We start from the raw sequence: 57,671 nt of genomic DNA on the forward strand, positions 1-57,671 counted from the left end.
CGGGTCGATGGCCTCAGGACGACGTTCGCAGCCTCGAACAGAGCCGTACGCGTCTGTCCATCGCCCACCTTTGTAATTCGCCCCACCCGGTCAACCTCTCCGGATTGGTCCCGGCGCGGAGTGAGTCCGAGGTAGGCACCCATTGATCGGGAATGTCGGAACCGATGGGGGTCGTCGACGGTCGAGCGGAACGTCAACGCGGAGATTGGACCTATTCCTGGCATCGTCATCATGCGGCGGCAGGCGGCGTCACCGCGGACACTCTTCAGTACAAGGCGATGCAGTCGGGCATACTCCCGCATCAGCGCCTCGCGTGCGGCGAGAAGCGGCTCCATGATCGAAGCCAACATGGCGTCTTCCTGCGACCAAATCGCGGACACGTGCGGCGAACGATATCTGCGACACCACTCCTACCTTCAGCCCGAAGGGACGCAGCAACCCTCGAATGACATGTTCAGCAGCGGCAACAGAACGAACGACGTGCTTGCGAGCGGCGGTGAGGGTGCGCGCCTGCTGACTGTCGATGCTCTTGACGTGGACCGGCTTGAACCATCCAGTCCTGGCCACTTGAGCAATGCCGCGGGCGTCGTTCCGATCCGTTTTCACAGGCATCGCAGAGAGCGCTGCCTTGACCTGGCGCGCTTCCATGCTCACAGCGGGAAAGCCCAGCTTCAGCAAATTGGCGGTCAGCCACTCCGACGTCGGCCCCGCCTCGAGGCCCACCCGCTCGATCGCGCCTGACCACGGCCCGAGAAAACCAGCGATCGAGGGATCGCCTGACGCAGGTTGCGAAGCGTGTACTCTCGGCAGCTGATGGCCAGATGTTTAGGTGAGAGTACGTTTCGGGCTGGCCTAACGTACAGCTTTCCACGTATGTCAGAACGACGAGTCGTGCTGTCGGATTGGAGAGCGGATGACAACCATCCTAGAGCGCAACAATGTGAAAGTGACCGGACGGGGCGAGCGCACCATGGTGTTTGCCCATGGCTATGGCTGCGACCAGAACATGTGGCGTTTAGTGGCCCCGTCCTTCGAGGAACGATACCGGGTGGTGCTCTTTGACCACGTTGGCCACGGCAAATCCGACCCTAGCGCCTTTGATCGAACTCGCTACAGCACGCTCGCTGGCTACGCAGAGGATGTTCTGGAAATCTACCGGACGCTTGACCTTACCGACACTGTGTTCGTCGGCCACTCGGTTAGCGCCATGATCGGCCTCATTGCAGCAGTCCGTGAGCCGGAGCGGTTCGAAAGCCTTGTCATGGTCGGTCCCTCGCCCCGCTATATCAACGATAATGGGTACACCGGCGGCTTCGACCGCGAGGACATCGAGGGTCTGCTCGATACCCTCGACAGCAACCACCTCGGCTGGTCCGCCACCATGGCGCCGATGATCATGGGACGGCCAGACCGCCCGGAACTCGGCGAGGAGCTCACTAACAGCTTCTGCCGGACCAACCCGGAGGTGGCCAAGCATTTCGCGCGTGTTACTTTCCTGTCCGACAATCGCCAGGACCTGCCGAGGCTCCGCGCCCGCTGCCTCATACTTCAGTGCGCCGCCGACGTAATCGCCCCGGAGGCCGTAGGCCGCTACGTCCACGAGAACATTCCCGGCAGTGAACTGGTGCTCTTGCAGGCGACGGGCCACTGTCCAAATCTCAGTGCCCCAGAGGAGACCATCGCGGTAATCAGGAACTTCCTTCACAAGCCCTCACTGACAAGGGCGGAGGCAACGTGAACTTCGATCCGGCAGCGCTTATCGAGACGGCCGAGGAGCTCTACGAGGAAGCTCCGTGCGGCTATCTCACAGCAACACCGGACGGACGGATTGTACGCGTCAATCAGACCTTCACAGATTGGACTGGTTATGCTCCCGATAGTCTTCTCGGTAAACGAGTCCAGGATCTGCTGACACAAGGCGGGCGGATTTTCTACGAAACCCAGATCGCGCCCCTCCTCGATATGCAGGGCTTCGTCAACGAGATTGCGCTTGAGGTGCGCTGCGCTGATGAGCAGCACCTGCCCGTGCTATTCAACGCAGTGCGTAAACTTGGCGTAGAGGGAAGGCCGGTCTCGACCCGCATCACCTTGTTCAATGCTACTGACCGGCGGACCTATGAGCGGGAACTACTCCTCGCCCAGCGCGAGGCGGAACGGGTTGCGGGAGAGCTGAAAGCCCTTAATGAGACGCTCGAGCGGCGCATAGCCGATGAAGTCGCCGAGCGTTTGAAAGCCGAGGAAATGCTTCGCCAGGCACAAAAGATGGAGGCCGTGGGACGGCTCACGGGCGGCATCGCGCACGACTTCAACAATCTTCTCACAATCATTATCATGAACTTGGACACGCTCCAGCAACGAATGCCAGAGGAACAGCCCCGCCTGCGTCGGGCGGTGGAGAACGCGCTGCACGGCGCTAACAGAGCCGCGGCGTTGGTCCAGAAACTGCTTGCATTCTCGCGTCGCCAGCCACTGGACCCAAAGCCAATCGATGCTAACCAGCTCGTAAATGGTATGGCCGAGCTCCTTAAGCGAACCCTTGGTGAGCCTGTCGCGCTGGAGACCGTATTAGCCCGCGGCTTATGGCGCACCAAAGCCGATCCAAACCAGTTGGAAAGCGCTATCCTCAACCTTGCCGTCAATGCACGTGACGCTATGTCTTCGGGCGGCAAGTTGACAGTCGAGACTGCGAATACACGGCTAGAGGAAACCTACGTGGACAAGCTGCCAGAGCCGGTGCCAGCCGGGCAATACGTCTTGATCGCAGTCTCGGATACCGGGACCGGTATGGACCAGACTACCGTAAACCGAGTATTCGAGCCGTTCTTCACCACCAAGGAGGCCGGTAAGGGTACCGGCCTCGGGCTTAGCCAAGTTTACGGCTTCGTTCGGCAATCAAACGGTCACGTAAAGATCTACAGCGAAGTTGATCATGGCACGACGGTGAAGATATATTTACCACGGCTAATAGACGATGCTGCACCGAGCTATGAGGCTGCTCCCCAGGAGAGTGCCACCCCGCGTGGAGAGGGAGAGCTGATAGTGGTCGTAGAGGACGAGCATCAACTGAGGGCGCAGTCGGTCGAGGCTCTTGCCGAGCTTGGCTATCGGGTAGTCGAGGCCGCAGACGGGCCGAGCGGTCTCGCTCTCATCGAGCAACACCCCGATGTCGCGCTGCTCTTTACGGATGTGGTGCTCGGCGGGTCGATGAGCGGTCGCGCGCTAGCAGAGGCCGCCACAAAACGTAGGCCGGGGCTGCGGGTCCTTTACACTACAGGCTACACGGCAAATGCCATCGTCCATCATGGGCGACTGGACCCAGGTGTCAACTTGATCGGAAAGCCATTCTCGGCATCTGATCTCGGCCGGCGGGTAAGACAAACGCTGACTGACTAGCAGATACTCATCTGTCTCGAACAGCGCTCCGGTATCAGTGCTCCAGGGCAGCATCTGGAGCTGCCGTTTGCAGGTATGCCGTCAGCTTGCAGCAGCCGAATACATAACTTGGAAGGGCGCAGATAGTCTGTATTGACCTTCCGGTGCAATTTTTGCTGACGATCTATCGATCGGCCGCGCGTTCCGCTATTGAGCGGGAAAGGCGGCGGGGGGGGGCGGCAACTGTCCAGTTTGCTGAAAATAGAAGAGCCGCCGCGCACAGTGGGGCACAGCGGCTCTTCGGGGCGCCTAGTGCAGGGGACAGATGACGGGCGCCGCTATGATCCTGCGTCGCGACGCTTAACGAAAGCCTACCCGGCGCCGATCGACAGGCAACTGCCGCAGTTCCAGGAGACATCATGAACATCGCAGAGCTACGGGCGTTCGCGCCCGGGGGCCGCGCCGACGTGCTCGACGGCATTCTCTCCGGCGGCACTTCGTTAAGGCGGTGGGGATCACTACGCCGAAGCGGAGCGTGCAATCCATGACGCACCTCTTCGTCGAGAGCGGCGGCCGGCGAACGACCGAGTGAAGTAGTCCCCGTTTTGACCGGACACCAGCCTTATGCGGAGGACCTAGGCACAGTCCTAGGTATACGCCTATGTTCGAGACCTTCTCGAAGGTGGAAGTGATCACCGGTGTTGCCCGTTGTCGGCACTTCACGACCGAGCAGAAGCTCGCCGTGGTGTCCGAGACGATGCAGCCCGGCATGTCGATCAGCTATGTTGCCCGTCGTCACGGGCTGTCGCCCAGCCTCGTGTTTTGATGGAGGCGGTTGATGAGCGAAGGCGGGAAGGAAGCCGTTCGTGTCGACGACGATGTCATCGGCGCCAACGAGGTCCGCCGGCTCGAGGGTAAGCCTCCGGCGAGCACCGCCTTGTGCGCTTCTGCGCGACGAGGAAGGTTCGACCTTAAGTGCAGATTTAAGGTGACCGGGTCGATGAAGGTCGAAGTGCTCGGGGCTGAACGCCGTCGGCGGTGGCGGGACGAGGAGAAGGCGCGGATCGTGGCGGAGACGCTCGGCGGGTCCGAGACGGTCAGCGACGTGGCCCGGCGGAACGACGTCTGTCCCAGCCTGGTGTTCACGTGGCGCCGTCAGGTTCGCGAAGGGCGGCTCGGCGGCGCCGGCGACGGTCCGCCTCTGCTTCCGGTGACGATCGAGGGCGACGACGCGGCAAAGGCAGGCGCCACGGATTGCGGACCGGAGCGCTCCCGCCGTGCGACGGGGTTGATCGAGATCGACCTCGGCCGTGGTCGACGAGTTCGCGTCGATCGCGACGTCGATGCCGATGCGCTGCGTCGTGTCCTTGATGTCCTGAGCGGCCGATGATCCCGGTTCCGAGCGGCGTCCGGGTTTGGCTTGCGACGGGCCGCACCGACATGCGCAAGGGCTTCGACGGCCTGGCGCTGATCGCCCAGGAGACGCTGAAGCGCGACCCGCATTCGGGTCATCTGATCGTGTTCCGAGGGCGCCGGGGCGACCTGATCAAGATCCTCTGGCATGACGGCCAGGGCATGTGCCTGTTCTCCAAGCGGCTGGACCGCGGCCGGTTCCTGTGGCCGTCGACCGCCGACGGGATGGTGACGATCACGGCCGGCCAGCTCGGTTATCTGCTGGAAGGGATCGACTGGCGGATGCCGCAGAAGACGTGGCGCCCGACCGCGGCCGGATAAGATAAGCCGTTGCTTCAGCTCTGCTTTGTGGCAGAATCGCAAGCGTGACCGACGCACCCGACCTTCCCCTGGATCTTGCCGCCGCGCACGCGATGATCCTCGCGGAGCGGGAGGCGCGGCTGGCCGTCGAGCGGGTCCGGGCCGGTGAGCGACTACTCATCGAGAAGCTCCGGCTGGAGATCGCCCGGCTGCGCCGGCAGGCGTTCTGAGCTGGTCCCCGAAATCCGGACAGTCCGCTAAGCTTGGTTTCGGCTGAGAGAGGACAGACCCGATGACGGGAAAAAGGAAGCGGTATTCCGCGGAGTTCAAGGCGAAGGTCGCCCTTGAGGCGATCCGGGGCGAGATGACCGTGGCGCAATTGGCCGCCAAGCACGGCGTCCATCAGACGATGATCAACGCCTGGAAAAAGCAGGCTGTCGAGGGGATGGCTGGGGTATTCTCCGGGAAGGCAGAGGCTGCCGAGACCGCCCGGGATGCGGATATCGACCAGCTCCACGCCAAGATCGGCCAGCTCGTGGTCGAACGCGATTTTTTGCGACGAGCCTCCGGTCGATGAGCGCTGGGCGGAGGCGGGAGATGATCGAGCCGGACCATCCGACGCTGCCGATCAGCCGGCAGTGCGCCCTCGTCGGCATCGGCCGGTCGACCTACTACGGCGGGCCACGGGTCGAGAAGCCGGAGAATCTGGCGCTGATGAGGGCGATCGACGAGCAGTTCATGGAGACGCCGTGGTACGGGTCCCGACAGATGGCCCGGCATCTTCGCCGTGTCGGTCATGTCGTCGGCCGCAAGCGTGTTCGACGGCTGATGGCTCGGATGGGGCTCGCGGCAGTCTATCAGCGGCTGAGGACGACGATACGGCACCCGCAACACCGCATCTGGCCGTATCTGCTGCGCGACATGACCATCGCCGAGCTGGATCAGGTCTGGTGTGCCGACATCACCTACATCCCGATGAGGCGGGGCTTTCTCTACCTCGTCGCCATCATGGACTGGTACAGCCGGCGGGTTCTGGCCTGGCGACTGTCCAACACGATGGACACCGACTTCTGCATCGAGGCTTTGGAAGAGGCGATGGCCGGGTTCGGGCGCCCGACGATCATCAACACCGATCAGGGTAGCCAGTTCACCAGCCCACGCTTCACGGAGATCCTCATCGAGGCCGGCGTTCGGGTGTCGATGGACGGCCGGGGCCGCTGGATGGACAATGTCTTCATCGAGCGCCTTTGGCGGTCCCTGAAATACGAGTGCATCTATCTCCACGCCTACGAGACGGGATCGGAAGCCCGCGCCGGGCTCGGACGGTGGGTGACCTACTACAACGGCTCACGGCCACACTCGGCCCTGGGCGGACGGACGCCGAAGGAGGTCCCCAGGGCTTCGACGGCATCAAGCTGGCGGCTTAACAAGGTGAAGGACCAAGCATAGCAACGCAGCCAATCTGTCCGTGGAATGGGGACCAGCTCATTCGGGACCTCGTCCGAACGCGGCCGCAGGCTCGAGCAGCTGGAACTGATGCTCGAAGACGCCGAGGGGAGTTTGGCCGCTGCCGAGATCGCGGCCGAGGTGGCGCTCGCCGCGCGGAAAAATCGTCTAGAAACCGGACATAACGGAGCGTATTTCCTGCAGCCTCGAGACGATTTGCACGCAGAAGCCGGCTCATTCCTTGTGCGTTAGTCTTCCATCGACCTTTTTCGGAGGGTCGATATGTATGACCGGAGAGCTGAACGGGAAACCAACTAGCGGCACCTTCACCTTTATCACGACCGATACTTTGACTAGTCAAGTTGTCACGCGTGTAGAGGCGCGCTCCAGGGGGCAGCTCTGTCACTTCTTCAGGACTAGCAGAACGGCGAGCCCCTGATGTTTCTTGTAAGTATGTGTAGCCTGAGGCCCCAATTCCGCCTGCCTCCTTAAGGCGAAACAGTGAGCGTAGCTTTAGATGTTGTTTATTTTTAGCGTATAGTATAATGTAATCAAATGATCCACCAAGAAACTCCCTCGTTGAACCTGAGCTTTTTGTAAAGGCAATGAGTGCTACAGCGTTCTGATCACCGAAAACCTCGTCCAAAATCGCTCGGACCCGGTGCACGTTCTCATCCCCAATCTGGACTAAGATGCTTCCGCTCTCCGTCAGCAGCTCCCGCGCCACCGCCAGCCGATCCCGCAGATACGTCAGATACGAGTGGATCCCGTCCTTCCACGTGTCGCGGAAGGCCTTCACCTGCTCCGGCTCGCGGGAGATGTCCGTCGCCTTGCCGTCCTTGACGTCGCGGCTGAGGGTGGAGACCTGCCAGTTCGAGTTGAACTTGATCCCGTAGGGCGGGTCGAAGTAGATGCACTGCACCTTGCCGCGCAGCGCCTCGCGCTCGGCGAGCGAGGCCATCACCTGCAGACTGTCGCCGAGGATCATCCGGTTCTGCCAGTGCTTGGAGTGCTGGTAGAACTCGGTCACCGCCTCGGGATCGGCGAGGCCGTTGAAGTCGGCGAACAGGTCCGGAGCGTCGGTTTTCGCCTGCTTCTTCGCCTTCGCGCGCCGCTTCAGATCGTCGATGATCGCTTTCGGGTGCACCTTCTCCTGGATGTAGAGCGGAGGGGCGTTGACCACGAGGTCCGACCAGTCCTGCCGGTCCTTGCCCTTCCAGGTCAGCTGCGCCTCGGCAAGGTCGATCGCCTCGCCCCGCATCAGCGCCTTGATCTGCGCCTGGGTGAGCCGGACCTTGGCGTTGTTCCAGACGATCTGCGGATCAAGGTCCGGATCCCGCAGCCGCGTCTCGCCCGCAGCCAGCGGCCGGTCGCGCGGCACCCGCATGGTCCGGTCCAGGTCCCCGTCCATCTCCGCCTGCTGCTCGAACAACGAGGCGAGTTCGGCCGTCGGGTTGTTGAGGCGCTTCTCGCCGTGGGTGAGCGTCTCGACGGACTTCTCGGAAGGCTTGGGGCTGCGGGCCATCAGTGTCTCGGCTTGAAGAGGGCTTCCAATGCGGCGTCGGCCTCCGCCGCCGCCTTGATGAGAAAGGCGCCGGCCTCGTCCCAATTGGCTTCGTCGCGAAGGTCGGTGGGAAACTTCCGACGGAAGAAATACTCGGTATCGCCCTCGGCGAGCAGGGGCGCGCCCAGCATCTCCTCCAGCTCGGCTGCATGCTCCATCAGACGCTTGCGGGCACGGGCTGGACGTTTGTGGTCGCGATCGCGGATGTAGACGCTGACATAGTCGGCCCCGATCGTCATGGCGACGGTGAAGCCGAGGCCGTCGTGGTCGTGAAATCGCAATTCATCGCCGGTCGCTTTGCCCCACTCGTACTCGCGTCGGTTCTCCGGACGAAGCATAACCCGCTTCCAGAATGCGAGGCGGAGTTTCGGCGTCAGCTCCGCCCAGACCTCCCTCTTGTCCGTCATTCCGCCGCCTCCATGGTGAGTTCGGACTCCAGCGTCTCGTCGTCGGTCTCGTCCTCCGCGGAGCCGCTCGCCTCCATATCTCGATACACAGCCTGGCCGGTGGCCGACTCGATGAGCGAAAGAAGCCGCATCTGCCGGTCGTCCATGAAGCGCTCGAAACGGTCGGCCCGCAGCAAGGCGGGATCGATCAGGTGGGACGCGAGGCTCGCGTCGAGTTCCGGCGCCGGCACCCCGGGGCCGTCGCTGCCGCCGGCTTCCAGCCGCGCCAGATAGGCCGAGGGCGCCGCTCCACCGATGATGCGATTGGTGCGGTAGGCAAGGGGCGTCTTGTTGATGATGCTGTCGAACACCTCCGGCTTCAGGCCGCGCTTCTGGCACCAGTCCTTCGGAAAGATGTGGTGGATGTCGACCGCCTCGCCGAAGAAGACCGTGTGATCGAATTTCTGGCCGGATCGCCAGTCGATCGCACCCTCCTTCATCAGCAGTGCGTTTACGCCCTTGTAGGCAGCGGACAGGCGCATGCGCATGGTCTTCAGGCGATCGGCCCGGAAGGTTGCCTCGCGGATGGTGGAGGGGAGGTCGCCCTCGCCCCGCACCCAGGCTGGCACCTCGATGAAGTCGCGGGCGAAGCGGCTTTCCACAGTGGAGCCGTAGAGTTCCCCGAAGACGCCGTTCCAATACCAGCGCACCAGCTTGGCATGGTTGGCGGCCGGTTCGGCCGCGTCGCCGAGATCGGCGAGAATGGCGGCAAGGGGCACGAGCTGCGACTGGTAGGGTAGATCGAAGACCCTGTAGATATGAAGTTTGTGCAGGAATCTCGCCGCCTGGACGAAGCCTTTCTCCACGACGGTCTCGTAGGCCTTGTAGGCCTGCAGCGGCAGGTTGAGGATGGCCTGACGCGTCGGCGCGAGCGAGGGCAGTTCCTTGCCCTGCTTGCCAGCCGCCTCTGCCTGTCGGCGCCGGTCACGGTTGTGGAAGAGCGACACCGCTTGGAGGAAGTCGGTGTTGGAGACCTCCGCGATGATACCCTTGTCCTGCCCGCCGTATCTCAGCGTCTCGACGAACCGGTGCTGACGGCCTTTTTCGCCACCTTTGCCGTACCAGTCCTTGCGAAGCTCGTGGTTCTCGGCCGCGTACATGGCCGTGACCAGTTCGAAGGCATCCAACGGCTTGCCGCCCGTGTTGACCTTCTCGAACACGGTGCAGACAGCCTCCTTGCTGGTCGAGGATGCAAGGGCGATTACAGGCACCTGATACTGCGCGAAATTCTGGATCACCTGTTCGAAGAACTCGGTGATGATCGGGAGCAAGGACTCACGTCCACTCGTGATTGCATATCTCAGAAAGCGATTGTTCCATTCGTTCCAGGCAAATACCCTGGAGACGGGGTACATCAGCGCCTCGAACTCCTGCTCATCCGTGGACAGATCAAGGAGCGTCGTTCGGTTGAAGTCCGACCGCAGGATCTTGTCTGCCGGCATGGACAGGATTGCTTCTTCTCGGTCGACGGAGGGATCGAGGCATTTGCGGATATCGAGATAGAACCAACGGTCAACCGGCTTGTGCTTCGGCGTCATGGTGCGCACGACCTGTCCGCGCAGCGCCACCTGATACATGGACGTTGTGCGCTGCTGCCCGTCGAGAAGGAGTGATTCCGCCCGATCCGGACCGATCCCGTCCGGCGCGCCTTCGATCGGGCGCGGCTTGAAGTTGACCGTGCCGCCGGTCTTCAACGTCATCAGCGCCCCCACCGGGAAGGCGCGGGAAATGGAAGCGATCAGGCTCTTGATGCGGTCCTCGTCCCAGACCCAGCTCCGCTGGAAGTCCGGGAGTTGGATCTTGCCGTCATGACAATCCTTGAGGAGCTGATGCAAGTAGACCGGGTTGGTCTGGAACGTCGCCTCGGCCATGATCAGGCTGCCTCGTTGGTAGCGGGTATGGCTGAACCGGCGGATAAACTCCGGATCAGTTCGGCATAAGCGTCCTGCATTGCGAACGGCTCACGCAATTCGGCAAACGACCAGCGTCCATAAGCGCCGATCCGGTTCACGCCGGGGACCCAGAGCGTCTCCATCGTGCCGGCCTTGAGCTCGGCATCGAGGCCCCGGAAACCCTTAATCTCGACGATCAGATACAGCGGATCGTCCGGGCCGTGGCCATCCTCGACCTTCACAATGAAGTCCGGCAGATAGCGCCGCGTCTCCGAGCCGAAGCGATAGGGCACCTCGAGACCGAGGCCCTGGTTCTTCACATAGGCGAGCGTGGCCGGGTGTTCCTCGACGACACGGGCGAACTCGAGTTCCCAGTCGCTGTCGCCGACGACGTAGTTGACGTGGGACTTGTTCTCGCTGGTCTTCCATAGCTTGGTCTTTGTTGTGATAAAACCGACGTGATCGGTGACGCCCGCGGGGTTGTAGGGATCGAGGAGCACGCGAACGACCGGCTCTCCTGCACCGCCGACAGAGTGAACGATCGCATGATAGATCTTCTCGGCGGCGCGATCGGCGATCTCGGCGTAGGTCAGCATGCCCGCCTTTGTGCCACCCTCAAGGACAAGGCAGTCCTTGATCCAGCGCCGAACGATCGGCTGGACCTTGTAGGTCAGATGGTAGGGCACCGGTTCCCCGACTTGCGCGAGATACTTCTCGATCAGTCGCTTGGTGAGATGGAGCGAAATGGAGGCGGGCCGCATCTCGTCGAGGACGTCCGGCGTGAGGTCCACCCCCTCGCCCACGAGCCCTTCGAGCCGTGTCGTGCAAGGCCCGGTCTCCGCCGGTGTCAGACGGTAGACCGAGTTGTCGGTGAAAGTCGCTGTAAGGCGGTCGTCCGGCAACTCGGTGCGGTATCCCGCAATCCGGGGAAAGCGGATCGATAGCATCGCGCGGTCCCGCATAGCCTGAATGCGGGTCACGGGCTTCGGTGGCGTCTTCGTCACCTTCTGCGGCTCGGTGGCGAAGTCGAAGGGGATGCCGAGGATGTCGGCATACTCTGCTTCGAACAGGCGGTTGCCCTCGGCGTCGACCTCGTCTCCGAGCGCATAGGACTGGCGGCGGAGGCCGCGCCCGATCACCTGCTCGCAGAGAAGCTGCGTGCCGAAGGCGCGCACGCCGAGAACATGCGTCACGGTGTTCGTGTCCCAGCCCTCGGTCAGCATGGACACCGAGACGACGCAGCGGATCTGCTCGCCGAGCCGGCCTTCGCGGCCGACGGTGTTCATCACCTCGCGCAGGAGATCGGCATCGGACAGATTGCCGGCCTCGGCCCCTTCACGCTCAGCCTTCTCGCGCCGGAAACGCTCGATCTCGACCTCGGCGGCAGCGCGGAAGTTGGTGTCCAGTGCTTCGCCGGAGTCCAACTGCTGGCTGTCGATCAGGAGCGTGTTCATGCGCGGCATTGGATTGCCGTTCTGATCGTAGTTCCGAAACAGGTCGAGGTGGCCGTTGTGGACGAAGCGCTTTTCACCGTCCTCACCGACCCGCTCCCACCCAGCGATCCACTCGTAAACGAGCTTAGACGTCGCCGTATTATTGCAGACGACAATGAAGACAGGAGGCACGCGGATGCCCGCCCGCTGCCAGGCCTCGTTCTCCTCGACATAGAGGGTGTAGAGGGACTGCAGGGCGTTCTGCAGGATCGGGTTGATGTTGAGTGGATCGAGGTCACCCGCCTTGCCGGCGCCCTTCTTCGGCATGGATCTGCCGATGTGGTCCCAAAGGTTCCGGAACACCGGCATGTCGTTCGCGACCGAGTTGTCCGAGACCGGCACGCGCGGCAGTTTCACGATCCCGCACTCGATGGCGTCGATCAGCGAGAAGTCAGAGACGACCCACGGAAAGAGCGTGCCTTCCGCGTACCCAGATCCGCGCAGGAAGAACGGCGTGGCCGAGAGATCGTAGACGGTCCGGACGCCGACCTTGCGCTTCAGTGCCTCTAGTCCGGAGATCCAGAGCCTCGCCGCCTCGTTGTTCGATTTCGCCTCGGCGAGGTCGTCGCCTTTCAGCGGTTCCTTTTCCTCGATCTCACCCGTTCGCTCACGATAGCAGTGGTGGGCCTCGTCGTTGAGGACGACGACGTTCTTGAGCGTCAGGAGCTCGCCGCAGGCTCGGCGAAGCATATCGCCCTCGCTCTCCATTACCTCGATCGGCGTTCCCGTCCTGCCCTGGAGCAGTCGCTCGCCCGTTTGGTTGGTGTCCAGCACCCGGCGGTGCTGGAAGACGTGATAATTGGTGATGACGATCTTGGCCTTCTGCAGGTCGATCATCATGTCCGGCGGGACCAGTTCGCGGGACGCGTAGTAGCTGTCCTCTCCAGACGGCAGGAGGACTCGCAGCCGATCCTTGATGGTGATCCCTGGCGCCACGATGACGAAGCCGCGCGAGAAGAGCTTCGAGCCCGGCGAACGGGCGGCATTGACCGCCTGCCAGGCGATGAGCATCGCCATCACCGTGGTCTTGCCGGCCCCTGTGGCAAGTTTGAGTGCAATCCGGAAGATCTCCGGATTGGCCTCGGCGTTCGCCCGTTCCAACTCCTGGATGATGCCGGCATGGCGCCGCTGGGTCCGGGCGACCTCAGTCAGCCAGATTGCGGTTTCGGCCGCTTCGATCTGGCAGAAGAACGGCCTCGGCCCCTGGAAGGCGTGGTGGCGCCAGTGCTGAAGCAGCTTCTGCGTCGCCGGTGTGACTCCCCAGTCGTTGGGATTGGGAAGCGACCGCCAGGATGCGACGTGCCCCCTGATCTCGTTGACCAGAGCGTTCTCGCTGTAGGTTCCCGGCTCGCCCTGCTGCGTGTGCAGCGCAAGTTCGGCCTGCTCAGGCCGACGACGGCGGGCTTTGGGAACGGGAGTGAGGTACTTGGATCGGCGCCGCCCGTGTGTCGGCGGTTGGTCGAGGGGCTGCCCTTGTTCATCAAGGCAATGATGGCGGGTCGGCACGTGATACGGCGAGTTCAAGATTGGCGTCACATAGAACGGTTTTGCCATCTTCGCCCCCGATTCGCGCTTCTGGGATCATGCCCGGATCACGAGAGGATGCAATCTCTGGGATAGTGGCGGGCAGGCGACGTCAACCAGCGCGGCCCCTTGCAGTCCATGGCAACCGAACGCACGGGGGGTGAGTAGCAGGCTTAGGAACGAGTTCCGAATCCGCTTAAGCTCGTCGCGTGGCACTAACAACCTTGAGCATGAATGATACCCTGGACGGCTGCGTCGACCATGAGGAGGGAAGCACTGACGACGAGACGCACGCGTTATTCACCCGCTCTATAGACGAGCGCGGCGCGATGCTATGGGGCCGCATATCCCACAAAACGTTGGAGAGTTACTTGCCGGCGGTCGCTCGCGGCGGCGTGGCGGCGACGCCGGCGATGAACGAGTGGGCGGTAAAGCTGAACGCCAAACCGAAGTACGTGGCGTCGTACAACGCGAACAAACTTCCTGTGGGCCAGTAGCCACCGTATCGCCGACGACCATCGAACGGGCGTACAAAAGCTTTCGGACGCGACTCCAGACGGCGTGCTTCTCGATAGCGCTAAACTCGCAACCGAGCTGGAGCGACTGGATCTGATCGACGAATATCAGTACTCGTCCACCTTAAGATCGCCGGCGACGGCCCGACCCTGTACCACGGCAGGCTGCCTAGTACGCGACGCTCGAACTGATCTCGGCGAAGCCGCTCAGCAACGGCGCGGTCGCTATACACTATCGGCGCCAGCTCTGACTGGGAGCAGCCTCAACGCGCCTGACTCGGGGGCGCTGCGCGGTCTCAGTGGTACCCTCGTCTGGCTGCCCGTACAGGCAGGCTGAGTACGACTGAAAGTGTCAGGGAGGTCCGGTTCTGACCCAGAGCCAATGGACCACAACCATAAGCACGGTCAAGTTGGGCGCGAATGCGGTGACGAGCCCGACACCAGCATCAGGACGGTCAGTCCAATGAGAACCGCGCGCAATTTAGCAGAGGCGCAGAGGTAACACTGTTTTCTAGGCATGCCGAGGAAAGGTGGCCGGGAATCGCCGGTTGACTTGGCAGGCATCGGTACTCGCCTACACTCGTTCAGTAATCTCTGCGTAGCCGCCGGGTCGATAGTACCGCGCCCCGTAAGAGTGGTCGGCACCAAGGGCCTATAGGATCCCTATCCGGTAAAGCCAACTATCAACCAGGGTGTCGATTGCGATCATGCTGGCCCCCGCGGTGAGCCAGCGTTCCCGGGTCCGATCTGTCCGAAAAAGTAGGTCGGACAGCACCACCCCGCACGTATTGCTATCTTCGGTACTCTAACCTACACCAGAAGGCTAAATTGAAAAAACAACTCGAACAGATGGAAGTTTTGTCAGGCGTGCCATCGGGCTCTTCATCATCGTATTCGCACACGCTTGCGCTTGTAGCTGTCACCTTCCAAACTCCTGGGCGAGCACTTAGAGGCGGGCTATGAGCACAATCAAGATTGCGTCACGGAATACAGCGGCGATTGAGGTCGGAACGCTGCGCGCCAAGCGTAGCGCCGACGGCACGCGAATTCTTAGATATTACGTAGATATCGGAAACACCCTTATCAAGGCACACAAAGAGGTAAGCGCGACCGACCTTGAGTCGTTGCAACGCAAGGTCAACGCCCTAGTAGCTCAGTGGGATGAAAGAACTGAGCAGCAGAAGAAAAAAAATTACCAAATTTCAGGGCGGGAGTTGGCGGATCGAGAGACTATAGAGGCGAATGAGAAGCTTAGGGGGCTGCAGGACCTACTATTTAGTTCTTTGATTGCGAACAACAAAGTAGAATGGGAATCTCTGAAAGACCGCGCGCTCTTCAGAACCAATAAGATCTTTATCGACGCCCCCCCGCAGCGCCGAGATATCGAGAAGCCTGAGTTTGCTCCGCCGAAAATTGGCTTCTTCGATCGCTTGTTTGGCGGGGCGAAAGTAAAAATGCGCGATGCCGACGCGGCATATGCGGCCGCGGTCGATGCTTGGAATCAGAGTCAAATACAGGAAGACACTAGGTTTGATGCTGAAATTGCAAAGTACGATCTAGCTAAGTCCGTATTCGAGGAAGAAGTTGGACGTGAGAAGGCGGACTTTTTCGCGAGGCAAGTCGAAACTAACAATAAAATCGACTTGATTGCGAGCGGGGTGGCTTCGGGAGATCCGGATTCGATCATTGAGCATGCTAATATTGTGCTAGACGCATCGGACTACGGGGGAATGTTCGAAAAAGACTTTTATATCGATTACAATATTGCCTCTAAGGCTGTCCTGGTAGACTACGAATTGCCCTCATATGACAGTCTGCCAAACGTCAAGCAGGTTCGCTTCAACCAGACTACTGGGGAATTGAAAAAGACGTACCTCAGTGACAAAGATGCAAAATCTCTCTATGACAGTGTATGTTATCAAATATGCCTGCGAACAATCTATGAATTGATAGACGCAGATGTGCATGAGAATGTTCAGCAGGTGTTCTTCAATGGATATGCGTCCTTCCTTGATCGTGCTACCGGCCGGACGGAACGCGCCTGCATCATGTCGATAATGGTGCAGCGCGATCAAATTGCATCCATCGACTTGTCTCGCGTTGATCCCAAAGCTTGCTTCAAAAGCTTAAAGGGCATTTCTGCGTCGTCGCTTGCGGCCATGGTGCCGATAGCGCCTGTAATCAAGATTGACCGCGAGGATAAAAGGTTCATTGACCCCAAAGGGGCGATACAAGATCTTGATGATGCGACCAATCTCGCAGCAATGGACTGGGAGCAGTTCGAGCATTTGGTTCGAGAAGTATTTGAGATGGAGTTTAGATCGCGCGGCGGGGAAGTCAAAGTAACACAGTCCAGTAGTGACGGTGGCGTAGATGCCGTTGCCTTCGATCCGGACCCCATCACGGGAGGCAAAATAGTCATCCAGGCGAAGCGGTATACAAAAACGGTGGGTGTCTCTGCAGTGAGGGATCTTTATGGTACTATGCAGCATGAAGGAGCGTCTCGGGGTATACTCATAACAACTGCGGACTATGGACCGGATGCACACAGATTTAGTTCGGGAAAACCAATCACGCTTATGAGTGGGTCCAACCTTTTGTATCTACTCGAGAAGCATGGCGTGCGCGCCAAGATCGATCTACGGGAGGCTCGCAAGGAGCTTGCACTCCGCGGATAATTGGTGGGCTTGACCAGTATTAGGCCATCCAGCCGCTCCCAAACACCCCTCGGGGATGGTCCTCGGGGGTGACCTGCCACTGAACCTTCATCCAGCGTCGAATAGAGTCTCGGCGGACTCTTGCGCAGGTGGAGCAATGGTCGATCGGCGGAGCTGGTCTGGGTTGCGCAGCCGACTAGCCGTTGCAGTGAGATTGGCCGCTTAGACGGCCGGGTCCGGTAGCCGAGAGCCGAGTGAGGTCGGCTCCGGTTGTAGTCGTCCGCCTTGGCGGCGACCTTCGCTCGGGCGTGGTCGAGGCCGAAGAACCGGCTCTCGTTCAGGAGCTCGTCGCGCATTCGGCCGTTGAAGCTCTCGCAATGGGGGTTCTGCATCGGCTTGCCAGGTCGCTAGGATCGCCTGGGTGATCCTCACCCGGCCAGGAGCCCTCTACGAGCGTCGCATTACGGCGTGAGAAGAAAGGCTTCGGCCGACAGACTGTAAGGCTCGAGGAGGTGAGGACGGCACCGCGAGCCCTGGGCAAAAAAGCGTGCTTCTGCACGAAGTAGTTAGTTGGGAACAGCGCGCGGGGATCTCATCATGGCCTGGCTGCAACAGCAGCCCACTCGCGAGAGGCCGGATACATTCGCACAGACTGTTCTCGTCGGATCGTCCGCGAACCTTGCACGGACGGGGCGGACCATACATCATTAAGTTTAGAACGAGACGATGCAGTCGAACGTACTCCCGCATCAGCGCCTCGCGTGCCGCAAGCAGCGGATATATGATCGGCGCCAACATGGCGTCTCCAGCGACCAGCTCGCGAACGTTTTCGGCGAACGACGTCCGCGACACGACTCCCGCCTTGAGCCCAAACGGACGCAGTATTCCTCGGATCACATGTTCAACAGCTGCAACACAACAAACGACATCGTTGCGAGCGGCCGCCAGGGCGCGCGCCTGTTGACTGTCGATGCTCTTGACGTGTACCGGCTTAGACCAACCGGTCCTGGCGACCTGAGCAATTCCGCAGGCATCATTCCGGTCGGACGTCACAGGCATCGCCTAAAGCGCCGCTTTGATCTGACGCGCTTCCATACTTACCGCAGGGAAGCCCAGCTTTAGCAGGTTAGCGGTCAGCCACTCCGAGGTCGGCCCCGCCTTGAGGTCCTCCCGCTCGATCGCGCCCGACCAGGGCCCGAGAAAACGAGTGGTCGAAGGCGGGTCTGCTGACGCAGTCCCTTCGCGGAGAACCTTACCGCCGCTATCGATCACGCAAATCGCAACGGAGTCTCAGCTAGACATCGACGCCGACGTAGACCATAGCGCTCCACTGGTCGGATTCGGCCTGACATCGTGCAGTTACGCACGCCATCGAGCAGACAAGGTCACGCGGTCAAGACCGAATACCCCATCTCCTCAGTGAACCGTGCACGCTTCATCTGTCCCTAATCAGGCCGAGCTCTAACGCGACGTGGAGGAAAGACGTAGTGGCAGGTCACAGCAAGTACACCACGATAGGGTGGCGTCCGCTATTGTTCAACCTTCAATTTCGTTAGCTGAGGTTGTGACGGCAGTGCGATTGACATGAACTTGTGCGGCATCGGCATCCCGAGGCGCTCGGCTAGGCAGGCGGCGCGTGTATATAGCTCCTCGTCCGGCAGTTTCCGCACCCAGGCCAGATCATCGGCCGCATTGGCCGCCTCGAGCCGAGCAACTCGACGAAGGAGCGCCCTAGTCACCGGGCTCCGGCCTCCAGCGCGGCCACACGAGCCTCCAATTCGGCCGTTTCCCGAAGGCGCCGGTAGCCCTCAAGGACGGCCATCGCGCTCGCTGCTTCCGCCGGGGTGACCTCGCCATCGGCGACGGCGCGGATGACGGCATCGGCAACCTGGACCACGTCGGCAAGCGCGTTCGAGGCGGGAATCTCGAACCGGACTGGCCGATCCTTGCGCGGCGGCGCGAGCCGGTCGATGCAGAGCTTCAGGGCGACGGTGTCGCCCGCGAGCGCAAGGTCGATAGCTTTACGCGTGAGCTGCTCGGCCTCGCCCTCCAGAAGCAGCTCGACCGCGAGCGACGTCCGGTTCCGGCTCCCCTTCGGCCGCCCGGGGTTCCCGGGGGCGAATGGCCGGCCCCGCGTTGCCGCGGCGTTGTTTCCCGTGATCGGTTCCGACATGATACTTTCTCCAGTACAGGATCAGGGCTGGATGCTGGGCCGCCGGCGGTGGCCCGCAAGGATTCGTGAGAAGTTCGGGTTTCAGCGTCCTCAGCGTCCTCAGCGTCCTCCTGGCCCGAAGAGGCTGCTTCCGATCGCGGTCTGCAACAATTTTTCGTTCAAGATCAGCTTCTTGCCTGGATCCGCTTGCTTTCCTGCTTCGCGGTCTCCGGGCGACGCGAGGACGGTGAGGACGCTAGGGACGCTGACGCTTTAACTCCCGCCTTTCTCGGCGTCCTCGCTGGACTTGTTCCGCCGGGAGATGATGACGACCCGCCGCCGCTCCGGGCCGGGGAGGCGATGGAAGTCCACCTCAATCTGCGTCACCCGGAGCGCGGGCGTGATCCGACGAAGGTGACCCGCGAGTCTTCTGGCGTCCGGCGGCAGATCGGACCACGCCGGTGCGCTCGCGCGAAGCATCTGCAGCAGTTCCGTTGCGGTGCCGCGCCAGGACTCCTCGCGCGCCAGGAGTGCGCAGAGTCCCAGATACACCGGGTCGTCGTTGAGGATGTCCGCCTTGGCGTTATCCGCGTTGCGCGCGAAGGCCTCCGCGAACGTCCCCGGCTCCCATGTGCCGATCTCGCAGGCAGAGGCCCAGATCGCGAAGTCGGCCATGCGCGGGAGATCCGGCGGCCGGACCGACCCGCTGTTCTTCAGCCCCGCGGCGAGCATGTCGAGCAGAGCGCCGAGGAGGCGCGGCCGGGCTTGCTCGAGCGACCGCCGGACGTCCTGCTCTGGGCGGCGCTTGGAGGCGGGGATCGGCTGCAGCTCCAGGATTATGCTTCGGTCGGCCAGGTCCGGCCGGGTCACGACGTTCTCAATCGCGTTCAGGAGGAGCGGCCGGCATACCGTGATCGCGACCTCGCCGAGGTTGGTGAACAGTTCCCGGGTCCGGAACGTCCCTCCCGTGGCGATCGTGCAGAGCGTGTCGGATATTTCCGGCGTGATCACCGACACGTTGTCGTAGGCGATCACGTGCCCGTTCCGCGCATGGATGAAGGTGTCCTGCGGCGAGCGCGGCAGGCTCCCGCGCGATGCCGCCCGGGGATCGACGAGCCGCTGAACGAACTCCGTGAACGTCGACTTGGAGGCCCCTTGCTCGCCGGTGATGACAAGGACCGGAAAGGGCCCGCGCCCACCGAGTGCGGCGAGAACCCACGCGGTGACAAGGACGAGGTCGTCGTGCCGCGGCAGGTTCAGCACCCTCTGCAATTCGGCGATCGAGCCGCCGCCGTCGGGGATGGGCAGGGCGCCATAGCCGGCTGCACGCTCAAACGGAACGGGGGATCGTTCCTCGATGCGCCACCCGTCGGGCCGCACGATCACGCAGCGGCGGTCGGGATCGCCGAGGTCGATGACGATCCGATTGTCCAGCCGAGCGGTGCGCACGTAGACGGGCTGCTCCGCACCGTCGAACAGCGCCTGCGCCTCAAGGGTGGTAATGGCGTCGGTGATGCTGTTCTTGTTCGGAGCTTCACCCGTCAGCTGGTAGAGGTGCTGGACGAGCCAGCTCCGGAACTCGCCGCCGCCGAGGGCGAGATACTCCGAGCGGCCTTCGACCGGGACGCGGGCGTAGGCCGCCCGCTCCGGGGTGCGGAACAGCTCGGCGGTCTGGCCGATTTTGACGAGTATGTCCTTCACACTCGGCCGCTTGTCCGGCGTCGCGAGAAGGACCGCTCGCAGAAGGGCGGCCGGGGCTCCGGCCTGCTCGAGGTCGGAGATGTGCACCTCCCGGGTGGGCGGGTCCAGACCGGCGAGGGCCTTGATCACATCTCGGCCGGGGAGCGCGCCGGAGGTCTGGCGCAGGGCCGCGTGGTAGTAGCGGAGTGGATCGGGCTGGTGCTTGACGCGGGAGGGCGGGTTGATCCGGGAGATCTGGCTCATTTGCTCGCCTTCCACGCCAGCCAGCGGACGACCACTCGGTACGCCACATCCGCCAGCTTGTTGGCCAGCTGTTCGCGCCAGAACCGAGGCCACCGGTTGAGCTCGGGCACGCGCAGGACGAGGGACTTAACCCCGAGCGCCACGGCGCAACCGACATCTTCGATCTTTCGGGCCTCCTGCTCCGCTTCGTAGCGGTCGCGTGCCACAGCCCGGTTCCGATCGATGTCGGAAGAATAGGGGGCTCCAGCCTCGAACTGAGACTTGAAGTGGCGGTGGCGGAACCCCGCCGTGCCGGTCTTGTCGAAGGGGCACTTGGCCATCACACGCCCCCCTTCCGAACGGTGATGACGGGGCGCGCAGTGATGAAGCGGTCCAGCTCGGTCGAGCTCACGACCGTGCGGGTGCCGATCTTCAGCGCGGTGAGTTCTCCCGTGGAGATCAGCTGGTAGGCCTTGGACCGGGAAATGCCGACAAGGGAGCAGAACTCGACAACCGAGTAGGCGAGCTTCTTGGATCCCGTATTGGGGGGCTTGCTAGATGGCATCTGTTTTCTCCCGTTCATCAGTGTGCAAGACAGCGCACCGGCGTTCACGGAACAAAGCCACAGCGAGTTCTAACTCGTTAGGGTAATCTCCCGTCCGAGCTAGCGAGGGAAATTACCCTAGTACCCTTCTCGAAGCCAAGACCGAAGCGTTGCTGCGGACGGCAACTGCATCTTCGTTAATGCGGCGATTTCCTTGTTTATGAATTGCACCTTTGCCCTTGCGACGTCACGATAGGGATCCGAGGGTTCGAAAGTGTTTATTGATTGACGAGCTTCTTCACGTTCAAACTTCAATGTTGATCTTATGAATCCGATCTCATAGCCTGCTAGAAATGCGTATAGCCTGTGGAATTTTGAAGGGAATGCTTCGTTCTTGTTGACTGTAGGTTTGCGCCCGGTAAATAACTCCCACGTTCTCGCTAAAGCATTTACAAATACTCGGTCATTGTTAAGGTGCCGAACTGCATTCGGAATTTCTACTGCTTGGCACTTTTTAGCGTTCTCGGAGAGTCGCTGGAAGGCATGAGCAAAACCTCGATTAACTTGGGTCTGACCATTCGGGGTCACTCGCGCCCAGGGAAGTTTATCCTTCAAGAAAGGATTCTCTTCGAAGATGTTTCGATCCCAATCTCCTCCTAGCAGATAGAAGAACAGAGCTGCGCCCAAATCCTCCATCATCGCCCTAACATGTTCACCGTATGCTGACTCTGCTTGGCCAGATCGACTACTTGCTTGTGCCAAGGTCAAAAATCCAGAAGCGATAATCTTAGACCCATTCTCGATTTGCAAAAGAGCGTCTTTGATATCAGATGGCGTCACAGGTTTACCTCCAGATGAAGAGGTACCCCGTCGCACTGAACGATCTCCAAGAATCCTACTCAAGTCTTCAGACAGTGCAGCGATAGATTCAGCCGGACATTGAGGTACCAATGTCAACAAGGCGTCACTAGGGACAGAGATGGGTGCAAAAGGCTTGGATTGTTCGCCTAAATCAACGCCCAACTTCCAAGCGTTGTGCAAACTCATTGAGCGACCTCCCCACCTACTTGACTGCGTATCCAGCCCACGCGGTCATCAGCTCGCGCCTTTTATCGAGTGCATCGCCTCGCCTATAGGCCCGCTCGGTTTGGTCGCCGACGGTATGGGCGAGTGCGGCCTCGGCCACCTCGCGCGGAAAGGGGGTCGCCTCCCCCGCCCAATCGCGAAACGACGACCGGAAGCCGTGAACGGTGACATCCAGCTTCATCCGGCGCAGCACCATGTCCATCGCCATGACCGAGAGCGGTCGCCCGGGCTTGGCGCCCGGGAAGACATAGCCGTCGGGCTCCTGCCCAAAGGTCGCCATCGCCGACAGGATTGACATGGCCTGCTCTGTCAACGGCACGCGATGTTCGCGTCCGGCCTTCATGCGAGCCGCCGGCACCGTCCAAACCCGCGCGGACAGGTCGAATTCCTTCCAGGTCGCGCCGAGGACTTCGCCCGATCGCGCCGCGGTCAGGATACAGAACTCGAGAGCCCGGTCGGAAACGCCGGATCGCGATCGCAGGTGCGCGACGAAGGCCGGCACCTCTTCAAACGGCATCGCCTTGTGGTGCCCGCGGGTGAGCTTCTGGCGGGCGGGCAAGAGGTTCTTTAGGTGTCCACGCCACGCCGCCGGGTTCTCGCCAGATCTGAACCCGCGGGCCTTGGCGGCATCCAGGACGCGCTCGATCCGCCCGCGCAGCCGAGATGCCGTTTCGGGCTTCGTGCGCCAGATCGGTTTCAAGACGGCGAGCACGTCCTCCGTTTTGATCTCGTCTACCCGCATGCTTCGGAGCGGCGCCGCATAGGTCGTCAGTGTCATGCGCCACTGTGCGCGATGCTTCGGGTTGCGGAAGCCGTGTTCGAGCTCGGCGACAAGCTCGTCGGCGAAGTCGCCGAAGGTCGGAACGCGGGGGGCCTCGACGACGTGCCTTCGGTCGGCAATCGGGTCAATGCCCGCCTTCACCTTCGTTCGCGCCTCTCCGGCGGCCCGGCGGGCCTCGGCGAGGGTGACGTCCTGCGCCGATCCCAAGCCCATTTCACGGGTCTTACCGTCCCAGCGGAACAGGAACACCCACCGGCGTCGGTCTCCCGATGAGACGGACAGGTACAGGCCGCCGCCGTCGCCGTATCGGCCCTCTTCGGTGATGGCCTTGACCTCGCGTGCCGTCAGTTTGTGGAGTTGCCGTCCCATGCCCCCTCACGTACCGGCCCTATAATCGGCCCCAAATTTGTACGTGGCTTCAGGCGGACGATCAAGGACACCGGCGGACACGTGACGCGGCTCTTTCGCAGGAATTGGCGCCTAAACTGGGCAAAGATTGACGATGGCGGACCCCTATGGACGATAGTATGGCGGTCTCCGGCTCCGCCATTTCATTCGAATAAACCTATACCATCCGTCGTGCAGGCCGCGCGATCTGGGCCGCTCGACGAGGGTGCGCTTGCTGTTGGCGCCCGAACCGGCGCTCCGATCCCGTTTTCGGGCCAAGCGGCTCGCCGCAGACGGGGCAGGGGATCGGACCTGCGGTGCCGTGACTAGGTTCAGCCGGACAGGGCGTATCCACCTTTTTGGATGTGTCCTGGCGGGCTCTTCGCCCAGCGCCCGTTCGATCTCGCGACGGCGGGGCGTTCCCGCTGCGAGCGCCTGGGCCAAGTTCTTGACATAGGCGTCCACCGGCTTTGGCGGCGGCAGCGGTTCGTTCGGCTCGACCATCGCCTGGCGCAGAAAAGGGCCGGGTGCCGCGACCATGAAGTCGACGGCGGGCGGGCCGAAAACGACGTCCAGCCCATCGGCGAGAAGCGACTCCACACGGGAATCCCAAGCGTTTCGCGCCACGGTGAGGCTCCGCCCATTGTGGCCGAACGGGGCCCGCGGACCGATGTTTCGATGAGAACGATCGGAACACGTGGTCGCATGGATGGGTTGCGTCGCAACAACCATCGGAGCGCCGCCCCCATGAAAGCAGTCGTATTCCACGGCATTGGTGACATTCGGCTCGATGACGTGCCCGAACCGATCATCCAGGAGCCGACCGACGCGATCGTGCGTCTCACCGCCTCGGCGATCTGCGGCACCGACCTCCACTTCGTGCGCGGCAGCTTCGAGGGCATGAAGCCAGGAACCATTCTCGGTCACGAGGGCGTCGGCATCGTGGAGGCGGTGGGCCCGATGGTGCGCAACTTCGTGCCGGGAGATCGGGTGGTGATCGGCTCCACGATCGCCTGCGGGGTCTGCTCCTATTGCCGAGCCGGCTACTACGCTCAATGTGACAACGCCAATCCGCACGGCAACCGCGCTGGCACGGCCTTCTTCGGCGGTCCGGGCCCGACCGGCCCCTGGAACGGCCTGCAAGCGGAGAAGGCGCGAATCCCCTTCGCGCATGTGGGGATGGTGAAGATCCCGGACGGTGTGAGCGACGACCAGGCTATCCTGGTCTCCGACATATTCCCGACCGGCTGGTTCGGGGCCGATCTCGCCGACGTTCATGAAGGGCACACGGTTGCCGTCTTCGGCTGCGGCCCGGTCGGCCAGTTCACGATCGCCAGCCTGCGCCTGATGGGGGCCGGCCGGATCTTCGCCGTCGACCACCAGGAGGACCGCCTGGAGATGGCCCGCCGCCAAGGCGCGGAAGTGATCAACTTCGACCGCGAGGACCCGGTCGAGACGCTGGTGGCCCTCACTGGCGGGATCGGGGTCGACAGAGCCATCGACGCTGTGGGCGTGGACGCCGAGCATGCCGGCCACGGTCACTCCCACGGTTCCGCGGGCGCGCCGCACGCCCACAACCCCGATCCATGGTCGCCGGGCGACGCGCCCGACCAAGCTTTAAACTGGGCGGTCGCGGCGCTCGCCAAGGCCGGGACGCTCTCGATCATCGGCGTCTACCCGCCGGCCCAGACAAGCTTCCCGATCGGCCAGGCCATGAACAAGAACCTGACCGTGAAGATGGGCAACTGTCATCACCGCAAGTACATCCCGCACCTTCTGGACCTCATCGCGTCCGGCGCCATCGACCCGATCGAGATCCTCACCACCATCGAACCGATAGAGGACGCCGTCTCGGCATACGAAGCCTTCAACGAGCGCAGGCCGGGCTGGCTGAAGGTCGAACTCGTCCCGGGACTGTGAGAGCGCGCCGCGCCCCCGGACCCGCATATTCCGAAGGATGAACGCATGAGCACCGACAAGCCCGACTACTCGCGCCGCCTCGTGGTTGGCGGCCTCACCGGCGGCCTCGCCGCCATGGCGACCGGCGGCGCGCGCGCCCAGGATACGCAAGCCGCAGCGCCGTCCGCGAGCGCCCCGCCACTCGTCGACCCGACCACCAAATACCCCAAGCCGCCGTTTCCCCGGCAGGAGCAGGACTGGCCGGGCCTCGCCAGCCGCATGGATCCCAGGCCGGATCATGGCGAGGAGAGCTACCGCGGTTCCGGCCGCCTTGCCGGGCGCAGGGCCCTCATCACCGGCGGCGACAGCGGGATCGGCCGAGCCGCGGCCATCGCCTACGCCCGCGAAGGAGCGGACGTCGCGATCAACTATCTTCCGGCCGAAGAGAGCGACGCGCGCGAGGTCGCAGACCTCATTCGGGCGGAGGGACGCAAGGTCGTGCCGATCGCCGGAGACATCCGCGACGAAGGCTTCTGCAACACCCTCGTGGAAAGCACCGTCCGCGAGCTGGGCGGGCTCGACATCCTCGTCAACAACGCTGCCAGACAGCATGCGATGTCGGATATCTCGGGCCTGACCACCGAGCTCCTCGACTGGACCTTCAAGACGAACCTCTACGCCCTGTTCTGGATCACGAAGGCCGCATTGCCGCATCTGAAGCCCGGCTCGGCCATCATCAACACCACATCGGTCGTCGCCTACGACCCGCCGGAAGGACTGGTCGACTATGCCGTCACCAAGGCGGGCATCATGAACTTCACGAAGAGCATGGCCAAGCAGCTCGCGCCGAAGGGCATCCGGGTCAACGGCGTCGCGCCCGGCCCGTTCTGGACCCCGCTGCAGCCGAGCGGCGGCCAGCCGACCGAGGAACTCCCGACGTTCGGTTCGGACACGCCCATGGGTCGCCCGGGCCAGCCGGCGGAACTCGCCGGCGTCTATGTCCTCCTGGCCTCGGGTGAGGACAGCTACGCCACCGGACAGATCTATGGCGCGGTCGGAGGACGGGGCGGTCCCTGACGGGATCTGCGCATGCCACTCCGTTGGTCGCAGGAGGTGTGTTCCGGCCGGACGTGCCGGGCGACCTCAAGCGACCGACGGCTGATCGTTGACGTCATTCGTGTCAACGCGAGGTTGGGCCGAGCTTCGGCGCCGATCAACGATGCCTGCAACCGGGCATCGCGGCGCCTCCACGCGGAACAAATGTCGAAACCACCGTTTGTTATGGGCAGATCCCGCACCTCATGAAGGCCCGCCATGCCGCCAATCAGACACTCGCATCCACGCTCGACCGCATCGGTGGCGGGACATCCGATCCATGTGATGCTCGTTCCGTTTCCGATCGTGAGCTTCATCTTCGCCCTCGTGACGGACATCGTCTACTGGCGCACGTCGGAGTTGATGTGGCTGGAGTTCTCCGCCTGGCTGCTGTTCGCCGGCATCGTGTTCGGGGCGCTCGCGGCGCTCTTCGGCGCGATCGATCTCCTGTCCCGCAAGGAGGTACGGGCTCTGCGCCCCGCGTGGGCTCACGCGATCGGCAACGTGGTCGTGCTCGGCCTGGCGTTCGTCAACAATCTCGTCCACGCAGGCGACGGCTGGACCGCTGTCGTTCCCTACGGGCTGATCCTGTCGGCGCTGACCGTCCTCGCGCTCCTGGTGACCGGCTGGCTGGGCGCTTCGCTTGTTCATGTTCATGGCGTGGGAGTGCAAGATCATGTCGACTGAACCCCGCCTGCGCCGCGTCATAGCCCTCGGCACGACCGCTCTCCTCGCCGCCGTCCTGGTCGGCTGCACCGACGAGAGTGACGGCTTCGACACCTCCAGCCAGATCGGCCCCGATCCGGTCCTCCCGGAACCGAACCCTGGGCTTCTGCCTGATATGAAAATCGCCGAGGTGGTCGGCTGGCAAGACGGGCAGACCCCGATCGTGCCAGATGGCCTGACGGTCACCGCATACGCCAAGGACCTCGCCCACCCGCGCACGGTGCACACCCTGCCGAACGGCGACGTGCTGGTGGTGCAGTCCCGCGGCCCCGAAGGCAAGCCGCTGCCTCGGCCCAAGGACGTCATCCGTGAATGGGTAATGTCGATGGCGCAGGGCGGGGGAGGCGGCCCGGAGCAGAAGAGCAACCTCATCACTCTGCTGCGCGACGCCAACCGCGACGGTCAGGTGGACGAGCGAAAGGACCTTCTGACGGACCTGCACTCGCCGTTCGGTGTGGCCTGGCACGACGGCGTCCTGTATGTCGCCGCGGCCGATGCGATCCTGAGCTATCCGTACGAACTCGGCCAGATGGAGATCACGGCGGAGCCGACCATCCTGACGCCGCTTCCCGGCGGGCCGATCAACCACCACTGGACCAAGGACCTGGCCCTCAGTCCGGACGGCCGGTTCCTGTATGCGTCCGTCGGATCCAACTCGAACGCTGCAGAGCGAGGCCTGGAGGCTGAGAAAGGGCGCGCCGCGATCTGGCAGGTGGACAGGCAGACCGGCGCCGCCCGCGTCTTCGCATCCGGCCTGAGGAACCCGAACGGCCTGACCTTCCACCCGGAAACCGGCGAGCTCTGGACCGTCGTCAACGAGCGCGACGAACTGGGGCCGAATCTCGTGCCGGACTACATGACGTCGGTGAAGGAGGGCGGTTTCTACGGCTGGCCCTGGAGCTACTTCGGCACTCATGTGGATGAACGGGTCCACCCGCCGCGGCCGGATCTGGTGGAGAAGGCGATCGTCCCCGACTACGCGCTGTCGAGCCACGTCGCGGCGCTCGGGATGACCTTCACGACCGACTCGGCCATGCCGGCCCCCTTCGCAAACGGAGCCTTCGTCGGCGAGCACGGCAGCTGGAACCGGAACGCGTTCAACGGCTACAAGGTCGTCTACATACCGTTCGAGAATGGCCGTCCTGCCGGAAAGGCGCAGGACGTGGTGACCGGCTTTCTCGACGGTGACCGGGCCATGGGCCGGCCGGTCGGCGTCACCATGGACGGCACCGGCGCGCTTCTCGTCGCGGACGATGCCGGCAACACGGTCTGGCGGGTCGCGGCGGCGGATGGTTCCGTGACACCGGAGCCCATCGCCTCCGACCGTGTGGCGAACAACCCGGTCGACGCCGGTCCGACCGGCGCGTCGACCGCTGCGCCACCCGCGCCGCCGGCTCCTGCGGCGGCGGATGGTGGCGCGGCCGCCCCGAACGCCGGAACCGCGCCGGTCCTGCCTCCGCCGCCGACCGACGTCGCGCCTGCCACGCTGCCGCCGGGTGCCGGCCAGTAGCGGACGGCCTGCCGGCGGCGCTCTCCTGGCGCGTCCGCGCCGGCATCGCCCGCCTATTCGGGCGACGCGTAGGATCTCGACAGAAGGTGGTCCTTGGCCCGGGACGCGGCGGCGTCGAAGTCCGCGCGGTCGGCGGGGTCGTCGAGGGCGCGTTCGGCGGCGCGGGCGGTCGCCCGCAGGTGGTGCAGGAGCGCGGCTCGGTGCTCCTCGGTCCGCGTCGCCGAGGCCAGCTTGCCGAGCATGGACGCGAGGCTGATGATGACGGCCGCATTGCCGCGCGAGGCCGCCGCCTGACGGACCTGGTTCAGCGCCACGTCCGCCATGCCGCCGAAGGTGGACGACCGCCCGACGACGCGCAGCCGCCCCTTTGAATCCGCCAGCGCCACGCAGTCGGGAACGTCCTTCCCCATCAAGCGCTCCAGAGCGGCGCCGAGCCTGTGGACGACGTCCACGGCGGTGAACGGGTCGTTGGTTCCCGGCGAGAGGGCGCGGACCGCGATTTCGACCAGATGGCGGATGGAATACTCCACGTCCTGGGTGGGCGTCCGCTGGGAACCGACCAGGAAGGCGGACCGGACCTCCGCCTGAAGATCCTCCGAAGCGGACCGGTCGGCCGCGATGACGGCGTGATCGCCCGACGCGAGCACGAAGTGCCCCGGCCGGACCGAGATCCGGATCGTCGCGTCCTCCCGCTCGGCCATGCGCAGAAGCCGTTCGTACTCGACGACCTGGACGTAGCCGCTGCGCCCGATGGACAGGGGCGTGCTGACGGCCCGGTCAGGCAGGGAGCCGGACGGCCGCTCCCTGGAACCGGCGTCCGGCATGGCCGCGACGGCGGACAGGAGGTCCGACGCGACCTCGTCGATGACCGTGTCGGCGATGATCGACCGCGCGACCTTGTGGACATGGAAGAGGAGGGCGAACAGGCAGAGGCCCACCAGGGCCGTCGCCGCCGTGACGGCCACGTCGGGCACATCGTCGGAGCGGACGCTGCGGATCACCACCAGGATGAACACGATGGTGGAAAAGAAGGTGCCGATCACCGCCTGGATCTGGCGATCCCGAATGAAGTTCCAGATCAGGCGCGGGCCGAGTTGGTTCGCCGCGAGGGAGAGGACAACCATGGTGATCGAGATCACCAGGGACGTCATGGTGATCATGCCCGACAGGAGGGTGCCGAGGAGTTCCCGGGCCGTCTCCGGGTCGCCGCCGAAGTACCACCAGGCGTCGATCTCCTGGAGGATCGGATAGTCGTCGGTCCAGGTGACCGCGCGCGCCGCGCCGGCGGCGGCGACGCACATCACCGCCGGGATGACCCACAGGCGGCCCCGCATGGACTCCAGGATGTTGCGGATCCGGTCGAGCGATCCCTCCAGCATCCTCATCCTAGCCGTCCTCCACTCCGGCCTCCATCGGTCGTCGAGACCGCGCCCGCCGCCGGTTCCACCCCGCGCGCCAGCCTCACTGACACAACGCGGGCGCCGATATCGGTTCCAAGAGACGCATATCGGGCCTTGTGAAGGATGACCGGAGGCGAGCGTCCGAAGGGAGGCTCGGAACCGTGGGGAGCGGCCGGAGGGGCGCCCAGGGGCCGGAACCCGCGTGGTCCGGCGCCGATGCGCGCCGTCAGGGAGGATGGGCCCGCTCGCCACGGAGCGGGCGCCTGGCTCACTCGGCGGAGCCTTTCAAACGCCGGGCATGCTCCAGGGCGGCCATGCACTCGGCCTCGTTGCCCTGGCCCTGGAACATCCGCGCCTTGGCGATAGCCTGCTCGTAGGTGCGGACCTCGCCGGCGATGCCGGCCTGTTCCTCGTAGGCGTCGGATCGGGCCGCGGCCGTCTGGCCGCCCTCCTGCTGGCTGACCGCGTCCTGGTGGGAGGTGGCGCGGTGCGGGTCGCCGCCGCCGTGATTGGAGGCGAGCGGCATGGTCGAACCGTCCTTGACCAGGGCGTCGGCGTTCGCCGTGGTGACGGCGTCCTCCGCCCGGGGCTGCCCGGACGGATCCGAGCCGGACGAGCCGACGGACCCGGTCGCCGCCGAGCCGGACTGAAGAGCCGAGAGTTCGCTCGCGCAGTCGGCCAGAGCCGGCCCGGCGGTCAGCGCCAGAGCGGCGATGCTGATCATGAGTTGGTTTCGCATCCTGTTGATCCTTCGCTTCCGGGGCGTGCCGGATGATGTCGTCCGGAACGCCGGTTTCACGCGAAAGCAATCAGGCGAGGGTGCTCATGTTCCAAGGTCGGTCGACTATCCGCGGATCTTCGGAACCAGGCCCCGACGACTTGCCACGGTGAGACTGGTCGCGACCGATTCCAAGACGTCCTGCCGGACGTTCTTGCCGACCAGCGTGTAGCCGGTAGCCCCTTGCTGCCAGAACACGGCCGGCGTGGTCGGGTCCGTCACGGCGGTCGGCGGCACCGACGTCTTCCGGTTCATGGGGGACGCGACCAGGGACACGGCCCCTTCGGCCGATACGGCGTTGACGATGACGCTGCGGCGCCCATCGATCCTCTGCAACCGGACCTGGCGGACGTACCAGCCGCGCGGCAGCTCCGGGACGTCGACGGCCACGGCCGCGCCCAGCCTCTGGAGCTTCTCGTCGACCGGCTCGAACGTGGTGCGGACCATCTCGTCGAGTTCGGCGACCTGGATCGTGTCGCGGATGGAGAGTGCGAACGCCTCGTCCGCCGTCCGGATCGCCTGGCGGTAGGGCACCGACAGCGAATTGGCGAACCACCCGGTCAGCAGCAGCGACGCCGCGATGAGGCCGCGGGACGCGTTCGGGAACCAGCGCCGCCGCGACAGCGCCTTGTGCAGCCGGCGCGCCCGGCCGATGGTCTCGGGCGAATGGACCGGGCGCTTCTGGGCGAGCTTCATCGCGTCGGTCAGATGCATGTCGGTCATCACGCGCCGCGCCAGATCGCCGTCGCGGGCGATCAGCGCCTGCACCTCCAGACGCCGTTCCGGGTTGAGCTCCCCGTCCAGATAGGCGTTGATTTCCTGGTCGCTCAGGTCCACGCGATCACTCATTGCGACCTCCGATGACGACTCTCAATCCTGGTGTTCTCTCGTCCCCCGGCGCTCGCCGCACCAGCGCCCGCAGAGTCGCGCGCGCCCGGCTGAGCCGAGACATGGCCGTGCCCACCGGCACGTCCAGAAGGTCCGCCGCGTCCTGGTATGAATAGCCGAGCACTCCGACGAGGTGCAGGATCTCGGCATGTTCGCGGGGCAGGGCGTCGACGGCCTCGGCGACCTGGCGCAATTCCACGTGCTCCACCTGGCAGGGCGGACAGGCGGGATCGATGGCGGCCACCAGCGCGACCGCGCCCTTCTGTTCGGTGTTCCGGCGACCGAGCCCGGTCAGGTGGGTGTTCCGCACGATGCGCATCAGCCAGGCCGCCAGCGGACGCGCGCGGTCGTAGGCATGCTGCATGGCGAGCGCCCGCGCCAGGGCCTCCTGCAGGAGGTCGTCGGCATCCGCGTCATCCCGCGTCAGAACCCTCGCATAGCGCCAGAGCTCGTCGAGATGCGGGACCGGATCGATGTCCATTTGCCGTCTCATGAACCGTCTACCGGCTAAGCGCCGAACCTATTCCATGTTTCGCGTGCCCCGGCGGAAAGAAAGTCTGGATCGGATTTTTTGTGGAATGGCTTCGCAGGTCGGTCGGTAGAAGGGGCGAGTGGGACAGATGGAGCCGACGATGCAGCAGCCGATCAAGTTACCCCACGACGGCCGGCCGACGGTGGTCGGATGCGCGGGCCGCGGCCCGGACGCGGTCGACGGGACCGACCTGGTCCTGCGCCGGTTCGCCCGGTTCGTGTCGCTGACGGCCTCGGACCGACGCTACCTCACCCGGCTGGTCGAAGCGGCGGCTGTCCATCCGCCGCGGCGGACCGTGCTGACGGAGGGACGGCCGTGCGACTGCCTCCATCTTCTGGCCGGCGGCTGGGCGGTGGAATACCGGACGCTGCCGACCGGCGGGCGCCAGGTGCTGCGCATCCGACTGGCGGGGGAGATCCTCGGCGCCGAATGCATCGCCTATGGCGCCGCCCTGCAGTCGGTGCAGATGCTGACGAAAGGCGTCGTCGCCCGCATACCCCGCGCCGAGTTCGTCGCGCTCCACACGACCCATCCGCAGTTGGTCACCGGGCTGCACCTGATGGGCCTGTTCGAGCGCGCCATCCTGCAGGAGTGGACCATCAGCCTCGGCCGCCGACCGGCCTGGTCGCGGGTCGCCCACCTGCTCCTGGAGCTCGACGAGCGGTGCCGCGTGTCCGGCCTCGCGCGGATCTCCGGGACGCCCTTTCCGCTCACCCAGCAGGACCTCGCCGATTGCACCGGCCTGACCCTCACCTACGTCAACCGCGTCCTTACCGACATGCGGCGGAAGCGCATGATCGGGCTGCGGCAGCAGGAACTCGTCATTCTGAACCGGGACGAACTGGCGCGAGCCTCGGGTTTCCAGCCGCGCTATCTGCGTCCGACCCCGCCCCTTGGGCCCCTTTCCGGCCAGGACGCCGGCGCGGCGCCACGGCCGGTCGCATCCGTCCTCTGACCTGCGAGGGAACGCCCGGCCGCGACCGGCCGGGCGTCCGCGCGTCAGGCAGGCTTCCGCTCGAGGGCCACGAACCGATGGCTCCCGTTGGAACGGATCCGCATCAGAACCGGCTTGTCCGCCCCCTCGGCGGAGGCGACCCGCTCGCGCACATCCTGCGGAGACGAGACCGCGCCGCCGGCGACCTCCAGGATCACGTCGCCCTGTCGGAGCCCCTTCTGGTCCGCCTCGCTGCCAGGGGTCACGGCCGTGACCACCACGTCGCCGGACGGTCCGCTGGAGAGTTCGAGGCCGAAGTCGGCGAGACTGGTCTGGCCGCCGCCGGCGGCGGCCACCTGACGCTGCCCCGGCAATGTGCCGAGGTCCACCGAGAGCGTCTGCTGCTTGCCGTCACGCCAGAGGCCCAGCTCGACGGTCGTGCCCGGTGCGATGCCTGCGATCGTTCGCGCGAGGTCGCGGCTGTCCTCGATCGGCTGCCCGTCGACGGTCCGGATCACGTCGCCCGCCTCGATGCCGGCCTGGGCCGCGGGAGCGTTCGGCTGGGGCTCGGACACGAGCGCGCCCGACGGGTCGGGCAGCCCCAGCGCGCCGGCGATCTCCGGCGTGACAGGCTGGATCTGGACGCCGAGCCAGCCGCGGACCACGCGGCCATCGTCCTTCAGGTCTTCCACCACCTGTTTCGCCGTGCTCGCCGGGATCGCGAAGCCGATGCCGACCGAGCCTCCTGACGGCGAGAAGATGGCGGTGTTGACGCCGACCACCTTGCCGTCGAGGTTGAAGGCCGGTCCGCCGGAATTGCCCTGGTTGATCGGCGCGTCGATCTGGATGAAGTCGTCGTAGGGGCCGGCGCCGATGTCGCGCCCACGGGCCGATACGATGCCGGCCGTGACCGAACCGCCGAGGCCGAACGGGTTGCCGACAGCGAGCACCCATTGGCCGACCCGGACCGGGTCGTCGGCGAACTCCACGAACGGCAGGCCGGTGGCGTTCTCCACCTTGAGGAGGGCGAGGTCGGTCTGCGGATCGGCTCCGACCAGGGTGGCCTCGTGTTCGCGTCCGTCGGTGGAGACCAGCCGGTACTCGCCGCCGCCCTCCACCACGTGGTTGTTGGTCACGACGTAGCCGTCGGCCGAGATGAAGAAGCCGGATCCGAGCGCGGTCTCGCGGCGCGGCGCGTCCGGGGTCGGAATGCCGTCGCGATTGCCGGGTTCGCCGAAGCGGCGGAAGAAGTCCCGGAGAGGGTGATCCTCCGGTATCGCCGGCACGGCCGTCTGGGCCTGCGCGGCTCCGCGGCTGACGCGCACCGATACGACGGCCGGCTGGACTCGCTCCACGACGTCCGCAAAGCCCATGGACTGGTCCGCCGGAACGGGCGGGGTCTGCGCGAGGGCCACGCCTGCGGGAACGGCGGCGCCGACCGAAAGGGCGAGCGCGAGGGCCGGAACGGCGACGACGAACCTGGTTGACTTGTCGATGTGGGGCATGAGGTTGACCTTCAGTTCAGGGCGGCGGTCACTTGAAACCCGGTATGGCCTTGGCGAGCGCGGCGACGGACTTGTCCGACTTCAGGCTGCTCAAGGGCTCCGGGAGCTCCACCTGGAGCCTGGACGCGCTCTTCTTCACCTTCACGGCGGCGAAGGGGACCGGGACGGGGTCCGCGCCCTTCGCCTTGGGCTCCACGATCGCGGCCACGATGCGCCCGCCGGGAACGACCACGAGATCCTGGACGGTGCCGCTGACGTCGCCGCCGGGCGCGGTGACCTCGGCGCCGAGGAGGTCGCGGACGAGGAGGCTGTCCTTGGCGGACTTGGAGAGGGTCGCGGCGGCGCTCTCGGCCGCCGTGGCGAGATCCGACGGGGCGGACCCGGTCGATTGCGCGGGCGATGACGACGCGTAGAGGCACGCGAACAAGGCTGCGGCGAGCAGAACGGCGACGCCGGGCAGACGATCCTCCTCGGGTCCGCGAGCGGCGCGGCGGGCGGTTTCGACGGGATGAGGCTTCATGACCTGTCCTTTCCTCTGGCGGTGGGCGGGAGCCCTTGGCGGTCAGCGGGCGACAAGGCGGTCGTAGTCGAACTCCGGCGTGGCGAGCGCCTCCTGCCGGGACATCGGCAGCGAGAACCGCCCCTCGCCGGGCGCCCAGTCCGGGCCTTGGCCGGCATAGGGGAAGGCGCGCTTCCACGAGGGCCCGGCGCCCTCCGGGGCGGCGACGATCACGGCGACGAGCCGGCCGTCCTTCAGGGCGAAGTCGTCGACGCGGCCGAGTAGCGAAGGCGACGGGCCGTCCTCGACGACGACCTCGGCGCCGATGCGGGCCTGGACGCGCCAGTACGGGGCGTTGTCCTCCGGCAGGTCGGCCGCAAGGTCGGGGCCGAACAGGGTGTCGGTCTCGTCGGCCGTGACCGGGATACGGATCGACGGCCGGTCGCCGATGACGCCGCCTTCGATCCGCTCCAGCGGGACGGCGAACGCGCCGGCGCCGAGGCCGAGCAGCGTGTCCGGCCCGATCACGACCGCGGCCACCCGCCCGTCGGCGCCGACCAGAAGGTCCTCCACCTCGCCGACGTCCTCGCCATGGCGGCCGTAGACGTCGCGATCCTTGATGAACTCCACGGCGCTGAGCGCGCCTGGATAGGGCTGCCGGGCCTCCTCGCCGCGACCGGGGACGGCCAGCACGGACAGGAGGAAGGCGGCTGCCGCAAGTCTGGTGGCTCGATGGTGCATCACGATCTCCCGTGCCGTCCCGGTCCTTCACGGACCGGGACGGCTCCGAGGCTGAATGGGTTCAGGTTTACTGGCGGAGTTCGACCTCGGCCTGCTGCTGATCGTTCAGCGCCCGGAAGTTGGGGCTGTCCTCGTTCCATTCGGGCATGGCCCGGATGTCGTCGTCGGTCAGGCCCTGCACGATCAGCCGGTCGTCGGCGATCGTCATGTTCTGGAGCGGGATGGCGACCTTCTTCTCGCCAAGGCCCAGGAACCCGCCGTGCGCCACGATGGCCATCGTCTGGTTGTCGGCCGTGTTCGTGACGAGCGATTCCACGTCGCCGAGCTGGTTGCCCCGCGCGTTCACCACGTCCATGCCGGTGAGTTCGGACACGGCCAGTTCCCGCGTCTCCGGCGCGCTCACGGCTCCGGTCGCCTGGTTGGCGGTGGCGCCGGTCGGCTGTTCGTCGGCGGCCCGGAACGCCTGCTGGGTGCGCTCGGCGGCGTTCGGGTCGGCCGGCTGGCGGGCCTGGTTCGGCCGCTCGGCGGTCTCATACCGGATGGTCGGCTCGCCTTCCTCGCGCTCCACGCGGATCTGCGGCTCCTCGGCCTCATACCGGACGTTGGGCTGACCGGCGCGCTGGATGTTCACGTTGGCCTGCTGTTCCGCCGGGACGAACTCCACCTGCGGCTCCTGACCTTGGTCGGTCATTATCCGCGCCTGCTGGTCCGGCTGGACCACCTCGACCTGAGGCTCCGGCTGGGACACCTGGATGTCCGGACGGGTCTGGGACACCCGGACGTTCGGTTCGGGCATGCGGACCACGATCTCGGGCTTCGGGATGCGGACCGTCACCTGGGGGGCGGGCTGACGCACGGTGATCTGCGGCTGTGGCTGCGTCACCTGCACGTTCGGCTGCGCCTGCTGGATCCGGATCCGCGGCTCGGCCTGGTCGATGCGCACCGACGGCGCGTTCTGCTCCACGACGATCCGGCCGTCGTCCGCCTCGCCCTGCTGGCGGGAGGACTGGGCCTGGGCGAGCACCTGACGGCACTCTTCCTGGTTGCCGGACCGGCGCAAGGACTGCAACTGCGCCGCCGAGAGACCGACGTTCGCCTCGGGGTTCTGGTGCGCGAAGGTCAGAAGCCGGTCACAGGCGTTGGCCTGCCGCTGCTGCTGCTGCTGCTGCTGCTGCTGTTGCTGCTGGGCCGATGCCGGGCTCGCCATGAGTACGGCGACGATGGCGATCGAGCTGAGTAGATGCGGTTTCATTGTCGAACTCCTCTTTGCTTGCAGGGGCCGGGCAAGCAATGGAGCGACGGGACCGATGTTCCGAGCGGATGCGTCACATATTTTCGCGCGGTGTAAGCCAGCCGTTCTGGATCGTCGCAGTTTATGATCTAGTACAAAACTGCGAAACGCGGCTCCGGTGGCCAGGTTGACCGGGCGGACACAAGCTGTCCTCCAACGGATACAACCCAAGGAGCCACCTCATGATGCGAGCCACTCTTTTCACGGCCACCGCCCTGGCGCTGCTCGCCGGTCCCGCGCTGGCGCAGGACAGCGGCAGCGGCCAGTCGTCCTCGTCGGCGACTCAGAGCGCGAACGCCGGCGGGAAGTCGGCTTCCGACGTGACCTGCCGCGAGATCACCGCCATGGACACCCAGACGGTGCCCGGCATCCTCTATTTCATCAGCGGCTATTCCGAAGGCGAGCGCAGCGGCATGGCCGGCGGCCAGCAGTCGAGCGGCTCGGGCTCCGGCGGGCAGGGCGGATCGAACGCGGCGGCCTCCGCCGGCGGATCGGGCTCGGGCGGCGCCACGGGCGGATCCGGCCAGACCTCCGACATGGCCGCGACGGGCAGCACGTCCGGATCCGGCGGGTCGGGCTCGGCGTCGACCGGGGCCGGGACGAGCGGCAGCGGCGGCGCGTCCGGGACCGACATGGCGGCCGCAGACACCGGGTCCGGCGGTTCCGGGTCCGGCGGGACCGGGTCGGCTTCGTCCGGCGGCTCGTCCTCCGGCATGAGCCCGCAGTTCAGCGCCATCCGCGGCTATTTCGACATCCCGGTTGAGCAGGTGGTCGTCGCCTGCCAGGCGGAGCCGGACTCGCGCGCGTCCGACGTGATGAACAAGCAGCGGTCCGGCGGATCGCAGACCCCGTCGACCTCCAACCAGTGACCCCGGCGTCGGCCGCTTCCGGTCCTCTCGGGTCGGACGCGGCCGCCCCACCGAGCCAGAGGAGAGGCGCACATGGCGGACGAGACTTTCAAGATCGACGTTCTGGCGTTGCTTCCGGCGATGCAGGCCTACGCCCGCGCGCTCACGCGGAACGGGCCTTTCGCGGAAGACCTGGTGCAGGAGACCTTCGCCCGGGCCGTCGCGTGCGCCGACCAGTTCCGGCCGGGCACGAACCTGAAAAGCTGGGTCCTGCGCATCGAGCGGAACCTGTGGTTCAGCGAATACAACAGGCAACGCCGCGAGCAGGCCGGGTGCGCCCTCGACGCCTATCCGGGGTGTTGCTCGCCCGACCAGGAGTGGCGGCTCCACCACCAGGACATGATGGCCGCCCTGCGGCGGCTGCGCCCGGAGCACCGGGACGTGCTGGTGCGCATCGGAGCGGGCGGGACGAGCTACATCGACGCCGCTCGCCAGGCCCGCTGCGAGGTGGGCACCATCAAGTCCCGGTTGAACCGGGCCCGTGAGGCGCTGTCGGTCGAGATGGGGATCCGCGCGGCCGCCGAGGTGGCGGGCCAGACCCCCGGGCCGCAGCCCTGGCACGGCTGGCAGGTGGTCCTGCCGTCCTGACCGCAAACAGCCTCGGCGGCGCTCCGCGACCAGAAGGGATGCACCCCGGCCGCGTCGGCGCCGCAGGACGGCGACCCGCTGATCAGATTGGAACGATGATCGGTGACGTCATCGCGGACACTTAATCTGTATTTTGGCGTGGGGGGCTTGATACTTCTGAATAGATCAAGCGTTCGATCCAAATGGAAACGTCGGAAACCAAAGGAGAGACTGAGATGACTTCCAAGTTCACCACCGTCGCCGCGGCGACTCTGATCATGGCTTTCGGAGCGGGTTCGGCGCTTGCGCAGGACGCCTACGCCGATTGGGACCAGAACAGCGACAAGACCATCAACTCGACGGAGTGGAACACCGGCTGGGGCCAGAACGGCGTCTTCGACCGCTTCGACGGCAATAACGACGACGTGTTGTCCGAGGACGAACTGAACACCGGGCTTGCCGGTCAGAGCACCGGCTCGACGTCCACCGGCGACGCTTCGCGACTGGAGACCCGGTTCGGTGACGACGCCTACTCGAATTGGGACGCAAACGACGACGGCAACCTCACCGAGGACGAGTTCAACACCGGCGTCTTCTCGGCCTATGACCGCGACGGCAGCGGTTCGATCGAGGAGCCCGAGTTCGGCGACGTGGGCGACGACATGGGCGACGGTGGCTTCTGGGACGTCTGATCCCGATCCGCTCGCCTGACGCAACGGCGGTCCCGGCCATGCCGGGCCGCCAATCGAGGACTGCTGACCATGCGAACAACGACCCTCCTCCTGGTGGCGAGCGCGTTCGTCGCGCTTCCGGCGGGCGCCCAGGACCAGACCGCCCAGACGACTCCCGGCACCGCCCGCGCGGTGTTCATGGACGCCAAAGGAAATTCCATCGGAACGGCCGTTTTGACCGATACGCCCCACGGCGTGTTGATCAGCGCCGATCTCACCGGCCTGCCGCCCGGCGTGCATGGAGGACGCCGAGACGTCGAACAAGCGCGCCGCGTGATCGCCGCGTTCCCCTGAAGCCTTCAGGCCTCATGTCGCTGCCAGCAAGCGCCGTAGCCGCGCTCTGCTGCTTTTACCCTGCGCTGGTCGTACTCCCTGTCGTAAGGCCGCTTGAACGCGAAGGCTGCGGCGCGCTGGACGGGCGGGCGGGTCGGCTTCTAAACTCAAAGCGGCTTCAAGGATTGCGCCGGCAGACGTCGGCCAGCAGTGTTCTGGTCGCGCACTGTCGACCAGCAGACAAGCGCTTGAAAGGTTGGACGTGATGCTTGGGAGAGTATATCAAGATTTAAAGAATCATGCCCTTTATGCAAATCTGTCTTTAAGGCGGCCCGAGAAGGCGAAATTGGGAAAAATCGTCGTTCCTTTGTCGGCAACTGCCGAACTTGAGAAAACACGTCGAAGAGTCTACTTGGGAACGTACGAAGGACCAGAACGACGCGCTTTGGGAGGCATTATTCGCAAGGATGACATAGTTCTTGAAATCGGAGCCGGAGTGGGAATTGTCTCCGCGAGCATCGCCTCTCTTCTGGAAGATGACGCGAACCTGACCGTGTACGAAGCAAATCCGAACCTTGAAAAGTCAATCGTTGCAGTCGCAGAGGCAAATGGATTCAGCTACCGCCCCCGGATTGCGTGCATCGGCGCTCAAGACGGCTTAGTGGAATTTTTCGTCAATGATCAATCTTTTGAGTCATCATCTGGTTTCCTCCGGAATTCAGCTGAACAGCGTAAGATAAATGTTCAGCAGCATGCATTGTCTACTGTTCTCGACGAGCTACATCCAACGGTGCTCGTGATTGATATTGAAGGGGCTGAAGCTCAGGTTCTAGACACGACTTTCCCCTCTCACGTGCGCGCCATGAGTGTAGAGTTCCACCCTCATATAACCGGAAACAATGTAATCAGCGGGATTGTCAAAGGGCTTCTCGACCAGGGTTTTGATCTCTTGATAGACAGCTCCTCCGAGCGAGTCCTGGTGTTTGTGCGCTCCGGCACCGCTGAGTGATGCTTTCAGGCATATGAGCGCATTTACTTGTCATGCTGAACTGATGGGCCTCGGTCTTGGAGATCAGAGGTCGAATGCGTTTACCGATCAGGTACATTCGGCCATCTCCGGCCCGGTAATCGCCCGGATGGCGGGCGCCAGGCCTTGGAAGAATGCGTCGACCCCGATGACCTACGAGGTCGGCGGCCGGCAGTTCGTCGTCATCATGGCCGGCGGGCACCACTTCATGGAGACGCCCATCGGCGACGCGCTCGTCGCCTATGCCCTGCCGGAATAGGCGCGGGTCGCGTCGCTTTGGGGCGTCGCCGCGCTCTGCGCTCACCCCTCGCGCAGGGCGTGGGCGACCTGGTCGGTGATCGGCTTCACCAGGTAGGAGAGGACCGACCGCATGCCGGTCTCGATGAAGACCTCGACCGGCATGCCGGGCCGGAGCACGTCCTTGAAGGTCTGGAACTGGTCGTCGGACACGTCGAGCCGGGCCACGTAGTAGGATTGGCCGGTCTGCGGGTCCGAGCTGAGGTCCGGGGACACGTCGAGGACGTGGGCGGACAGTTCCGGCGTGACGCGCTGGTCGAGGCCGGCGAGGCGGACGCGCGCGGTCTTGCCCGGGGACACCTGGTCGACGTCGTTGGGGGCGAGCCGGGCCTCCACGATGAGGCCCTCCTCGGTGGACACGATGCTGACGAGGGTCTGCCCGCTGGAGACTACCCCGCCGATCGTGTGGAGCATCAGCTCGTGCAGCTGGCCGGCCAGCGGCGCCCGGATCTCCAGCCGGCTGGACCGGTCCACGGCCGCCACCAGTTCCTCCGAGAGGCGGGCGATGTCGGTGCGCTTCTGGTCGAGCTCGGTCAGGAGCGCCTGGAGGAATTCCTCGTCCACCTGCAGGCGCTGCAGCTCGGTCTGGGTGATCGCCTGCTGAACCTCCACGATGCTGGCCGCGAGGGCGGCCCGGCTGCCGAGAAGCGAGGCGCGTTCCCGGCGGATGGCGGACAGCTGGCTCTCCAGGATCAGCTTCTTCTCCTGCAGCGCCGTGAAGTCTTCGATCTGGTCGTCCAGGAGGGCGAGGCTCTCTCCGATGGAGTCCTGCTGGGCCCGGTAGGCGGTGATCTGCTCGTCGTACTGGGCGATCTGCCGGGTCAGCTGCGCCTTCCGGCTTTCGCGGGTGGCGGCGCGGGCCGCCATGAGGGCGCGCTGGCCCTCGACCAGGAGGCGCGTGGGCTCGTCCGTCGCGGCGGCGATGTGCGGCGGGAAGACGATCTCGCCCCGACCCGCCTGCTCGGCGAGGAGCCTGGCCTCCTGGGCCTGAAGCTGGTCGAGCTGGCGGCGCAGGACCGCGACGCTCGCCTCGACCCGGGTGCCGTCCAGGCGGAACAGCACCTGGCCGGCGCGCACCTCCTGGCCTTCGCCCACCAGGATCTCGGAGACGATGCCGCCGTCCGGGTGCTGGATGTGCTTGGCGCGGCCCTCCGCGACGATCTTGCCGGAGCCGATCACGGCCCCGCCGATCTCCGCATAGGCGGCCACGCCGCCCGCCCCGCCCACCAGGGCGACGCAGACGAGGAGCGCGGTGGCGAGCTGCTTGCGCAGCGACCGCTCGACGGCGCGTTCCAGGATCTCATACCGCATGGGCGTAGCCTTCCGTCTGGGTCGCGGCTCCGGGGAGAAGGGCGACCTTGGAGAGAATCTCGTCGCGGTCGCCGAAGGCGGCCTGCTGACCGTTCTGGATGAGGAGCACCTTGTTGACCGCCGCGAGCGCGCTCTTTCGGTGGGCGACCACCACCACGATGCTGCCGCGCTGGCGCATGGTCGCGATGGCGGCCGCGAGGGCCTGCTCGCCTTCCACGTCGAGGTTGGAATTGGGCTCGTCGAGCACGATCAGGAACGGGGCGCCGTAGAGGGCGCGCGCGAGGCCGAGCCGCTGGCGCTGGCCGGCCGACAGGCGGGCGCCGCCCTCGCCGACCCGGCAGTTGTAGCCGTCGGGCAGCTTGGCGATCAGCTTGTGCACGCCGCAGAGGCGGGCGGCCTCCACGATGGCGGCCATGTCGGCGTTCGGGTCGAAGCGCGCGATGTTCTCCGCCACGGTGCCGTCGAAGAGCTCGGCGTCCTGGGGCAGGTAGCCGACGAACCGGCCGCGATCGGCCTCGGTCCACTGGTCGAGGGTGGAGCCGTCCAGCCGGACGGCGCCCTTCAACGCCGGCCAGACGCCGACGAGGGCGCGCGCCAGGCTGGTCTTGCCGGATCCGGACGGGCCGATGACGCCGACCGCGTCGCCGGCCTTCAGGGCGAAGCCGACGCCCTGGAGAAGGACCATCGGCTCGCCGGGCGCGCTGGTGGCCAGCTGGTCGACCGTGAGCTCCGCGCGGGGGAGGGGGAGATCGGCCGTGCCGGCGTCGCCGTCGGCCTGCTTCAGCGCCTGGTTGAGCCGGCCGGAGGCCTGCCGGGCAGCCACGAAGGCGGGCCAATGCGACACCGCCTGCTCGATGGGCGCGAGGGCGCGGGCCATGATGATGGACGAGGCGATCATCACGCCCGGGGTGATCTCCTGGCGGATCGCCAGGTAGGCGCCGAGGCCGAGCATGGCGGACTGGAGCACCAGCCGCAGCAGCTTGATCAGCGAGGAGTAGAAGTTGGAGCGGTCGGACGAGCGTTCCTGCGCCGCGTAGGTCTCGGCGAGAAGCTGGCCGTAGCGGTGGGCGAAGCGCTCGCGCATGCCCATGGCGGTCACCACCTCGGCGCTGCGGCGCGCGGTCTCGGACAGCTTCGACTGGGCGGCGGTCCGCTGGCCGACCTCGCGGGTCGGGGCGCGCGCCGTGAACTCGTTCGCCACCACCAGCGCGAAGATCAGCACGCCGCCGCCGAGCGCCATCACGCCGAGCCAGGTGTGGAACAGGAACACCAGCAGGAAGTAGAAGGGCATGAACGGCAGGTCGAAGATCGCCGCCGGCCCGGGCGAGGCGAGGAAGCGCCGCACCACGTCCAGGTCCCGGTCCGGATGGACGCCCGCGGCGCGCTGGCCGGCGAGGATCGGGATCCGGATGTTGGCCGTCAGGACGGGGGCGGCGAGGGCCGCATGCACCCGGGTGCCGATCCGCGCGAAGGCGCGCGAGCGCAGGATGTCGAGGAGGCCGCTGAAGGCGTAGAGCCCGAGCGCGATGCCGGACAGGACCACCAGGGTGGGCACGCTGGCGCTGGCCAGCACCCGGTCGTAGACCTGCAGCATGAACAGCGGGCCGGTCAGCATCAGGAGGTTCAGGACGGCGCTGACGATGAAGATGGACAGAAACGCCGACCGGCATGTCCGGATCGCTCCGGCAACCGTCATGGTTCGGGTTGAAGGACGCATGGTTTCCCCCGCCTGTTGTTCTGAACTTATCTAAAATTGAATGTGTCAGGCCGAGCAAGGAGAAGGTGAAGGACCGGTTAATGCCGGCGGACAGCCTTGACGAGCTGCTTGAACGGAGGATGCCGCCCGCGGGAGCGGGCGGCATCCTTGAGCGTCAGACCATCAGGTCGAAGCCGAACACGTGGTCCAGGGACTGGATGTCCGGGTCGTCCGCCGGGGTCTCCGGCGCCGGCGCGTCGACCGGGTCCAGAGGCTCGTCGATCGGTTCGGCGGCGGCGGCGAAGAGGAGGCCTTCCTCGGCGGACCCGTCGAAGAGGGCCGCCTGGATCTGCGCCGCCGGGGCGGGCTGGAGGCGGAAGTTCATCAGGTCCTGCGGACCGTTGTTGAACGTCAGCCTCACCACCGTCTGGCCGGCGTCGAGGTCCACCGCCACGCCCGGCGTGGTCTGGAAGTTGGTCCAGGTGCCGGTGAGGGGCGTCGCCACGGTCACGGTCTCGACAGAGCCGCCGTTGGTGAAGGTGGCCGTGATGGACCGGCTCGGCCCGCTGGTCTCCCCGATCGCGGCCGAGAAGGAGAGGAGGTAGCGCCCCGCCTCTTCGACGTTGATCGTGTACTCCAGCCATTCGCCGTTCGAGACCCAGCCGACCGCGCCGGTGGGCGTCACCTCCACCGCACTGCCGGCGCGGCCGCCGTTGGTGCCGCCCTGGAGCCCGGCGGCGTCGTTGTAGGCGACGCCCTGGCCTCCGTTGTCGTAGGCGGTCGCCATCACCGTCAGGCCGTCGTCGTCGAGCACCGGAGCGGTGCCGCCGAACGGGGTCTGGGTGGCCGGCGCGGTCAGCGTGAACGACCGCAGGTCGAGCACGTAGCCGTTGGACGCCAGCGGTCCGTTGAAGGTGAGCCGCAGGGTCTGCAGGCCCGCCGAGAGCGGGATGCCGATCCCGGCCGTCGGCTGGAAGGCGGCGCTGTCGAAGTTGCTGCCGCCGGCGTGGCCGTCGGCGAGCGTCAGCGTCCCGAGCTGGGCGCCGCCCGCGAGGGAGACCGCGATGGTCGCCCCGGTCACCGGCGTCTTGGCGAGGGCCGCGAAGGTGTAGGTGCCGGCGGTCGGAACGTTGACCGTGTACTCCACCCACTCGCCCGGCTTCACGAAGCCGATGTCGTTCTGGGAACCGACGAACTCCACGTCCCGGCCCGGCCGGACCGTGGCGGCGGTGCCGCCGTCGAGCCCGGGATTGTCGTTCCAGGAGATGCCCTGGCCGCCGTTGTCGAAGTTGGTCGCGTCGACGGTCAGCGTGCCGTTGGAGAAGGTCGGGGCCGTCCCGCCGAAGGGCGTCTGCACGACCGTCGGCGTGAGGGTGAGGGACCGGAAGTCCTGGCTGCCGCCCGCGAAGGTGACGCGGACGACCTGCTCGCCGTCCTCCAGGGCCACCGAGCCGCCGGACCGGCTGGCGAAGGTGGACCAACTCGCCGTCGTCGGGTTGGCGATGGACCCGCTGGTGGCGTAGGCCGTCGTCTCCCCGGGGCGGAAGAAGCTGACCACCGCCGACCGGCCGGCGCCGGCCGCGTTGGCGAGGAGCAGGCTGAGGTCGTAGCGACCCGCCGTCTCCACGTCGATGGTGTACTCCAGCCACTCGCCGGCCTCGATCCAGCCGATGTCGCCGCCGGCGGTGGCCTCGACGTCGCTGCCGGCGCGCCCGCCGTTGGTGCCGCCCTGGAGGCCGGCCGCGTCGTTGTAGGCGACGCCCTGGCCTCCGAGGTCGTAGTTGGACGCGTCGATCGTGACCCCGTCCGCGTCGACCACGAACGGCGTGCCCGAGACCGGCCGTTGGTCGTCGCCCGGCGGATCGTACTGGTAGATGGTCACCGCGTTCAGGGCCGCGTTGTCGATGTCGGCGCTGAGGTTGAGGGTGATCTTGCCGTCGGTCACCGTCACCACGGTCTCCACGGCGATCGGCTTGTCGCCGCCGGCCACCGCGAAGGGGTCGAGGTTGGTGATGACCGGCTGGCCGTTGACCGACACGTCGAACTGACGCTGGCCGGCCGCGTTCCAGTAGGTCTCCTGGGTGTGGATCACCACCACGTAGGTGCCGTTCGCGACCGAGATGGCGGCGGTCCAGTTGGAGCCGTCCTCGTAGGTCTTGAACGCCGAGCCCGCCGTGGCGTTGGCGCCGTTCGGGTTCGACGCCGCGTCCGTGCCGGGCGCCGTGTTGACGCTGCCGGAGACGACGACGCGGGGATCCGACTGGCCGACCAGCGGCACCCCGAGCACCGGGTCGTTGGCGATCGCGCCGCCGCCGAAGTTGACGCCGAGCACGAAGGCGCCGCGGTTGTCCCCGCCCGGATCCACCGGATCGGTGTCCGGGTCGAAGAAGTCGACCGTGCCGTCGTTGTCGCCGTCGTCCTCGATGGCGTCGTTGACCCCGTTCCCGTCCGCGTCGAACGCCTGGCCGAGGGTGAACGGCTTGACGTTTTTGATGACGAACATGTGGTCGTTGTAGTCGTAGTTGCCGGCGCCCGGGTAATCCTGGATGCCGATGTAGGTGCCCTCGATCACCTCCCCGTCGGCGTCCAGCGCCTGGAAGAAGCGGATCAGGTGGCCCTGGTCGTCACCGACCAGCTGCCCGAAATTCGGGTCGATCCGGTTGGCCTCCGGGTCCGACCAGGACGAGTAGGTCGGCCGGCCGTCCACCGAGATGAAGAGGCCGAACGGGCCGTTCTGGTTGATGACGCCCCGGGCGACCGTCGCGCCCGACCCGGCCCCCGCCACCAGCTGGTCCGGCAGGATGGTCTGGCCCTGCTGGTCGTCGTTGGCGAAGAGGTTGTTGACCGCGCTCGAGTTCAGCCCGTGGAAGCCGAGGCGCGCCACGTTGCCTTGGTTCAGGAAGGCCGCGATCTGGATGATCTCGACCGGCCTGGCGCCGTCCAGCTTCTGCAGGTAGGGCATCAGGACTTCGTCGCCGATGGTCTCCACCACGCCGCCGCCGGCGAGTTCGCCCTGGGCCATGTCGGTGCCGTAGCCGAAGGCTTCCACGATCTGCGCCACGGTGGGCTCCGAGCCGTTCTCGGAGAATTCCTGGGCGAGGCCGGCCAGCTGGATGACCTGCGGGCCGTCCATGTCGTCGGAGCGGATCGTCAGCGTCGACTTGTAGAGGTCGGCGCCGCTGCCCGTCCCGGCGTGGGTGCCGATGAACCGGACCGTCACCTGGGCGCTCGCCCCGGCCGCGATCTGGGTCGGCACGGTCCCGACGATCTGGAAGGCCGCCGGGTTGCCGACGTCGATGCCCTGGATCGTCAGCGGGCCGAAGCCGCTGTTGGTGATGGTGATCACCGCCTCGTTCCGGAACGCCTGGGTGGCGTTGACCGGGTTGTCGATGCTGGTGAACACCAGGCGGTCGTCGGCCGCCGCGTCGTCGAGGCCCGACACCACCATCTCCTGGCCGAAGCCCACGGGCTGGACGCCCTCGATGATGAAGAGGTTGTCGTTGTAGTCGTAGTTGATGCCCGTGTAGTCCATGACCCCGAGGAAGACGTTCGGGATCACGTTGCCGTCGGCGTCCAGGGCCTGGAACACCTTGACGGTGTGCCCTTGCTGGGCGCCGGGCACCTCCACGTCGCCGCGCGGGTTGAGGCGCGGGTCGGTGGAGAGGCCGGCGACCGAGATGCCGAACGCGTCGGCGCCGGTCCAGCCGTCGGGGATGTCGTTGGCCGTGAAGGTGCGGGTCGAGAAGCTCGTGTCGTTGCCGGTGTTCGGCAGGAGCCGCTGGTTGTCCGTTCCCTCATGGTTCCAGAAGGTGACGCCGGCGCCCTTGTTGCCGGGGTTGTGGATGCCGATGGTCGCCCCGCCGGGACCGTGGAAGGCCGCGATCTGGGTGATCTTGGCGGCGGTGAAGCCGTCCGCGATCCGCCAGTAGGGCGACAGCACCTCCGTCTCGTCGGTCTTGGCGAAGACGTCGTCGGTGCTCAGCACCGAGTTCTCGCCGCCGCCACGGGTGGTGAGCCCCTCGATCACGTTGCCGAAGCCGAAGATGCGCCAGATCTCGTTGACGTTCGGCTCCTGCCCGCCTTCCGGCACGCGCTGCCAGAAGCCGGCGAGGTCCACCTCGGCCACCGGCGAGTCCGCGTCGTTGGTGCGGATGACGAGCTTGCCCTGGAAGACGGAGCTCGCCGCGTCGATCTGCGCCGCCGTTCCGGTCGGCGGGGTGTAGGCCGCCCGGTCGAACAGCACCTCCACGTCCAGGACGGCGCCCGGCGCGAGGGTGAGGCCGTCGAGGGCGGTGGGGTTGGCGAGCTTGAACGGCCCGTCCAGATCCACCTCCAGGACGGTGAGGGGCTCGGTCCCGGTATTGGAGATCCGCACCGTGCCGCTGTCCTTGAAGTCCCGGGTGACGCCGTCCTGAACCGGGTTCTCCAGGAAGGAGAAGTGCAGACGGTCGTCGAAGTAGGCCGGATCGAGGCTCTGGACCGCGATGTCGGCGTTGGCGTTGCCCGGGGCCGGCGAAAGGTCCAGGTAGTCGATGCCGTTGGCGCCCGGCGCGTCGGAGACGATGCGCAGCTGGTACTGCACGCCCGCCTGCAGGGTCGCGTAGACGGACTCCTCGCCCGCGGCGCCCGTGCCGGGGAAGTCGCTCTCGTCGAGCTCCACCCCGTTCAGGAACCAGGTGAGGCCCTGGCCGTTGGCGGCGCCGGTGTTGGCGGCGACGTCCAGCTTGTAGATGCCGTCGGCCGCGACGGTGAAGTAGAAGTCCACCGCGCTGCCGCTGACCACGTTCGCGGACCCGTCCGTCGCCTCCAGCTCGATGCGACCGGAGCCCACGATGTCGGCGTGGTCGGGCTCGAACGCCTCGACCGGATCGCGGGTGACCCGCAGGCCGTCCACGTTCGGGCCCACGCCGCCCGGCGCCGTCACCGTGATGGTATTGACGCCCGCCGCCAGGGCGAGGACGGCCTTCTGGGCGCCCCAGACCGATTCCGCCGCGTTGCTGTTCGGCAGGAAGGGCAGGGTCTCGACCACCTGTCCGTTGACCGAGAGGGTCATCGGGCGCGCGGTCTTGGTGGTCGCGAGAGCGTAGAGGATGTCGATGCCGTAGGAGCCGGCCGCGTCCACCTCGATCGTCCAGGTGAGGGTCTCGTTGGTCGGGCCGACGAAGTCCACGAAGCCCGTGCCGGACTGGTCGCGGTCTTCGGTGATGACCGCGGCCGCGCCGCTGCGGACGGCGTTCTCCGCCTCGTAGAGGACGTAGGTGACGCCGTCGACGACCACCTCGCCGTCGTTCGGGACCGACGGCTCGTCCGCCGGCACCAGCACCTCCATCTGGTCGATGTTCGGGCCGGTGGCGTTGACCGAGCGCAGGGTCACGGTGTTCTGGCCGGCGGCCAGGGTCACCGGGATCTCCACGGTCAGCCAGGTCGCCCAGCGGGCGTCGGCGGTGGCGCCGGCGGCCGGCGGGAACGGATTGACCGTCACGATCGTGCCGTTCACCTCCACCTGCAGCGGCCGGACGCCGCCGCCCGTGCCGGCGGGGTCGCTGCCGTTGGCGTAGCGGAAGCGCAGGATGGCCGCGCCGGCGTCATCGGCCGACACCTGGAAGGCGAAGGTCATGAAGTCGGCGTTGGTGGCGCCGAAATCCGCATAGCCGCCCGGCACGCCGTCCGTGTTGTCGGTGTTGCCGTCGGTGCCGACGGCCCCGGGCCGCAGGCCGTTGACGAGGCCGGTGGTGCCGGTCTCCGGGTTCGAGGCGTCGCGGATCTGGATCTGCGCGTTGACCCCGGTGGCGACCGTGACGGCGGTGCCGTCGGCGGGCGTGCGGTCCTCCGCCTGGATGGTGAGGAGCGTCACGTACTCCGGCTCGGACGGGTCCTCGCCGGGCGTGAACACCACGCTGGCGGTGGCCGTGTTGAGCGCGTCGTCGGTGACCTCCACCTTGGCGGTCACCTGGCCGGTGAGGGCGCCGAGGTCCACGGTGAACTGCTTCTGGGCGTTCAGCACCACCGTCTGTTTGGGGCCGTCGTTGAACTGCACCCGGATGGCGGTGATGTCGTCGTCGAGGCCGTTCACCTGGAACACCGCCTGGGCGGGGTTGTCGGTGTCGATGGCCAGGATGGCGAGGTTGCCGTCAGCGTCGGCCGAGATGTCCGCCGTGACGCCGCCCGGCGCCGGGGTGAGCAGGATCAGCTGGCTGGCGCCGGTGCCCCGGTTCAGCGTCATCAGGTAGAGCTGGCCGGTGACCGGGTTCTCGATGATGTCGAGCGGGTCGATGTAGTTGTTGATGACCGACCCGTCCGGACGGCGCAGCACGTCGTCGCCGATGATCTTGCCTTCCGCGTCCACCTTGATGACGCGGACGTTGTCGCCCGTGGAGAACTGGGCGAACAGGATGGCGCCCTTCAGGTTCGACCCGAAGGCGTTGCCCTTGTACTCGGTCGCGCCGTTCGGCGACTGGTTGTAGCCGAGGTTGTAGACGCCATCGAGGTCGTAGTCCGGGTCGGTCTGCACGCCGGTCTGGTAGCCGTCCGTGTTCGGGTTGCCGTCGTTGCCGCCAACCACCTCGTTCGGATCCCGCCCGGAGGTCGGGTTGCCGCCGTTGAGGACGTACTCGTCGCGCAGCACGTTCGGGTGGCCGTAGTAGCCGCCCTCGTCGACCGTGAAGAGATAGTCGTACTGCTTCGGCGAGTTGCTGATGACCGTGTCGAGGCCCGGCTGGGTCGGATCCTGCGGGGTCTTGCCGCCGGACGCCGTGCCGTTGGTCGGGACGTAGAGCTGCCCGTTGGAATGCCAGACCAGGTCATAGGCGTTGCGCACGCCGGTGGCGTAGATCTTCAGCACCGCGTCCTGGGCGAACGGGTTGTACATGCCCGGATAAGTGCCGTCGGCATTGAACTGCGACAGCGGGAAGCTGGTCGTCGGCGTGTCGTCCAGGTCTATCGGCTCCGTCCGGACGTCGAAGCCGCCGGCCGGGGCGTCCCGGGTGGGGTCGATCTCCAGGATGGCGGCGTTGAGCAGGCGCTCGGGACGGTTGCCCCAGGCGTTGTCCGGCGCGCCGGCGGCGGAGTTGGAGCCCTGGCTGAGGTAGAGCAGGTATTCGGGCTCGCCGGCCTGGCCGAAGGCCGGGTTCGGGCGGAATTCCAGGCTGTTGGTCAGGTGGTCGCCGCCCGAGCGCGGCAGGCCGGTGATGTAGGTCTCCGCCGTGGCGTTCTCGAACGAGCCGCCCGTGCCGAGGGTGATCTTGCTGACCCGGCCGGAAAATTCCGGCGTGTTGAACGCCTTGGCCTCGCGCGGGATCGGGGCGTTGTCGGTGATCCAGATCGTGTTCGGATCCTCCGGATCGAAGGCGAAGCCCACGATGCCGCGGCGGCCGGCGCTGCCCGCGTCCAGGTAGTCGAGCGACAGGGTCTCCTGGGAGGCCTTGTCGATCGAGCCGTCGGACTTCACGGTCCAGCGGTGCACCTCGCCGGTGATGGTGGCGACGTAGAGCTTGCCGTCCGGGCCGAACTCGATGGAGGTGTAGCCGCCGGCGCCGTCGTTGAAGCCGTCGAGCAGCGTGGTGGTGGTGAAGGCCACCTCGCGCGGCACGTCCACCGGCGCGGTGCCGGTCACGAACGTGGTGGTCAGGTCCTGGAACTGGAGGAGCGCCCCGTCCGGGTTCTCCACGCTGCCGAGGTCCATCACGTCCTGCACCTTCAGGGTGTAGCTGGTGTTCTCCTTCAGCTGCTGCAGCGGCCGGATCGTGAGCGAGTCGGCGCCGCCGCTGATCTGGACGTCGATCTCGACCTCCACCCCCGTGAGGGTCTCGACGAGCTTGATGCCCTCCACGTAGGCGATGTTCGGGCCGCGGTTGCCGTCGGCCTGGAGATTGACGCCGACCACGAGGCTGGAGGTCGGGTCGATGTCGACCGGCAGTTCGCCGTTCGGCCCGAGGGCGATCGACACCTGGCCGTCCTCCAGGGACGCCGCCACCGGGGCGGTGAAGAAGGAGTAGTCCAGGTCCGCCGTGCGGCCGTCGCCCGGGGTGAGGTCCGGGACGCGCTCCACCTCGATGTACTGGATCTCGGTGTTGGTGCCGCCGATCGAGTCGATCGTCAGCCGCCCGTCGGTGACGGTCACCATCTTGGTGACCAGGGTGGAGCGGAAGCCGCCGCCGGTCTGCGTGCCGTCGATCGGGTTGGCCGGCACCCAGGTCGGAATGGCCCGCTGGCCTTCCAGGTTCACCACGTAGTTGCTGTCGAACGCGCCGGCGGTGTCGCCGATGGACAGCGTCACCTGATAGGTGCCGTTCTCCAGCGCCATCTCCCAGGCCCGGGAGCCGCTGGCGCCGGCGCCGGGATACTCGAAGTGGGCGTAGGTCTTCTGCAGGTCGGACGCGCCCGGCACGGTGTTCTTGTACCAGTGGGCGTTGGCCGGCTGGGCGGTCGGCGTCGTGCCGTTCGCCGTGCCGTCCGCGACGCTCGCCTCGGTCACCCAGCCGTAGCTGAAGCCGTTGCCCCGGTCGCCGTAGGCGGCGCCGATGTCCGCCAGGTAGCCGGCGGGCGTCACGAAGCCGTTTGGCAGGCCCTGGAAGGTCTGGCCCGGCGCCGGCTGGAAGTTGATCTTCACCACCTCCTCGAAGCGGATCAGGTCGCGGGTTTCGCCCGGCAGGTCGCCGTCGCGGCTGACCGTCACCTCGTCGATGTTGGGGCCGTTGGCGATCTGGTTGGTGAAGCTGATCGTGTTCGGCCCGGCGGCGAGCTCAACGTCGATCGTCACCTCGCCCCAGGTGGACCAGCCGTCGGTGGCGCCGGCCGGGGTGGTGGAGGAGAACGGGACCGTCTGCTGCACACCGCCGACGCTGACCGTCATCGGACGGTCGGTGGCGCCGCCGTTGGCGTAGCGGATCGTCAGCTGGTAGGTGCCGGCGGACGGCGCCGTGATGGTGAAGGAGGCGCTGTCGCCGACGTCGTTGCCGGTGTCCAGATAGCCGCTGCCCTCGTAGCCGGGCCGGAGCCCGAACTGGTCGAAGGCGAGGCCCGGTCCGCTGTTGGCGGCGGTCGCCAGCGGCTCCTTGTTGGTGGGCGTGCGGGCGACGGTGTCGGCCGGCGTACCGGCCACGGCCTCCACGTCCTGGATGGCGAAGGTCTCGGCCTGCACGGTGACGGAGAAGTCCTCCACCGGCGGCTCGTCGTCGGCGATGACGATGGTCATGCCGGTCTCGGCCGTGTTGCCGGCCTCGTCGGTCACGATCACCGTGGCGGTCCGAGTGCCCGGGGGCAGGGCGGACCCGTCCACGGTGAAGTCGCCGTCCGCATCCGGCAGCACGGTGACGCGGGTGGCGCCGCCGTCGAAGCTGACCTCAACCTTGACGATGTCGTCGTCGACGCCGGCGATGTTGAAGTTGATCGAGGCCGCCTCGGTCTCGTTCAGCTCGCCCACCGGGCCGGAGAGGAAGAGCGGCTGGTCATCGGCGTCGGCCGAGACGTCGGCGCCGATCGGGCCGGTGCCGAGCGCGGTGATCTCGATGCGGTCCACGTTCGGGCCGGTGGTGGCGCCGGCCGGGATGGCGAGCGAGAAGACGTTCGCGCCGGCCTGCAGGGTCACCGGGACGGTGAAGAAGGCCCAGTTGTTGAACCCCTCGGCGGGCCCGGTGGAGTTCGTGCCGGTGGCCGGCAGGGCGAGCGTGGTCGGCGCGCCGCCGTTGACCACCAGGTCGAGCGGGCGGGCGGTGTTGGAGGCGAAGCGGACGTTGAAGTCGTAGGTGCCCGCCTGCGAGACGGTCACCGTGTAGGTGAGCCGGTCGCCCGCCGTGTCGCCGTAGTCCACGTAGCCGGTGCCGGAGAAGTCCGGCCGCAGCCCGGTCGGCAGGTTCGGGTTGGTCTCCGGGTTGGACGGGTCGCGGATGGTCGTGACCGTCGCGTTGGCGCCGTTGTCCAAGGAGGTGATCACGCCGGATTCCGCCTGGATGACGATCGGCGTGAAGGCCGGCGTCGCCCCGACGGTGACGGTGAAGCCCACCTCGGGCGAGGTCAGCGCGCCGTCGGTGGCGAGCGCCACCACGCTGTAGGTGCCGACCGGCAGGGTGCCGGCGATCTGGAGCTGGCCGTTCGTCACCGTCATGCCGGCCGGCAGCGGCGAGCCGTCGGCGAGCCGGGCCACGTAGGTCACGGCCGTTCCGTCCGGATCGGTGGCGCCGAGTTCGGCGGCGAGGTTCACGACGCCGGCGGTGCCGGCGACGATCGCCACGTCGTCGATGGCGGCGCCCGCCGCGAGGGTCGGTGCCTCGTTGACGTCGCCGACGGCGACCGAGACGGTGCCGGTGGTCGTCAGGCCCTCGGCGTCGGTGACGCTGACCGCGACGTTCACCGTCTCGCCGGCCTCATGGTCGAGGCTGACGCCGTTGGCGAGCTTGAGGGTCGCGCCGTCGATGACGAAGCGGGCGTCGGCGGTGGAGAAGGTCAGCCCGGCCGCCGAGCCGTCCGGATCGAGCGCGGAGAGCGTCCCGACCACGGCGCCGGCGACGTTCTCGGTGACGGCGCCGCCGGTGAGCACCGGGGCGGTCGGCGGCAGTTCGGCCGCCTCCGTGCGGGTGAAGGTCAGCTTGTCGATGCGCAGGAACTCGCCCGCGTTGGACAGGCCGGTGAGGGTGGCGACGCTGGAGGCGTCGACGTAGACCGGCGTCGTGAAGGTGATGACCTTCAGGTTGCCGGACTGTCCGCCGTCGCCGCGGGGCTGGCCCGGGTTCACGAAGGCGCCGTTGGCGTCGAACGACAGGTTCGAGGCGAGCACCGTGTCGCCGATGGAGAGCGAGAAGGTGGAGTTGCCGTCGGTCTCGTCATAGACGGTGATCGACACCTCGTACCAGCCCTCGATCACGCCGTTCTGCGCCAGGTTGGTGCTGACGGCGGCGGACTGGCTGGCGTTGGTGCGGATCACCTGGTTGCCGGACGCGCCGGGGAGGGCGGCCGCATAGAAGGCGGTCGCGCTCGGAAGGCCGGTGAAGGCCTCGGCCTCGACCGTGATGGTGTCGCCGGCGGCGGGGCCCTCGACGATGAAGTCGATGGTCAGCTCGGCCCGAAGCCCGTTCGGATCGGTGGCGACGACGGTGAAGCTGGTCTCGCCGGGCATGGTCGGCGTGCCGACGATGACGCCCTCCTCGTTGAGCGTCAGGCCGGCCGGCAGATCCTCCACCGTGAGGACGAGGGAGTCGCCGTCCGGATCGGAGAAGGCCTCGGCGAAGCTCGCGAGATCGATGCCCTCGATCTCCTGGCCGACGGCGGCCAGATAGGGCTCGTAGGCGACGCCCGCGTCGACCTCGGGAGCCTCGTTCACGTCCTCGACCGTGAGATCGAAGGAGGTGGAGATGGTGCCGCCCTTGCCGTCGCTGGCGGTCACGGTGACCGTGTAGGGAACGGGGCTCGGGGCGGCCGCGAGGATGCCCTTGAGGGTGCCCTGCTCGACCACGAGGCCGGAGAAGCCCGCGGCCGGGTTGCCGCTGCCGTCGACGACCGTGACCGTGTAGGTCAGGGCGTCGCCGTCCGCGTCCACGAAGGGAAGGTCGATCTCGAGGGCGGAGCGCTCGGGCAGGACCTGGTCGGCGATGCCGCCGCCGACCACCACCGGCGCGCGGTTGGTTTCGGCGACGCTCTCCTCCACGAGCTGCACGTTGCTGAAGCTGACGGAGCCGAGGCCGTTGCCGGCGACGTCGTCGTCGGCCACGAAGACCAGCGACGAGATGGTCTTCCCGGCGTGGGCCGACAGGTCGATCGTCACGGTGACGGTCTGGCCGGGCACGCCGGTCGCGCCCTGGCGCAGGTCCACGAACGTGGACTGACCCTGCGTGCCGAACAGCTGGTAGACGGAGCGGTCCGCCGTCTCGAACGGCGCGTTGTCGTCGTCGAAGCCGATGGCCACGATCTCCGACAGCGAGGCGCCGAGGGTCACCGTGGCGACGAGCTTGGTGTCGGCCGTGATGGTGTAGGTGCTGCCGATCGGGGCGCGCTTCCACAGGTTGCCGGCAAGCATGAGCGTGGAGCCGGCGTCGGTGACGCTCGCGCCCGCGCCGCCGTCCTGGCTGCTGTAGGAGGTGAGCGTCGCCGGGGAGAAGACGATCCCGGTCGGCGGAATCGGCTCGGCCACGTCGCCGACCTGGAGGGTGACGGTCCGGGTGCTCGCAAGGCCGGCCTCGTCCGTGGCGGTGATCACCACGTCGATCGTGGGCTCGCTCTCGTAGTCGAACACCGCGCCTTCGGCGACGACGAGCCGGCCGGTGTCGTCGATGACGAAGCGGGCGTCGTCCACCGCGAGGCTGACGCTGTCGCCAGCGTCCGGATCGACCGCCGAGACGGTGCCGACCACGGTGCCGGCGGCGGCCGCCTCCGAGACGGTCCGCGGGCCGAAGAGGGCGATCGAGCTCGGCGCCTCGTTGGCGTCGACGACGGTGACGGTGATCGCCTGGGTGACGCTGGCGGCGCCGTCGGAGACGGTGACGGTGGCTTCGAGGACGCCATCGCCGTTCGCGTCGGACATGGTCTCGAAGTCGGCGCCGGCCTTCAGCAAAAGGGTGCCGTCCGCCCCGATGGTCAGCTTGTCGGCGTCGGCGCCGGTCAGGCTGTAGGTGAGGGTGTCGCCGTCGAGATCCGTCGCGACGATCGCGCCGACGGCGGTGGTGTTTTCCGCGACCGTGAAGGCGGGCTCGCTGGTGATCGCCGGGGCGGTGTTGTCGACCACCGGAACGTCGTCGGCCGTGTCATTCGCCACGGTGACCGTGACGGTCCGCGTGGTGCTGGCGGTGCCGTCGAAGGCGAGGACCTCGACCGTGTAGACGTTGTCCGCGTCCGCCGGCGCCTCGAAGTCCGGGGCCGCCTTGAAGGTCAGGGCGCCGGTGTTGGCGTCGATGGCGAAGAGGGCGTTGTCGGTGGCCGGGTTGGCCGACAGGCTGTAGGTGACCCGGTCGCCGTCGAGGTCCGTGGCGGTCAGGGCGCCCACGGCGAGCGCGCCCTCGGTGACCGTGAAAGCGTCGCCGGTGACGACCGGCAGCGCGTTCGGCGCGGAGAAGTCCGGGGTGGCGCCGACGGCCGTGATCGCGATGGCATCGATGTTCGGGCCGGTGGTGGCGCCGGCCGGAATGGCGAGCGCGAACGTATGGGCCCCGGCCGAGAGAGTGAGGGTGACCTTCATCACCGCCCAGTTGTTGAAGCCCTCGGTCGGGCCGGACACGGTGGTGCCGGTCGCGGCGAACGGGATGGACTGGCCGGCGCCGCCGTCCACCGAGAAGGTGAGCGGCCGCAGGCTGTTGGACGCGTAGCGGAAATGGACGTCGAACGTGCCGCCGGTGGGCAGCGTGAAGGTGTAGGTCGCCTTGTCGCCGGCGGTGTTGCCGAAGTCCAGATAGCCGCTGCCGCTGAAGCCGGGGCGCAGGCCCGTGGGCAGGGTCGGGTTGGTCTCCGGGTTGCGCGGGGTCCGGATCGCCGTGTCGGAGTCCTCCGGCGTGCTGTCCACCAGCGACAGCGTGGCGGATTCCGCCTGGATGAGGATCTGGGTGAACGGATCGGGGACCGGGGCGCTTTCGACCGTGACGCTGAGC

At 66.1% G+C, this 57,671-nt stretch carries 42 protein-coding genes and 1 pseudogene (1 of these 43 running past the window's edge); 19 read left to right on the plus strand and 24 right to left on the minus strand.

Translation table 11 applies throughout. The features are described 5' to 3' along the window. The coding region (locus HND91_RS23245; RefSeq protein ID WP_343057359.1) for a transposase at window positions 1–350 on the minus strand (350 nt) is incomplete at its 3' end. Next, window positions 250–648 (minus strand): IS110 family transposase, encoded by a 399-nt coding sequence (locus tag HND91_RS22840; RefSeq protein ID WP_343057372.1) that lies wholly within the window; start codon window positions 646–648, stop codon window positions 250–252. The genes HND91_RS22840 and HND91_RS23245, both read right to left, overlap by 101 nt. Window positions 649–913: 265 nt before the next feature. On the opposite strand from HND91_RS22840, the gene HND91_RS16085 reads away from it, so the two are divergent. The 7 genes from HND91_RS16085 (at window position 914) to HND91_RS16115 (ending at window position 6,534) form a co-directional block, all read left to right on the plus strand. Beyond that, window positions 914–1,738 carry an alpha/beta fold hydrolase gene (locus HND91_RS16085; RefSeq protein WP_181707630.1) on the plus strand — a complete coding sequence of 275 codons (825 nt, stop codon included), beginning with the start codon at window positions 914–916 and terminating at the stop codon, window positions 1,736–1,738. Further along, on the plus strand, window positions 1,735–3,393 hold the full coding sequence (locus tag HND91_RS16090) for an ATP-binding protein (protein WP_181707631.1): 1,659 nt from the start codon (window positions 1,735–1,737) through the stop codon (window positions 3,391–3,393). Before HND91_RS16085 ends, HND91_RS16090 begins: the two co-directional genes overlap by 4 nt. 640 nt (window positions 3,394–4,033) lie before the next feature. After that, on the plus strand, window positions 4,034–4,198 hold the full coding sequence (locus HND91_RS16095) for a transposase (protein ID WP_181707632.1): 165 nt from the start codon (window positions 4,034–4,036) through the stop codon (window positions 4,196–4,198). 12 nt (window positions 4,199–4,210) lie between these two features. Then, on the plus strand, window positions 4,211–4,762 hold the full coding sequence (gene tnpA, locus HND91_RS23100) for an IS66-like element accessory protein TnpA (RefSeq protein WP_210272750.1): 552 nt from the start codon (window positions 4,211–4,213) through the stop codon (window positions 4,760–4,762). Further along, window positions 4,759–5,106, plus strand: a complete 348-nt coding sequence (gene tnpB / locus HND91_RS16105) for an IS66 family insertion sequence element accessory protein TnpB (RefSeq protein WP_181707633.1) — start codon at window positions 4,759–4,761, stop codon at window positions 5,104–5,106. Before tnpA ends, tnpB begins: the two co-directional genes overlap by 4 nt. Before the next feature lie 44 nt (window positions 5,107–5,150). Further along, entirely contained in the window at window positions 5,151–5,315 is a 165-nt protein-coding gene (locus HND91_RS16110; RefSeq protein WP_181707758.1) for a hypothetical protein, read from the plus strand. 62 nt (window positions 5,316–5,377) lie between these two features. Further along, a protein-coding gene (locus tag HND91_RS16115; RefSeq protein ID WP_181707634.1) for an IS3 family transposase occupies window positions 5,378–6,534 on the plus strand; the annotation gives its coding sequence in 2 pieces (ribosomal slippage) (window positions 5,378–5,633 and window positions 5,633–6,534; 1,158 coding nt in all). Here the strand turns inward: HND91_RS16115 and HND91_RS16120 are convergent. The 4 genes from HND91_RS16120 to HND91_RS16135 are packed head-to-tail and all read right to left on the minus strand — an operon-like array spanning window position 6,509 to window position 13,480. Continuing rightward, entirely contained in the window at window positions 6,509–8,056 is a 1,548-nt protein-coding gene (locus HND91_RS16120) for a DNA methyltransferase (protein WP_210272751.1), read from the minus strand. The two genes, HND91_RS16115 and HND91_RS16120, sit on opposite strands and share 26 nt — an antisense overlap. Further along, window positions 8,056–8,502, minus strand: coding sequence for a hypothetical protein (locus tag HND91_RS16125; protein WP_181707635.1), 447 nt, complete (start codon window positions 8,500–8,502; stop codon window positions 8,056–8,058). The genes HND91_RS16120 and HND91_RS16125 overlap by 1 nt, the downstream gene beginning before the upstream one ends. After that, window positions 8,499–10,412, minus strand: a complete 1,914-nt coding sequence (locus HND91_RS16130; RefSeq protein ID WP_181707636.1) for a GmrSD restriction endonuclease domain-containing protein — start codon at window positions 10,410–10,412, stop codon at window positions 8,499–8,501. The genes HND91_RS16125 and HND91_RS16130 overlap by 4 nt, the downstream gene beginning before the upstream one ends. A 2-nt stretch (window positions 10,413–10,414) precedes the next feature. Then, window positions 10,415–13,480 (minus strand): BPTD_3080 family restriction endonuclease, encoded by a 3,066-nt coding sequence (locus HND91_RS16135; RefSeq protein ID WP_181707637.1) that lies wholly within the window; start codon window positions 13,478–13,480, stop codon window positions 10,415–10,417. Between the two features lie 200 nt (window positions 13,481–13,680). Here HND91_RS16135 and HND91_RS22855 point away from each other — a divergent pair, with 200 nt between their 5' ends. Next, window positions 13,681–13,947: a hypothetical protein gene (locus HND91_RS22855; RefSeq protein WP_246329528.1), complete on the plus strand. Its 267-nt coding sequence runs from the start codon at window positions 13,681–13,683 to the stop codon at window positions 13,945–13,947. A gap of 977 nt (window positions 13,948–14,924) precedes the next feature. After that, window positions 14,925–16,643: a restriction endonuclease gene (locus tag HND91_RS16145; RefSeq protein WP_181707638.1), complete on the plus strand. Its 1,719-nt coding sequence runs from the start codon at window positions 14,925–14,927 to the stop codon at window positions 16,641–16,643. 87 nt (window positions 16,644–16,730) lie between these two features. Here HND91_RS16145 and HND91_RS23370 read toward each other — a convergent pair. The 7 genes and pseudogenes from HND91_RS23370 to HND91_RS16180 form a co-directional block, all read right to left on the minus strand. Beyond that, window positions 16,731–17,026 (minus strand): annotated as a pseudogene (locus HND91_RS23370) (integrase core domain-containing protein); the annotation flags it as partial. Between the two features lie 1,331 nt (window positions 17,027–18,357). Further along, window positions 18,358–18,795, minus strand: a complete 438-nt coding sequence (locus HND91_RS16155; protein ID WP_181707639.1) for a DUF5681 domain-containing protein — start codon at window positions 18,793–18,795, stop codon at window positions 18,358–18,360. A 252-nt stretch (window positions 18,796–19,047) separates the two neighbouring features. Then, window positions 19,048–20,718, minus strand: coding sequence for a hypothetical protein (locus HND91_RS16160; RefSeq protein WP_181707640.1), 1,671 nt, complete (start codon window positions 20,716–20,718; stop codon window positions 19,048–19,050). After that, window positions 20,715–21,038 (minus strand): hypothetical protein, encoded by a 324-nt coding sequence (locus HND91_RS16165; protein WP_181707641.1) that lies wholly within the window; start codon window positions 21,036–21,038, stop codon window positions 20,715–20,717. The genes HND91_RS16160 and HND91_RS16165 overlap by 4 nt, the downstream gene beginning before the upstream one ends. Further along, window positions 21,038–21,262, minus strand: coding sequence for a helix-turn-helix domain-containing protein (locus tag HND91_RS16170; RefSeq protein ID WP_181707642.1), 225 nt, complete (start codon window positions 21,260–21,262; stop codon window positions 21,038–21,040). Before HND91_RS16170 ends, HND91_RS16165 begins: the two co-directional genes overlap by 1 nt. A 117-nt stretch (window positions 21,263–21,379) precedes the next feature. After that, the gene (locus HND91_RS16175) at window positions 21,380–22,288 is read right to left on the minus strand and encodes a hypothetical protein (RefSeq protein WP_181707643.1); all 909 of its coding nucleotides are present in this window, start codon (window positions 22,286–22,288) and stop codon (window positions 21,380–21,382) included. 16 nt (window positions 22,289–22,304) lie between these two features. Continuing rightward, entirely contained in the window at window positions 22,305–23,477 is a 1,173-nt protein-coding gene (locus HND91_RS16180) for a tyrosine-type recombinase/integrase (protein ID WP_181707644.1), read from the minus strand. Window positions 23,478–24,140: 663 nt separating this feature from the next. Between HND91_RS16180 and HND91_RS16185 the strand changes: the two genes are divergently transcribed. From HND91_RS16185 to HND91_RS16200, 4 genes are all read left to right on the plus strand, one after another. Further along, window positions 24,141–25,415, plus strand: a complete 1,275-nt coding sequence (locus HND91_RS16185) for a zinc-dependent alcohol dehydrogenase (protein ID WP_343057362.1) — start codon at window positions 24,141–24,143, stop codon at window positions 25,413–25,415. A 45-nt stretch (window positions 25,416–25,460) separates the two neighbouring features. Further along, window positions 25,461–26,471 carry an SDR family oxidoreductase gene (locus tag HND91_RS16190; protein ID WP_181707645.1) on the plus strand — a complete coding sequence of 337 codons (1,011 nt, stop codon included), beginning with the start codon at window positions 25,461–25,463 and terminating at the stop codon, window positions 26,469–26,471. A gap of 237 nt (window positions 26,472–26,708) precedes the next feature. Next, window positions 26,709–27,176, plus strand: coding sequence for a DUF2231 domain-containing protein (locus HND91_RS16195; protein ID WP_181707646.1), 468 nt, complete (start codon window positions 26,709–26,711; stop codon window positions 27,174–27,176). Then, entirely contained in the window at window positions 27,166–28,725 is a 1,560-nt protein-coding gene (locus tag HND91_RS16200; RefSeq protein ID WP_181707751.1) for a PQQ-dependent sugar dehydrogenase, read from the plus strand. The genes HND91_RS16195 and HND91_RS16200 overlap by 11 nt, the downstream gene beginning before the upstream one ends. Before the next feature lie 53 nt (window positions 28,726–28,778). Here the strand turns inward: HND91_RS16200 and HND91_RS16205 are convergent, their stop codons facing one another. The 4 genes from HND91_RS16205 to HND91_RS16220 form a co-directional block, all read right to left on the minus strand. Beyond that, window positions 28,779–30,110, minus strand: a complete 1,332-nt coding sequence (locus HND91_RS16205) for a DUF2254 domain-containing protein (RefSeq protein ID WP_181707647.1) — start codon at window positions 30,108–30,110, stop codon at window positions 28,779–28,781. 283 nt (window positions 30,111–30,393) lie between these two features. Continuing rightward, window positions 30,394–30,864, minus strand: coding sequence for a hypothetical protein (locus tag HND91_RS16210; protein ID WP_181707648.1), 471 nt, complete (start codon window positions 30,862–30,864; stop codon window positions 30,394–30,396). A gap of 105 nt (window positions 30,865–30,969) precedes the next feature. Then, window positions 30,970–31,752: an anti-sigma factor gene (locus HND91_RS16215; RefSeq protein ID WP_181707649.1), complete on the minus strand. Its 783-nt coding sequence runs from the start codon at window positions 31,750–31,752 to the stop codon at window positions 30,970–30,972. Then, window positions 31,745–32,272, minus strand: coding sequence for a sigma-70 family RNA polymerase sigma factor (locus HND91_RS16220; RefSeq protein ID WP_181707650.1), 528 nt, complete (start codon window positions 32,270–32,272; stop codon window positions 31,745–31,747). The genes HND91_RS16215 and HND91_RS16220 overlap by 8 nt, the downstream gene beginning before the upstream one ends. A gap of 151 nt (window positions 32,273–32,423) precedes the next feature. Between HND91_RS16220 and HND91_RS16225 the strand changes: the two genes are divergently transcribed. After that, window positions 32,424–33,278 carry a Crp/Fnr family transcriptional regulator gene (locus tag HND91_RS16225; RefSeq protein WP_181707651.1) on the plus strand — a complete coding sequence of 285 codons (855 nt, stop codon included), beginning with the start codon at window positions 32,424–32,426 and terminating at the stop codon, window positions 33,276–33,278. Window positions 33,279–33,322: 44 nt separating this feature from the next. On the opposite strand, the gene HND91_RS16230 is transcribed toward HND91_RS16225, so the two are convergent. The 4 genes from HND91_RS16230 to HND91_RS16245 all read right to left on the minus strand — a co-directional run bounded on the left by HND91_RS16230 (window position 33,323) and on the right by HND91_RS16245 (window position 37,254). Beyond that, window positions 33,323–34,762, minus strand: coding sequence for a Do family serine endopeptidase (locus tag HND91_RS16230; RefSeq protein ID WP_181707652.1), 1,440 nt, complete (start codon window positions 34,760–34,762; stop codon window positions 33,323–33,325). 28 nt (window positions 34,763–34,790) lie between these two features. Continuing rightward, a complete protein-coding gene (locus tag HND91_RS16235) occupies window positions 34,791–35,282 on the minus strand; it encodes a PRC-barrel domain-containing protein (protein ID WP_181707653.1) in 492 nt (163 codons plus the stop codon). 42 nt (window positions 35,283–35,324) lie between these two features. Further along, window positions 35,325–36,002 carry a PRC-barrel domain-containing protein gene (locus HND91_RS16240; protein WP_181707654.1) on the minus strand — a complete coding sequence of 226 codons (678 nt, stop codon included), beginning with the start codon at window positions 36,000–36,002 and terminating at the stop codon, window positions 35,325–35,327. A 67-nt stretch (window positions 36,003–36,069) separates the two neighbouring features. Continuing rightward, entirely contained in the window at window positions 36,070–37,254 is a 1,185-nt protein-coding gene (locus HND91_RS16245; protein ID WP_181707655.1) for a PRC-barrel domain-containing protein, read from the minus strand. A gap of 221 nt (window positions 37,255–37,475) precedes the next feature. Between HND91_RS16245 and HND91_RS16250 the strand changes: the two genes are divergently transcribed. The 5 genes from HND91_RS16250 to HND91_RS16270 all read left to right on the plus strand — a co-directional run bounded on the left by HND91_RS16250 (window position 37,476) and on the right by HND91_RS16270 (window position 40,781). Continuing rightward, complete coding sequence (locus HND91_RS16250; RefSeq protein WP_181707656.1) at window positions 37,476–38,162, plus strand: HdeA/HdeB family chaperone; 687 nt, start codon at window positions 37,476–37,478, stop codon at window positions 38,160–38,162. 72 nt (window positions 38,163–38,234) lie between these two features. Continuing rightward, on the plus strand, window positions 38,235–38,789 hold the full coding sequence (locus HND91_RS16255) for a sigma-70 family RNA polymerase sigma factor (protein WP_181707657.1): 555 nt from the start codon (window positions 38,235–38,237) through the stop codon (window positions 38,787–38,789). Window positions 38,790–38,971: 182 nt separating this feature from the next. Next, window positions 38,972–39,460, plus strand: coding sequence for an EF-hand domain-containing protein (locus HND91_RS16260; RefSeq protein WP_210272752.1), 489 nt, complete (start codon window positions 38,972–38,974; stop codon window positions 39,458–39,460). A gap of 93 nt (window positions 39,461–39,553) precedes the next feature. Next, window positions 39,554–39,793: a hypothetical protein gene (locus HND91_RS16265; protein ID WP_181707658.1), complete on the plus strand. Its 240-nt coding sequence runs from the start codon at window positions 39,554–39,556 to the stop codon at window positions 39,791–39,793. 325 nt (window positions 39,794–40,118) lie between these two features. Beyond that, complete coding sequence (locus tag HND91_RS16270) at window positions 40,119–40,781, plus strand: FkbM family methyltransferase (protein ID WP_181707659.1); 663 nt, start codon at window positions 40,119–40,121, stop codon at window positions 40,779–40,781. A 318-nt stretch (window positions 40,782–41,099) separates the two neighbouring features. Here the strand turns inward: HND91_RS16270 and HND91_RS16280 are convergent, their stop codons facing one another. From HND91_RS16280 to HND91_RS16290, 3 genes are all read right to left on the minus strand, one after another. Beyond that, window positions 41,100–42,407 carry an HlyD family type I secretion periplasmic adaptor subunit gene (locus HND91_RS16280; RefSeq protein WP_181707660.1) on the minus strand — a complete coding sequence of 436 codons (1,308 nt, stop codon included), beginning with the start codon at window positions 42,405–42,407 and terminating at the stop codon, window positions 41,100–41,102. Then, complete coding sequence (locus HND91_RS16285; protein ID WP_246329530.1) at window positions 42,397–44,103, minus strand: type I secretion system permease/ATPase; 1,707 nt, start codon at window positions 44,101–44,103, stop codon at window positions 42,397–42,399. Before HND91_RS16285 ends, HND91_RS16280 begins: the two co-directional genes overlap by 11 nt. A 175-nt stretch (window positions 44,104–44,278) precedes the next feature. After that, window positions 44,279–57,671: the 3' portion of a carbohydrate-binding protein gene (locus HND91_RS16290; protein WP_181707662.1), read on the minus strand. 2,405 nt of this gene lie beyond the right edge of the window; only the last 13,393 of its 15,798 coding nucleotides appear in the window; the start codon falls outside the window, past its right edge; it ends in the stop codon at window positions 44,279–44,281.

The sequence above is a fragment of the Chthonobacter rhizosphaerae genome, assembly GCF_013839525.1.
Lineage (GTDB): Bacteria > Pseudomonadota > Alphaproteobacteria > Rhizobiales > Pleomorphomonadaceae > Chthonobacter > Chthonobacter rhizosphaerae.

Excerpts from the sequence above, each read along its gene's own strand:
- HND91_RS22840 (WP_343057372.1), bottom strand. The coding sequence starts at position 648 with ATGGAAGCGCGCCAGGTCAAGGCAGCGCTCTCTGCGATGCCTGTGAAA.
- HND91_RS16085 (WP_181707630.1), top strand. The coding sequence starts at position 914 with ATGACAACCATCCTAGAGCGCAACAATGTGAAAGTGACCGGACGGGGC.
- HND91_RS16095 (WP_181707632.1), top strand. The coding sequence starts at position 4,034 with ATGTTCGAGACCTTCTCGAAGGTGGAAGTGATCACCGGTGTTGCCCGT.
- tnpA (WP_210272750.1), top strand. The coding sequence starts at position 4,211 with ATGAGCGAAGGCGGGAAGGAAGCCGTTCGTGTCGACGACGATGTCATC.
- tnpB (WP_181707633.1), top strand. The coding sequence starts at position 4,759 with ATGATCCCGGTTCCGAGCGGCGTCCGGGTTTGGCTTGCGACGGGCCGC.
- HND91_RS16120 (WP_210272751.1), bottom strand. The coding sequence starts at position 8,056 with ATGGCCCGCAGCCCCAAGCCTTCCGAGAAGTCCGTCGAGACGCTCACC.
- HND91_RS16125 (WP_181707635.1), bottom strand. The coding sequence starts at position 8,502 with ATGACGGACAAGAGGGAGGTCTGGGCGGAGCTGACGCCGAAACTCCGC.
- HND91_RS16130 (WP_181707636.1), bottom strand. The coding sequence starts at position 10,412 with ATGGCCGAGGCGACGTTCCAGACCAACCCGGTCTACTTGCATCAGCTC.
- HND91_RS16135 (WP_181707637.1), bottom strand. The coding sequence starts at position 13,480 with ATGGCAAAACCGTTCTATGTGACGCCAATCTTGAACTCGCCGTATCAC.
- HND91_RS22855 (WP_246329528.1), top strand. The coding sequence starts at position 13,681 with ATGAATGATACCCTGGACGGCTGCGTCGACCATGAGGAGGGAAGCACT.
- HND91_RS16145 (WP_181707638.1), top strand. The coding sequence starts at position 14,925 with ATGAGCACAATCAAGATTGCGTCACGGAATACAGCGGCGATTGAGGTC.
- HND91_RS16155 (WP_181707639.1), bottom strand. The coding sequence starts at position 18,795 with ATGTCGGAACCGATCACGGGAAACAACGCCGCGGCAACGCGGGGCCGG.
- HND91_RS16160 (WP_181707640.1), bottom strand. The coding sequence starts at position 20,718 with ATGAGCCAGATCTCCCGGATCAACCCGCCCTCCCGCGTCAAGCACCAG.
- HND91_RS16165 (WP_181707641.1), bottom strand. The coding sequence starts at position 21,038 with ATGGCCAAGTGCCCCTTCGACAAGACCGGCACGGCGGGGTTCCGCCAC.
- HND91_RS16170 (WP_181707642.1), bottom strand. The coding sequence starts at position 21,262 with ATGCCATCTAGCAAGCCCCCCAATACGGGATCCAAGAAGCTCGCCTAC.
- HND91_RS16175 (WP_181707643.1), bottom strand. The coding sequence starts at position 22,288 with ATGAGTTTGCACAACGCTTGGAAGTTGGGCGTTGATTTAGGCGAACAA.
- HND91_RS16180 (WP_181707644.1), bottom strand. The coding sequence starts at position 23,477 with ATGGGACGGCAACTCCACAAACTGACGGCACGCGAGGTCAAGGCCATC.
- HND91_RS16190 (WP_181707645.1), top strand. The coding sequence starts at position 25,461 with ATGAGCACCGACAAGCCCGACTACTCGCGCCGCCTCGTGGTTGGCGGC.
- HND91_RS16195 (WP_181707646.1), top strand. The coding sequence starts at position 26,709 with ATGCCGCCAATCAGACACTCGCATCCACGCTCGACCGCATCGGTGGCG.
- HND91_RS16200 (WP_181707751.1), top strand. The coding sequence starts at position 27,166 with ATGTCGACTGAACCCCGCCTGCGCCGCGTCATAGCCCTCGGCACGACC.
- HND91_RS16205 (WP_181707647.1), bottom strand. The coding sequence starts at position 30,110 with ATGAGGATGCTGGAGGGATCGCTCGACCGGATCCGCAACATCCTGGAG.
- HND91_RS16210 (WP_181707648.1), bottom strand. The coding sequence starts at position 30,864 with ATGCGAAACCAACTCATGATCAGCATCGCCGCTCTGGCGCTGACCGCC.
- HND91_RS16215 (WP_181707649.1), bottom strand. The coding sequence starts at position 31,752 with ATGAGTGATCGCGTGGACCTGAGCGACCAGGAAATCAACGCCTATCTG.
- HND91_RS16220 (WP_181707650.1), bottom strand. The coding sequence starts at position 32,272 with ATGGACATCGATCCGGTCCCGCATCTCGACGAGCTCTGGCGCTATGCG.
- HND91_RS16225 (WP_181707651.1), top strand. The coding sequence starts at position 32,424 with ATGCAGCAGCCGATCAAGTTACCCCACGACGGCCGGCCGACGGTGGTC.
- HND91_RS16230 (WP_181707652.1), bottom strand. The coding sequence starts at position 34,762 with ATGCCCCACATCGACAAGTCAACCAGGTTCGTCGTCGCCGTTCCGGCC.
- HND91_RS16235 (WP_181707653.1), bottom strand. The coding sequence starts at position 35,282 with ATGAAGCCTCATCCCGTCGAAACCGCCCGCCGCGCCGCTCGCGGACCC.
- HND91_RS16240 (WP_181707654.1), bottom strand. The coding sequence starts at position 36,002 with ATGCACCATCGAGCCACCAGACTTGCGGCAGCCGCCTTCCTCCTGTCC.
- HND91_RS16245 (WP_181707655.1), bottom strand. The coding sequence starts at position 37,254 with ATGAAACCGCATCTACTCAGCTCGATCGCCATCGTCGCCGTACTCATG.
- HND91_RS16250 (WP_181707656.1), top strand. The coding sequence starts at position 37,476 with ATGATGCGAGCCACTCTTTTCACGGCCACCGCCCTGGCGCTGCTCGCC.
- HND91_RS16255 (WP_181707657.1), top strand. The coding sequence starts at position 38,235 with ATGGCGGACGAGACTTTCAAGATCGACGTTCTGGCGTTGCTTCCGGCG.
- HND91_RS16260 (WP_210272752.1), top strand. The coding sequence starts at position 38,972 with ATGGAAACGTCGGAAACCAAAGGAGAGACTGAGATGACTTCCAAGTTC.
- HND91_RS16280 (WP_181707660.1), bottom strand. The coding sequence starts at position 42,407 with ATGCGGTATGAGATCCTGGAACGCGCCGTCGAGCGGTCGCTGCGCAAG.
- HND91_RS16285 (WP_246329530.1), bottom strand. The coding sequence starts at position 44,103 with ATGACGGTTGCCGGAGCGATCCGGACATGCCGGTCGGCGTTTCTGTCC.